We start from the raw sequence: 57671 nt of genomic DNA on the forward strand, positions 1-57671 counted from the left end.
CTCACCGGCGTGCAGTACTACAAGGTGGGCTCACCGCCCATCGTCGGCGACGGCACGGGGATCAACACCGGCATCAACACCCTGATCGTGCGGAAGCAGACCCTCGAGGATCCTGCGAAGGCCGCAGCGATCGGCGACTACGTCGGACGCTCGGTCGCCGCGAACAACTGGATCGCCTCGCATCCCGACGAGTGGGTGGAGGCGTATCACGTGGGCACTCAGGGGATGACACCCGAGGAAGGCCGCGAACTGCTCGACCACACGGGCAGCGGACGGTTCTACCCGATCGACGAGAAGTCGATCGCGCTGTTCCAGAGCGTCGCGGACGGGCTCTACGAGACCGGCACCATGACCGTTCCCGTCGACGTCTCGCCATACGTGGACGGCCGCTACAACGACATCGTCGTCGCGCAGAACGAGGCCGATGACAGCGTTCCGGATCCGCTTCCCTGATCCGACCCGTCACCGATGTCCCACCCATAGAAGATGTTCCACCGATAGAAGGAGCAGTCCCATGACCCAGGCCGCCACCCGCCTCGACGTCGTCCCCCAGTCCGGCCATGCCGGAGCAGAGATCCGCGGCGTCGACCTGACCCGCGAACTCGCCGAGGACGAGATCACCACCATCCGAGAGGCGCTGCTGAAGTGGAAGGTTGTGTTCTTCCGCGACCAGTTCCTCGACCACGACCAGCATCTGCGGTTCTCGTCGTACTTCGGGAAGCCGACCCCGGCGCATCCGCTGTTCGACTCGATTCCCGACCCGGACCACCCCACGATCTACCCGATCTTCCGCGACCGGTTCAAGGCGCGCATCGCGAACAGCAGCGGCTACGACAAGGTGCGCTGGCACGCCGACGTCACGGCGGCGGTCAACCCGCCGTTCGCGTCGATCCTGCGCGCCGAGACCCTCCCGCCCTACGGCGGCGACACCCAGTGGTCGAACGCGGTGGCGGCGTACAACGGTCTGTCGGCGCCCGTGCAGCGACTCGCCGACGAACTGCGTGCGGTGCACCGCTTCACTCCGGGTGACGGTGCGAAGCCGACCGAGGACTACCTGCGTCGCGTCGAGCGTCGCCCGTTGGTGAGTGAGCATCCGGTCGTGCGGGTGCACCCGGAGACGGGGGAGAAGGCGCTGTACGTCAACCCCGGCTTCACGCAGTACATCTCGGGGGTCTCGCCGCACGAGAGCCGGCGTCTGCTCGGGTTGTTCTTCGAGGAACTCGGCCGTCCCGAGTACACGGTCCGCTTCAAGTGGGAGCCGGGATCGATCGCATTCTGGGACAACCGATCCGCCGTGCATCTCGCCCCGAGCGATCTCGTCACCGAACACGATCGGCGCCTGTACCGCATCACTCTCGAAGGTGACGTGCCGGTCGGACCGGACGGACGCGAATCCGTCGCGCTCGAGGGCGAACCGTTCGAGGCAGTCTGAACCGCGTGACCGAACGGACGGAGCCCGGACCCGGGCTCCGTCCGTTCTTCCTGTCGCTGTTCGTCCCGTCGGCGATCTTCGGTCTGGGCACCGGTGCCGGTGCTCCCATGATGGCGCTGTTCGCCCGCGAACTCGGCGCGTCCGTGCCGGTCGCGGGACTGATCGTCGCGCTGGTCGCATTCGGGGCGGTCCTCGGCGACCTGCCGTCGGGCACGGTGGTCGCGCGTTTCGGGGAACGTCGCGCGATCGTCCTCGGATCGGCGCTCGGTGCGACCGGCGTGCTCGTGTCGTTGTCGGCGCCCACCCCGGCGGTGCTCGCGGTGGGCGCGACACTCACCGGTTTCGCGAACGCGGTGTGGGGGCTCGCGCGGCAGAGCTATCTCGCCGGTGCCCTGCCGTTGCACATGCGCGCCCGTGGCATCTCCGCGAACGCCGCTATGAGCAGGGCGGGTGTGTTCGTCGGTCCGTTCGTCGGTGCCGGTGCGGTGCACCTGACGGGCGTGAGCGGAGGGCTGATCGTCCAGGTCGTCGCGATCGTCGTCTCCGGGGCGCTCGTCGTGAATGCCGCTGTGTCGGAACCGGACAGGTCGGAGCGGCGCAGCGGCGGCGTGATCGCGGTGGCGGCCTCCCACCGGACGGTCCTCGGGACGCTGGGTGTCGGTGCGATGCTCGTCGGCGCGTCGCGCGCCTCACGCGACGCGGTGCTGCCGTTGTGGGCCGATCACATCGGGGTGGCGCCGGCGACCGTCTCGTTGATCTTCGGCGTTGCGGCGGCAGTGGACGTGGCGCTGGCCTACCCGGCCGGAGTTCTGATGGACCGCTACGGCCGCCGGGTGACGGCCGTACCGGCGCTGCTGCTGTTCGGCACGGCCTTCCTGATCCTGCCGCTGTCGCAGCAGCTGTGGTGGCTCGTGGTGGTCGCGGTGGTGCTCGGGACGGCGAACGGTATGAGCAACGGCATCGTCATGACGCTCGGCGCCGACGTCTCACCACCGCACGCGCGTGCCGAGTTCCTGGCTGCGTGGCGACTGACCCACGACACCGGATCGTTCGCGGGACCACTCGTCGTCGGAGCGGTGGCCACCGTGTCGCTCGCCGGTGGTGCCACCGCGATCGGGGCACTCGCCCTCGTCGGTGCCGGAGTGATGTACCGGTACATCCCGCGATACGTGCCGGTGCCCGTCGCGGTGCCACAGGATCAGCGCGCGGCGCCGTAGAAGCGGGAGACCCGCACACGCAGCAGCAACCTGCGATCGGCGACCATCGCGGCCCGGAAGTCGTCCCAGTCCGGATGCTCGCCCTGCACCGCTCGATACAACTCGACGAGCTGCTCGACGGTGTCGTCGTGGGGGTCCGCGGCCACCGGTGTCAGTTCGGCCTCGCCCTCCGCGACGGCGTAGGACCACTTGTCGTCGGAGTCGACGAACAGGCTCACGCGCGGGTCTCGGCGCATGTTCTGGGTCTTCGCCCGATCGTCGGTGACGGAGACGGAGAACGTGCGGGTCGCGGGCTCGTACCGGTAGGTGATGTTCGACAACTGGGGTCGCCCGTCGCGTTTGATCGTCGCGAGCACGGCGACACCGGTGGGAGGGAACAGGGCTTCGAGTGCGCTCTCGTCGGCCGGCATGGCGCCCAGACTACGGCCGACCGTGCAGAATCGGGGCGGGTATCGAGCCGAGCACGAAGGGCAGACATGCTGGACTACGCGCGTTACTGCGGAGAGATCGTCGAACAGACGGAACTGCTGGTGGACTCACTGGCCGGGCAGGACATGAGCACACCGGTGCCGTCGTGCCCGGGATGGAATGTCGGTCAGCTCGCCCGGCACATCGGCTACGGCCACCGCTGGGCGAGCGAGGCGGTCCGCGGTGAAGGGGCGATGCCGCGCACCGACCGCGCGATGCGGGAACTGGCGGACTACGTCGACGAGGATCCGGACGAGCTGATCCCGTGGTTGCGGGAAGGAGCGCGCGAACTCGAGGCCGCGCTTCGGGAGGTCGGCCCGGACATGCGGGTGTGGACGCCGATCCCGGGCGGCAAGAAGACACCGGAGTTCTTCGCCCGACGTTTCGCCCACGAGACCGTGGTGCATCGTGCCGACGCCGTGCTCGCGTTGGGAGCGGACTTCGAGGCGGCTCACGATCTCGCCGTGGACTGCGTGGACGAATGGCTCGACCTGGCGGTGGTCACCTGGCCGCGGCGCGATGTGGAACGGCACCGCGCGCTGCACGGCCCCGACCGGACACTGCACTTCCACGCGACGGACACCTCGGCGGAGTGGGTCGTGGACCTGACCGGCGAGGACTTCGCGTGGCGGCATGCCCACGAGAAGAGTGCCGTGGCGGTACGCGGACCGCTGACGGAACTGCTGTTGGTGCTCTACCGTCGGCGCGCCGTGGACGCAGCCGACGTGGAGGTCTTCGGCGACACCGGGTTTCTGGCGTCCTGGCTCGACGTCAGTCCCTTCGGCTAGCCGAAGGCAGAACGCACAGCGAGTGGCCGCACCGCGACGGCGAGACGGCCACCCGCCTGTGAGTCAGACCGACAGGCGCGAGGCCGAGTACGCGTGGCGGATCGCGTCGAGTGCGCTGGTGCAAGGAATGTGCGCTTCCTGCAGCGAATGGATCACCTCGGCGATCGGTCCGGACTGCTCCAAGGCGCTGCCGGCGGCGACGGCCCAGGCGACTTCGCCGGGTTCGAAGGTCCGGGTGGGCTTCCATCCTCGCTGGGGAGCGAGTTCGCGCAGTGTGCTCCAGTGCGCGACCTCGTCCGCATCCGGACGTCCGATGAAAAGTAGGCGGTCGTGTCCCACGATGAACCCCTTCGTCCTGCTTTGGTGCTTCGACAGGTAGGTCGTTTGCACTGTGTGCTTCGTTACATTTACCTGATCGAGAAGCGTCGCAGGTTTGTGACGTTCCACTATGTGGTACATCCGCCCGAATTCGGGAAACCGCATCCGGCGAGGGCGGTCAGCCACCGCCGTAACGAGCCGCGAACGCGCCCGGCGTCATACCCACGACCCTGGCGAAATCCCGTACGAAATGCGGCTGGTCGGCGTAACCGAGGACGGCGGCGACCTCCGACAGCGAGCCGGGCCCCTCGCGCAGGCGCCCGGCGGCCTCCTGCAGTCGCCGCCGCTGGATCAGCCACTTCGGGGTCAGCCCGATCCGTCGCTGGACCAGGCGTTGCAGTGCCCGCTCGCTGAGATCGAATTCGGCCCGTACCTGCTCGACCCGCAGAACGTCGGAGTGCTCCTCGACGAACGCCACCACCCGGTTGACGAGCCGCCCCTCCTCGTCGATCGGCAGATAGGCGCGCAGCACGTCGTCGAAGGCCTCCGTCGCGGCGCGGTGCGACTCCGGGGAGTCCGGGCCGTGCGACATCGCCTCCCGAACCCGCGTGATCAGACGCGCGCCGGCGTCGCCGAGGACATCGGTGAGGTCGACGGTCAGGTCGGTGAACGCCGCGAGCGAGGTGCCCGTGATCAGTGCCCCGGCCGCCGGGCTGAGCATGGACCCGACCGCCCAGCCCTCGCCGGTGAGGGTGACCGTGGACAGCCCGTGCTCGACGCCGTAGAAGCGCGCGTAATCGTGCGCGACCACCAGTTGGCAGACCGGATAGCGCAGCACCCGCTGGGGTGCCTCCCGGTCGGCCGGCACGGACCAGACGGGAATCCAGTACCGCTGCATCAGATCCGTGAGGTCGGGTGCGGCGGGATAGCGGTGGATGGTGTGCGAGGCGTCGTGCGGATCCTTCAGGTGGGCACGTTCGGTGTCGTCGCGACCGCCGACGCGGTCGGTGCCATCGCTACCGCCGAAAAGGTGCGACCCCGGGTCGCCGCCGTCGGGTTTCATCAATACCTCACGCTCGCCGGTCGTCAGTATCGAGTCATGAATACAACAGCACTGCGACACGCAGAGGCCGACCAGCCGCTCACCGACGTGATCTCGTCGCTTCGCGACACCGACTGGGATGCGCAGTCGCCGTGTGAGGGGTGGACGGCGCGCGACGTTCTGGCCCACGTCATCGACACGCAGCGGGACTTCTTCGCCGGACGCGGTGTCGAGATGGGCGAGCGGTCCGACACCGACCGTCCTGTCGAGGCGTGGAGGACGCACACGGCACGGATCGCCGAGATCCTCGCGGACGACTCCTTCGTCTCGAAGACATACGACGGATACTTCGGGCCGACCACGGTGGGTGCGACGTTCGAGCAGTTCTACGTCTGGGACATGATCGTGCATCGCTGGGACATCGCACGCAGCGCGGGGGTCGATGTGACCTTCTCGGACGCCGAACTCGACCGGATGGAGGCCGGCGCCGACAGTTTCGGCGACGCGCTCTACATGGACGGTGTCTGTGCTCCGGCGGTGCCGGTTCCCGAGGACGCAGACCGCACGGCCCGGATCCTCGCGAAGATGGGACGTCGCACGGCCGCGTCGATCGGTTAGGCCGCGTTATCGTCGGTCGTATGAGCGAAACGATCCGCGTCGCGGACTACGTGCGCGAGGCGATCGCGGCCGGGCGGCCGGTCGTGGCGCTCGAATCGACGATCTTCACGCACGGACTCACCCGGCCACGCAACGTCGAGGTTGCCCTCGAGGCCGAGCAACGTCTGCGCGATTCCGGGGTGCTGCCCGCAACCATCGGGGTCGTCGACGGAACCCCGACGGTAGGTCTGTCGGAACAGCAGATCCGCATGCTCGGCGCGGAGGACGTCCCGGTCGTCAAACTCGGTATCCGCGACCTGCCGGTCGCAGCGGCCAAGCGGCTGCACGGCGGGACGACGGTGTCGGCGACGGCGCTGCTCACGCATCGCGCCGGGATCGACGTGTTCGCCACCGGCGGCCTGGGCGGCGTGCATCGGGGAGCTTCGTCGACCTTCGACGAGAGCGCGGATCTCGTTGCGCTGGCGACACTTCCGATCCTCGTGGTGAGCGGCGGCGTCAAATCCGTCCTCGACATCCCTGCCACACTCGAACGGCTCGAGACGCTCGGGGTGGTCGTGGTCGGCTATCGGACCACGCGTTTTCCCGGCTTCTATGTGCGCGACAGCGGCTGCGATGTCGACGAGGTGGAGTCGGCGGAGCAGGCCGCAGCGGTGGCACGGGCGCGGGACGGGCTGGGTCTGCGGGCGGCGGTGCTCGTCGGGAATCCGGTGGCGGCCGAGGCGCAGATCGATCCGGAACTGCACGATCGCGTGCTCGCCGAGGCCGAGCACGCCGCCGCCGAGGCCGGGACACGCGGCAAGGCGATCACCCCGTTCCTGCTCGACCACATGCACCGGGCCACCGAGGGGCGCTCGCTCGAGACGAATGTCGCGGTCTATCGCGGGAACGTCGCGGTCGCCGCGGAGATCGCGCACGCGTTGGCGTCCTGATTCGTCACTGCAGGAGGAAGGCGGCGGTGGACGACGGCAGGGGAGTGCCGCGCCGGCGGTAGATCTCGGCGGGCCGGCCTGTACCCTCCCTGCGCAGTTCGCCGGTGGGTTCGAGACCGTGCAGCAGGTGCCGGCGGAAGGTGTCCTTGGGATAGCTGCGGGCATAGACGGTTTCGTACAGCATCCGCAGGTCGAGCACGGTGAACTGTTCGCCGAGGAAGTTGCCGGGGTCGACCTCGGCGGAGTACCGGCGTCGCAGGTCGGCGACCGCCAGGTCGACGATCTCGGCATGGTCGAAGGCGAGGTCGGTGGTCTCGGTCGTCGGCACGAGATGCGCCTCCGCAGGGATCTCGGCGACCGGCACCGCGGCGCCGTGGGCCATCGACAGCACCCATCCGCGGTCGTCGCGCTCGGGATCGTCGAGCATGGCGAGCTGGTGGAAGTCGACGCCCGTGAGCCCGGCCTTGTCGCGCAGGGCGCGTTCGGCGGCCTCGGCGAGTCGCTCACCGGGGTGCAGGAATGTGCCGGGCAGGGCGAAGTTGCCGTCGGGACGTTCGACGACCAGTACCTTCAGTACTTCGTCGACGGTGAGGACCGCGACGTCCACGGCCACCGAGGGGCGCGGGTAGTCGGTGAGCGACCTGCCGGTCGAATCGGTCGGTGTGCCCATGGTGGACATTCAATCATCGATGCGCTAACTTTAGCGCAGACTTGATCGAAGCGAGGGGCTCATGGAAACGACCGCAGCACAGAACGACCGGGCCGCCGGAGTCCTGCTCGCCACCGCAGCAGGCGACGCACTCGGGGCGGGATACGAATTCACGTATCCGACGGACACCACGCCCATCGACATGATCGGCGGCGGACTCGGGCCGTTCGCGCCCGGCGAGTGGACCGACGACACCTCGATGGCCCTCGCCATCGCCGAGGTCTCGGCGACCGGCATCGACATCGGTGAGGGTGCCGGACTCGACGCGGTCGCGGCGCAGTTCCTCCGCTGGTACGCCACCGACCCCAAGGACATCGGCAACCAGACGCGTGCCGTCCTGCGCGAGGCGGGACCCACCGCCGCCACCATGACGGCGCGCGCCCGCAGCCTCCCGGGGCGCACCGGCGGCAACGGATCGCTCATGCGCACCGCACCCGTCGGGCTCGCCTTCCTCGACGACGCCGAGCGGTGCCTGGACGCGGCCCATGCGATCAGCAGCCTCACCCACGCGGACGAGCAGGCATCCGAAGCGTGCCGGCTGTGGTCGTTCGCGATCCGTCACGCCGTCCTCCACGGCACCTTCGACGGGGTGCGGGTCGCTTTGTCCTGCCTGTCCCAGCCCGCCGCACAGCGGTGGGCGGTGCTGCTGGACGAGGCGGAGGCCGCGCCGAGCCCGCGCGTGTTCGACAACAACGGCTGGGTCGTCCACGCCCTGCAGGCCGCGTGGTGGGCGATCACGCACGCCCGCACCGACGGCCCTGGACACCTGCCGGAGGCGCTCGAACTGGCCGTGCGCGCAGGCAACGACACCGACACGGTCGCGGCCATCGCGGGTGGACTGCTCGGCGCCCGGTGGGGTGCGTCCGCGGTGCCGGGGCGGTGGCGTCGCATGCTGCACGGATGGCCCGGTTACCGCGCGGACGACCTCGAGCGCCTCGGGCTGCTCACCGCGCGGAAGGGCTCCGGGGCAGGCGGGGATGTACTACGGATCGTCCAGAGCTGAGACTCCCCGAGATCCGCCGGATGCCTCCGCTCACGGTTGTGATGCGGTAGACACGACCCGTCGGACGGATACTCGAGGAGGGATCGCACGTGGCTTCCATCGCACTTCCACGCATCATGCGCGTCGGCGGGGGCGCCGTCGAGGAGATCGGGGAGGTGGTCGCCGGACTCGGACTCGCCCGGCCCCTGGTGGTGACCGACAAGTTCCTGGTCGGCACCGGTGCGGTGGATCGGATGGTCGCGCAGCTCGAGGCCGCCGGACTGCGGCCGGCCGTCTTCGCCGAGACCGTTCCCGACCCCACCACCGCCTCGCTCGACGCGGGTGTCGCAGCGGTCGCCGAGCACGACGCCGACTGTGTGATCGGGTTCGGTGGAGGAAGCCCGATGGACACGGCCAAGGCCCTCGGCCTGCTCGCCCGGAAGGGCGGCCACATGCGCGACTACAAGGCGCCGCGCGACAACATCGGCCCGGCGCTACCGGTGATCGCCGTGCCGACCACGGCGGGAAGCGGCTCGGAGGCAACCCAGTTCACGATCATCAGCGACAGCGAGTCCGACGAGAAGATGCTGTGCACGGGCCTGGCCTTCCTGCCGGTCGCTGCGATCGTCGACTATCGGCTCACCATGACGATGCCTCCGCGCCTGACGGCGGGCACCGGCGTGGATGCACTCACCCATGCCATCGAGGCCTATGTCAGCAGGAAGGCGAACCCGTTCTCCGACAGCCTCGCGCTCGTCGCGATCGACACCATCGGACAGGTACTGCGGCGCGTCTACGCGGACGGGCAGGACGCCGAGGCGCGCGAGCGGATGATGCTGGCCGCCACGCAGGCGGGCATCGCGTTCTCCAACTCCAGCGTCGCGCTCGTGCACGGCATGAGCCGTCCGATCGGGGGGCACTTCCATGTTGCGCACGGACTGTCGAACGCGATGCTGTTCCCGGCGGTCACCGAGTTCTCGGTGGATGCCGCCGAGTCCCGCTATGCCGACTGCGCCCGGGCCCTCGGCGCGGCCTCGGCGGACGCGTCCGATGCGACGGCCGCCGCAGACCTGGTCGTCGCGCTGAAGGAACTGTGTCGCGACGTGGAGGTGCCGACACCGAAGTCGTACGGCATCGACAAGCAGACCTGGGACGAGAGGGTCCCGGTCATGGCCGAGCAGGCGCTGGCGTCGGGATCCCCGAACAACAACCCGAGGATCCCGACGGCCGAGGAGATCCGCGATCTCTACGGGCGGGTCTACGCCTGAGACCGGCTCATTCGGGAGCCTGATCGTCGGGCTCGACCTTCTCCGTCTTCACCCGGTCCGCGACGTTGCCGGGCGCACCCTCCTCCTCGCGTTCGTTCTCGACCTTCTGCTCGAGCTTGTCGACGAGATTCTTGATCTTCTGGCCGGTGAGGTCGTCGTTGTCCTCGGGGCGGCCCGAGCCGTGCTTGGGGGCGTTGTCCATCGACGTCCGTCCTTCGTTCGTAGGGTGCAGGGGAGCGGTACCCGAGCGCCGGAACGGTCAAACGGCAGCAGCTCCCGGCGCGGTACTCCGCAACGGTTCTGCTCACGCCGATCACCACCCTGTACGGGGACGGCGATGCGGACGATCATCGTGGCGGTCTGTCCGACGACGAAGGGGGACGAGGATGACCGTCACCGAGGAATTCCTGAGGAACAACGAGACCTACGCGGCCGGCTTCTCCGGCCCGCTGCCGCTTCCACCCAGCAAACACATCGCGATCGTGGCGTGCATGGACGCCCGGCTCGACGTGTACCGGGCGCTCGGCATCGAAGAGGGTCAGGCCCACGTGATCCGCAACGCCGGCGGCGCCGTGACCGACGACGTGATCCGCTCGCTCACGATCAGCCAGCGACTGCTCGGCACCACCGAGATCGTGCTGGTCCACCACACCGACTGCGGCATGCTGACCTTCACCGACGACGAGTTCACGCGCGCGGTGCAGGACGACACCGGTATCCGCCCGGCCTGGGCACCGGAGTCCTTCCGCGACCCGCACGAGGACGTGCGCCAATCGCTGCGCCGCATCGAGACCAGCCCGTTCGTCACGAAGACCACCTCGCTGCGCGGGTTCGTCTTCGACGTGGCCAGTGGCGAACTCGAGGAGACCGTGCCCGCCGCCTAGCTCAGAGCGGGAGCTCGGTCTCCTGCAGCCCGGGCGGAAGGCCGCGGCGCCGGAACCACTCGACGCCGAAGGCGGCGCGCAGGTGTTCCTCGGGCATGTTCAGCATCGGCCCGAAGTCGCCGATCTGCGACTCGTAGCCGACCATCGCCGCACGTTTGGCACCCAGCGCCTCCGACACGTCCACCGCGGTGGTCAGTTCCGACTCCGGCAGGCCGAAGGTCCCGAGGTCCGGTGGGCGCACGTCGTCGGGGGTGTCCGGCAGCGCCGAGAGCAACCGCATCAGGTGGTCCCGGTTGCTCGACGCCTCGTAGACGGCGTCGTGCCCGGTGATGCGTTCGGCATGGACCCCGGCCCGGTGGACCTGGACGTGATCGGGATGGCCGTACCCGCCGTGCGCGTCGTAGATCGTGACGACATCGGCGCGTTCCTGCTCGATCACGGTGGCCAGTCTGGCTCCCACCTCGCTCGGATCGGCGTTGGCGAAGGCATTCGGGTCGTGGTTGCCGGCGGTGCCGGCCATCCCCGAATCGCCGTATCCGAAGGGCACCACCCTCGCCGCACCCAGCGCCCGGGCCGATTCCTCGAGTTCCTTCGTGCGGCGGGCGGCGAGGGATTCACCGGGCGCGAGCAGTCCGTCGGGATACTCGCCGCGGGCACCGTCGGTGGCGACGACGAGCACGACGCGATGCCCGGCGTCGGCGGCCCGGCGCATCACGCCACCGGTGAGGAATACCTCGTCGTCGGGGTGTGCGTGGAAGCACAGCAGAACGCTCATGGCGTTCATGCTGACACGCTGCCCGTCCGTTGCAGTGGTCAGTCCGACTCGCCGTAGCGGGCCGCGAGGTTCTCGGGCATCGGTTCGTGCCGCAGATACTGGCGGGCGAAATCGGCGGTGCCCTGCGTGATGGCCCGCAGTTCGACCGGATAGCGGCCGAGTTCGAGTTCGGGAACCTCCGCGCGCAGCAGGGCGACACCCGGCTCGGGGGATTCGGTGCCGAGCACCCGTCCGCGCCGGGCCGACAGATCACCGAGGACAGCGCCGAGATACTCCTCGGGCACGATCACCCGCACGGCGGCGACCGGTTCGAGTACGCGAACGGTGCTGTGCGCGGCCGCATCCCGCAGGGCCAGCCCGGCTGCGGCCTGGAAGGCCGCGTCGGACGAATCCACGGAGTGGGCCTTGCCGTCGACCAGGGTGACCTGCACGTCGACGAGCGGATATCCCGTCGTCACACCCTTCTCGGCCTGCGCGTACACGCCCTTCTCCACGGACGGGATGAACTGGCGCGGAACCGCACCGCCCACCACCTTCTCGGCGAAGACGACTCCGCTGCCCACCGGCAGTGGTTCGACCTCGACGTCGACGACCGCGTACTGGCCGTGCCCGCCGGATTGTTTGACGAGCCTGCCGTGCCCTTTCGCGGGTCCGGCGAAGGTCTCCTTCAGCGGCACCCGATGCTCGACCGTGTCGACCTGGACACCGTGCCGGGTGCGCAACCGTTCGAGGACCAGTTCGGCGTGCGCCTCACCCGTGCACCACAGCACGAGCTGATGGGTCTCGGGATTCTGTTCGACGCGCAGCGCGGGATCCTCGGAGGCGAGGCGAGACAGGGCCTGCGACAGCTTGTCGTCGTCGGTGCGGGTGTGTGCCTCGATCGCGACGGGGAGCAGGGGAGTCGGGGTGGGCCACCGGTCGAGTGGGACCGGATGGTCGGGGTCGTACAGGACGTCGCCGGGTTGTGCGGTCGCGAGTTTCCCGACGGAGGCGATGTCTCCCGCCACGGCCTCGCCGACCGGGCGCTGTTGCTTGCCGAACGGGCTCGTCAGGGCGGGAATGCGTTCGCGGCTGTCGCGGTCGCCGTCGGCCAGTGCGACGATCGTGTCGGGTCGCAGCGTGCCGGAGTAGACGCGCACCAGGCTGATCCGCCCGACATAGGAGTCGCCGGCCACGCGCACGACCTGCGCGGCGAGCGGACCGTCCGGATCGCACGGTGGTGCCCCACGACCGCGGTGCGTCGGCGCCGGGAAACCGGTGGTGATCAACTCGAGGAGTTCGACGGCGCCGATCCCCGTCTCGTCGGCGGGGACGGCCGGGTGCAGGGTGCAGGCCAGGATCTCGCGGGTGAGCCCTTCCTGCAGGGAGGCCGTGTCGAGTTGCTCGCCGGCGATGAATCGCTCCATGAGCGTGTCGTCCTGGCCGGAGATGGCCTCCACGAGGCTCTCCCGCGCCTCGGTGGACACCGGGCACGGACCGGGTTCGCCGTAGCTGCGGCCCGTCAGCAGACCCATCGATCCGATCGGGCGGTCGCCGTCGTAGACGGGATAGAACATGGCCCGCAGGGTGTCCGGTCCCAATCCGAAGGCGTCGTGGCAGTCGGTGAGCATGTCGTCGAAGCTGTGCCGGGCGACGTCGAGTTTGTTCACCACGATCGCGCGGGGGATCGCCTCGTCGTCGCATTCGCGCCAGAGCGCGCGGGTCGCGGCACTGATGGGATCGGTGGCGGAGACGACGAAGATCGCCGCGTCGGCGGCGTGCAGGCCCGCGCGGACCTCGGCGTCGAAGTCGGGATGTCCCGGCGTGTCGATCAGGTTGATCTTGATGTCGTTCCATTCGAGGGGGACGACGGACAGCTGCACCGACCGGCGGTGGCGCTGCTCGATCTCCTCGTAATCGGACACCGTGGTGCCCTCGGCGACGCGCCCGGCGCGCCCGACGGCGCCCGCGGCGACGGCGAGGGATTCGGTGAGGGTGGTTTTCCCGGAGCCGCTGCACCCCACCAGGGCAACGTTGCGGATCCGGTCGGGACTGTCGGCGGTCGGTGCCTGCCGGCTGCGTGCTGCGGAGCGATCGGGCATCGAGCTACTCCCTCGTGTGACCTGCAGCACAGTCTAGGGCATTCCGATCGTCCCTCCGGGGAGGTTCGCAACACGCGCTCGAGGCTCGCAACGCCACCGGTGACCGATGGTGTTGCGAGCCTCGAGGTGCTGGTGCGTACCCCGGCCTGCTCAGTACACGTCGCGCACGTACCGCTTCTCGCGCTTGAGGGTGGTGACGTACTCGACGGCCTGCTCGTCGCTCATACCGCCGTGCTCGGCGACGATCTCGTGCAGCGCACGGTCGACGTCCTTGGCCATCCGCGACGCATCGCCGCAGATGTAGAAGTGTCCACCCTCCTCGAGCCACGCGAACAACTCCGCGCCGTGCTCCTTCATGCGGGTCTGCACGTAGATCTTCTCGGCCTGATCGCGGGAGAACGCCAGGTCCAGGCGCGTGAGCACACCCGAGTCGACGAACTCCGTCAGCTCGTTCTCGTAGATGTAGTCGCAGCCGCGCTTCTGGTCGCCGAAGAACAGCCAGTTCTTCCCCGTCGCACCCCGTGCGCGACGCTCCTGCAGGAAGCCGCGGAAGGGTGCGATGCCGGTGCCCGGACCGACCATGATCATCGGTGCGGTGTCGTCGGCGGGCACGCGGAAGGCCTTGTTCTTCGACACGAAGATGCCCACCTTGCCTTCACCGACACGATCGGCGAGGAAGGTCGAGCACACCCCGCGACGCTCGCGGCCGTCGGTGCCGTAGCGCACCGCCGCGACCGTCAGGTGCACCGAACCGTCGCACGCGTTCGGGCTCGACGAGATCGAGTACGCCCGGTGCTGCAGCGGACGCAGCAGCGCCAGGAACTGCTCGGCCGACAGCTCGGGCGCGGGATCGAGCAGGAGCACGTCGAGAATGTCGCGGCCCCACAACCATTCGTCGAGCGCAGCCTTGTCGCCGTGCCGCAGCACATAGGTGAGTTCCTCGTTGCCCGTGTGCTTCTCGATCTCCTCGAGGAGATCGACGGACGGGGCGGTGATCTCGTAGTTGTAGGTGAGCAGGTGCTCGAGGGTGTCGTCGTGCCCCTCGGGGACGCTCGCGCCGTCGAGACCGAGCCGACCGAGGATCGCGTGCACGAGTTCGGTGTCGTTGACGGGCACCACGTTCAGCGCGTCGCCCGCTTCGTATTCCAGACCGGAATCGGCGAGCGCGAACTCGTAGTGCCGGATCTCCTTCGCCGAGTCCTCCCCGGACAGCAGCACGTTCGACGTCAGCACCGCCGGATAGGGATTCTTGCGGGTCCACTGCGACTTCGCCCGGGCCGGTGCCGCCGGTGCCGCGGGAGCGGGAGCACCATCGCCCACGATGCCCTCGACGGCCGCGACGAGCGGCAGCGTCTCCGCGATCCACGTCGCGGCGAGCTCCTCGAACTCGACGTCACAGTCCACCCGCGGCACGATGCGCTGCGCACCGAGCTGCTCGAGACGCATGTCGATGAGCTTGCCGGCCTGGCAGAACCCGTCGTACCCCGTGTCACCGAGAGCGAGCACCGCGAAGTTCATGCCGTCGAGGCGCGGCGCGCTCTCGGCCGACAGCGCATCCCAGAACAGCTCGGCGTTGTCGGGCATCTCGCCCTCGCCGTAGGTGGATGTGACGATCAGGACCTGGCCCAGACCGGCGAACCGGTCGAGGTCCATGTCGTCGAGAGCGCACACGACGGGCACGAAGCCCTGGGTGCGCGCCGCAGCCGCGGCGTCCTCGGCGACGGCTTCGGCATTGCCGGTCTGCGAGCCGTAGAGCACGTGCAGAGCAGGCGCCGAGCCGGCGGTCCCGGCATCGTCGGCGGGACCACCGGAGAACAGGCGGGTCTGCATCCCGGCGACGAAGCCGGAGAGCCACGACCGCTGATCGGCGGTGAACGGAGCGTCGAGGGGAATGAACGGGCCGGTGGTGGTCACGCGGAGACTCCCATCGTGGAGGTGAGGACGTTCGGGACGGCGTTGCGTGCGAACAGTTCCTCGTAACCGGGCAGGCGACCTGCGGCATCGAGATTCCTGCGGCTTTGCAGGACGATCCAGCCGTAGGTACCGGGCGCATCGATCGAGCGGACGTTGCGCAGGGCCAGGGCCTGCTTGTAGTCGTTCAGGCGCTTGTCGGCGACCAGCGCCGCGAGCTGCTCGTCGGTGTGATCGGCGATCGCAGCGAGGGCGTAACGCTCGAGCTTCGCGACGAGGAAGAAGTCCTCGGTGAGCAGCAGATTGCGTGCGGCCTTCTGCACCGCCGGGTCCGACACGTCGGTGGCGCCGGGGACCTTCTGCAGCGCCATCTCCTGCGCGGCGGCAAGCACCGTGTAGTTGTTGAGCAGCGCGTACATGGCCTCGGTGTCGGTCGCGTCCGGGGTGACACCACCGGCGACGGGAACACCCGAGCGGCAGTTCTCCTTGAACTTGCGCACCTGGTGCGCGACCAGTGCCGTGGCGACCTCGGCAGCGAGGTCCTTGCGCGACGCTGCGGCGAGGATCTCGTCGAGGTCCTGGTACTGCAGCAGGGCGCGCGGCATGCCGTACGCGAACCGGTGCTGCTCGACCTGCCAGTTGTCGATCAGGAAGCGGGCCTTCACCGAGCCGGTGGCCTCGACGTGCAGGTGCAGCAGCTGCAGCACTGCAGCGTTGTGGATCGCGGCCTGCGGGTCGTCGCCGGTGATCGACCCGAGGACGATCGAGTCGGCGCTAGCCTTGCGGGGGAGCAGGCCCTCGGGGTCGTACTGGTAGACGAACCCGCCGGACATGCCGTTGCCGAAGCCCTTGCCGAACTCGCCGATGTTGAGCACCGCGCCGTTGGTCATGTACTCGCATGCGAACTCACCGACGCCCTCGACCACCGCGGTCGCACCGGAATTGCGCACCGCGAAACGGTCGCCGGCCTCGCCCTCGACGAACAGGCGACCACCCGTAGCGCCGAAGAGCGCGAAGTTGCCGATCAGGACGTTTCCGCCCCGCTCGTCGCTTCCGCCACCCGGGGAGCGCAGCACGATCTGCCCGCCGCACTGACCCTTGCCGACACCGTCGTTGGCGGTACCGGTGTGCTCGATGCGCATGCCGTCGTTGCAGAACGCCCCGAAGGACAGGCCCGCCGAACCGGAGGTGGTGAGGGTGACGGTGCCGTCGCGCAGCCACCGGCGTCCGCGCTCGTCGTCGAGCACGGCCGGCAGGGCGCCGAGATCCTCGTGGTTGAGCATGCGCTCGATGTCGATCGCCAGCTGCGCGCCGACGCTCTTGTTGTTGTTCGTCAGCTGCACGCCGTCCCCGAGCGAGACGGTGAGGTCCTTCGCATCGACGAGGGCCTCGCGCAGCCGGGCCACCCACGCCTCGTCGAGCGAGTAGTCCTTCTCCATGTAGACCGGATTGTCGATGTGCACCTCGGGCAGCACCGCGAGCATCGCCCGCAGGTCCAGCCGGCCCACGCTCGACGGGTGGTCGAGCAGGTGCAGCAGGTCGGCGCGGCCACGCGCGTCGCGCAGCGACCGCAGACCCAGGCGGGCGAGCAACTCGCGGGTCTCGTGCGCGACGTTGAGCAGGTACTGGGCCATCGCCCGCGGATCGCCGTTGAACACTTCGGGATTCGTGGTCAGACCTGCCGGGCACTTGACGTTGCAGTTCTTCGCCATGACGCAGCCGAGCATCATCAGCGCGGTGGTGCCGAACTCGAAGCTGTCGGCGCCGAGCAGCGCCGAGACGATGACGTCCGACGCCGTCTGGTGCGCACCCGAACACCGCAGCACGACCTTGTCGCGCAGACCGTTGGCGGTGAGGGCCTGATGGACCTCGGCCACACCGATCTCCGCGGACCGGCCCGCGTACTTCAGCGAGGTCACCGAGGCGGCGCCCGTGCCGCCGGTGTTGCCGGCGACGTTGATGACGTCGGCGCCCGCCTTGGCGACACCCACGGCGATCGTGCCGATGCCCTCGGAGGAGACGAGCTTGACGATCACCCGCACCCGCGCCGCCTTGGCGTCGTGGATGAGCTGGGCGAGGTCCTCGATGGAGTAGGTGTCGTGGTGCGGCGGCGGCGAGACCAGCTCGACGCCGGGGGTCGCGCCGCGCGCCGCGGCGATCTCCACGGTGACCTTCTTGGCGGGCAGCTGACCACCCTCGCCGGGCTTCGCGCCCTGCGCGATCTTGATCTCGATCTCCTCGAGCATCGGATCGGCGAGGTAACCGGCCCACACACCGAAGCGGCCGGACGCGAACTGCTTGATGCGCGAGCCGCGGATGGTGCCGTAGCGGGAGATGTGCTCACCGCCCTCACCGCAGTTCGACATGCCGCCGACCATGTTGGTGCCGTGCGCGACGGCCTCGTGGGCGTTCGAGTTGAGCGCGCCGTGGCTCATCGCACCCGACGCGAGCGCCGGGGTGATCTCGTGCGCCGGCTGCACCCGGTCGAGTCGCACGCTCAGCGGGGCCTGGCGGACCTGCTCGAGATAGTGCGCGGCGTCACCGATCGCGTGCACGGTCAGAGTGTCGCCGTAGCAACGGTGCGAGACGATGGCGTCACCGAAGCGCGCGACGAGCGAGGCCGCGAGCGCATCAGGACGACGGTGGTCGTCGGCGAGCGGACCGGTCAGACGCAGGACGAATTCGCTCTCACCCACCCGCGCCGCGGAGATCCCGCGCACGAGCATCGAGTTGTTGCCGAACCGCGCGAAGCGGCCCATCTCCTTGGTGAAGTCCTCGGCGGTGACGGCGTAGGTGACGTCGGCGGGCAGGGCGAGCACGTCGCGCAGCGCCGCGGGACGCTGTGTGCGCTCGTCGGCCATCGTGCGGGCGAACGCGCGGTAACCCGGGGTGATCTCGAAGGCATCGATCTCGGCGGGTGTCAGGGCGCGGAAGCCGCCGTAGCGGTACGACGCGTCGTCGAGACCGTGCGCGTCGGAGAGCCGGTGCAGCGGCAGCAGACGCAGCGCGTCGGTCAGATCCGGCTCGGCCTCCTTCTCGACGGGCAGCGTGAACGGCTCCTCGGTCATGTCCACGAAGCCGCGCACGGCGGTCGTGCCGAACGAGTGACCTGCGCCCTCGGCGCGCTCCTTGAACAGACCCAGCAGGGGGACGTCCTTCTCCGTCTCGACGCTGAGGGCCCGGCGATGCCAGTCGGCGACGGCCTGCGCGAGGGTGGTGAAACCGACACCGCCGACCGCGGACTTCACGTTCGGGAACCAGCGCGCGAGCACCTCGTCGCTCGTGTCGAGATAGCTCGGCTCGAAGAATTCACCACCGATGTACGACTCGACGGTGCACAGGCCGACGCGTCCCATCGTCTTCATGAGGGACTTCTCCGCAGCCTTGCGGAACTTCAGGAACGCGGCATCGGCGTCGTCGCCGTACTTCTCCTCGGCGCGCATCTGCACCGTGAGCGGATACACCGCGGCGGCACCGAAACCGAGGGTCGCGGCGATGTGGTGCGACGAGAACAGTTGTCCGGACTCGACGATAACGGACACGCGCAGACGCAGCCCCTCGTCGATCAGGCGCTGGTTGACCGCGGCGACGGTGAGCACCATCGGTAGTCCGGCACGGTCGGTGGAGACGTGGCGGTCGGTGAGCACGGCGATGCCACCGGATTCGCGGGCGAAGTCGGCAACGGCCTCGGCCGTACCGTCGATCGCGGCGGCGAGTGCGGCCGCGTTCGCCTTGGCGTCGTCGAAGACGGGGGAGTACAGCATCTCGAAACGCTGCACCGGGGTATCGGACTGCTCGCGGATACGCAGCATGTCGAGGTGCGTGAGGATCGGGGTGGGCACCACGATCTGGGTCGCGGACGACGCGGGAGCACCGCTACCGGGTCGGGCGCCGAGCGCGACGCGCAGGGTCATGCCGTCCGCCTCGCGGATCGAGTCCAGCGACGGGTTGGTGACCTGGGCGAAGCGCTGCGAGAAGTACTTGGCCACACCGCCTTCCTGATCCGACAGCGCATTGATCGCGTTGCCGTAACCCATCGCGGAGATGCGCTCCTGACCCGACGCGAGCATCGGGTCGAGCATGAACCGGAAGGACTCCTGGTTGATGCTGTAGGACACGTAGCGCTGGTAGCGGCCGAGATCGCCGTTGTAGCGCAGCGGGGAACCGGCCTTCTCGGCGGGAACCTCGGGCAGGGCATCGAGTTCGCGACGGGCCTCGTCGACGAGCGATGCGTAATCCTGCTGGGCGGCAAGAAGTTCCAGTGCCTCGACGGTCCCGTAGGAGCGGCGCGTGCGGTGATCGAAGTACAGCATGCCGCCGGCCTCGATGCGGCCGCGACGCAGGACGGTTTCGGGGGCGAAGTCGAACTGACCGGCTTCGGAGGTGACGGCGAGGTAGTTCTCGGTCTCCACGGTGCGCAGCGGGCGCAGGCCGAGGCGGTCGAGGCGCGCGCCGACGACGGTGCCGTTGCCGAAGATCAGCGCGGCGGGACCGTCGTTCTTCTCCTCGTACAGCGAGAAGAACTCGAGCATCGCGCGGACCTGCGGCGACAGTTCGATGTCGTTCTCCCAGGCCGGCGGCATCATCTGCACGACGGCGGTGACGAGGTCGAGGTCGTTGTGGGCGATGCGCGAGGCCAGGGTCTGGTCGAAGCGGCAGCTGTCGGACTGTCCCGGCGGGCGGATGATGTCGCGGCCCATCGCGCGGGCGAGGGCGCCCTCGAACAGCCGGTTCTTGCGATCGGTGTTGAGCTCGCCGTTGTGTGCCATGAGGCGGAACGGCTGCGCCATCGTCGGATGCGGATCGGTGTTCGTCGAGAACCGGGTGTGGAAGAACAGGGTGTGTACCGCGTGCCGCGGGTCGGTGAGATCGCGGAAGTACGGGATGACCTCGTGGGAGTTCAAGCGGTTCTTGAGAACCTGCGTGCGCGCACTGAGCGAGAGCGGGTACAACCCGGCCAGTTCCGGCTCGGTGTAGGCGCGGGCCTCGACCTCGAGGAGCACGCCGTGCAGCAGCCGGTCGAACTCGTCGACGGAGTCGCACGCGTCGGGCCGGGTGAAGATCCACTGGCGGATCGGCAACTGGTATTTCGGTGCGGTGGAACGCAACACGCTGTCGTCGACCGGGACGTCGCGCACCGCGAGCACGGTGACCCCGGCTCCGGCGAGTGCCGACGAGACGAGTTCCTCGGCGTCCGTATGTGCTGTGGGCTCGGTGGGGAGGAAGAAGTTTCCGACTCCGAAGTGCCCTTCCTGCAAGGGCATTCCGGTGATCTCGGAGAAAAATGCGACCGACAGGTCGACGTTGATGCCGGCTCCGTCGCCGACCCCCTCGGCGGACATGCCGCCCCGGTGCGGCACGACGCACAGGGCCTCGTGGCCGCGGGTGAGCACCTCGTGGGTCTGCACGCCGTCCTTGCGGGTGATGAAACCGACACCACAACTGCTCTTGTCCAGCGTGCTGTCGTACAGGCCGGTGTCACTGGCGTGCGTCACGGACGTCCTCCTCGGTGCATCGAAGTCGTCGTCGACCGGCAGTGACGATGCGAAGAAGGGGGAACGCGTGGGAAGGCGCAGCTCCTGATGTGCATAGACGTGTGCCGGAGACGATATGTGTGAATGCAGACGTCTTTGTCCGAATGCGCCGTGCGTTGCGACGGTGGAGCGAGCAGCAATGGCCAGTGTAGCGCACGTGTTAACTCCGGTGACGGCGGGATACATCACAACCCACCGGGCGTAAACGCTGTATTGCGGGAGGGTCTTCGCTACGCTCGCGCCCAACGGCGTCGACAGGCCGGACCATGAGCAGGGAGAGCGATATGACCGACATTCTCGACCGCACGAAGATCTACTTCGACGGGCAGTGGGTGGACTCCGACGGCGCCGGCCGCATCGAGGTCGTGAACCCGACGACCGAAGAGGTCATCGCGGTGGTCGCCGAGGGTGTCGCCTCCGATGTCGATCGGGCCGTCGCCGCGGCGAAGGCCGCCTTCCCGGCCTGGTCCGCGCTCAGTGGTACGTCACGCGCCGCCTACCTGGAGAAGGTCTCCTCGCTGGCGAACGAGCGTGCCGACGAGCTCACGAGCGTCGTCTCCCAGGACATGGGGATGCCCGCCCACTTCGCGCGTGCCATCCAGGTCGGGATGCCGCTGAAGAACATCGCCGCCTATGCGTCGCTGGCAGGAACGTACGACTTCGACGACCAGGAGATCGGCAACGCCCTGGTCGTACGCGAACCCATCGGTGTCGTCGGCGCGATCACCCCGTGGAACTACCCGCTGCACCAGGTGGTGCTCAAGGTGTTCGCCGCGCTCGCCGCCGGATGCACCGTGGTGCTCAAACCCACCGAGGTCGCGCCGCTGGTGACCTACGCGCTCGTCGACATCGTCGACGAGGCCGGCCTGCCGCCGGGCGTGTTCAACCTCGTCAGCGGCTACGGACCGGTCGTCGGCGAGGCCATCGCCGCACACCCCGACGTCGACATGGTGTCGTTCACCGGTTCGACGCGCGCCGGCAAGCGCGTCTCGGTCGTCGCCTCGGAGACGGTGAAGAAGGTCGCGCTCGAACTCGGTGGCAAGTCGGCCAACATCATCCTCGACGACGCCGACCTCACCGCCGCCGTCACCGAGGGTGTCGGCAAGTGCTTCCTCAACTCCGGCCAGACCTGCACCGCCCTGACCCGCATGCTCGTCCCCGCCGACCGTCTGCCGGAAGCCACCGCCATCGCCGAGCAGGTCGCGCGGGCCTACACCGTCGGGCTGCCCGACGATCCGTCGTCGAAGCTCGGTCCGCTCGTCAGCGGCACGCAGCAGGGGCGCGTGAAGGCGTACATCGACAAGGGTGTCGAGGAGGGCGCCGAACTGGTGCTCGACGGCCGCGAAACCGAGTTCACCACCGGCTACTTCGTCGGCCCCACCGTGTTCACGAACGTCGCACCGGAGATGACGATCGCCCGCGAGGAGATCTTCGGACCGGTGCTGTCGATCATCGGATACCAGGACGAGGACGACGCGGTGCGCATCGCCAACGACAGCGAGTACGGCCTGTCCGGCGGGGTCTGGTCGGCCGACCCGGCGCGAGCGGAGGCCGTGGCCCGCCGTATGCGCACCGGTCAGGTCTACATCAACGGCGGCGCCTTCAACACCGACGCACCCTTCGGCGGTTACAAGCAGTCGGGTATCGGACGCGAGGCCGGCGTCTTCGGGCTCGAGGAGTTCCTGGAGATCAAGACGATCCTGCGCTGACGGCGGTGCCGTCCAATTCTGCGCTGACGGCGGTGCCGTCCAATTCTGCGCTGACGGCGGTGCCGTCCAATTCTGCGCTGACGGCGGTGCCGTCCAATTCTGCGCTGACGGCGGTGCCGTCCAATTCTGCGCTGACGGATGAGTGCGCGGCACCGGTCGGAGTCTTTCCGGCCGGTGCCGTGTCGTTTCGTCGGACCCGGTCAGTAGTAGACCGCGCCGGGCACGCCACCGCCCACGGCGATCGCGTCGCCGGTGATGCCGATGCTGCGCGGGCTCGCGAGGAACGCGACGACGTCGGCGACCTCGCTCGCGTCGATGAGGCGGTTCACGGAGTTCTTCGCGATCTGCTGTTCCAGTTCGGCTACCGGCGTGCCGGTCTCGGCCGACTCCTCGGCCAGTCGCGCCGCCAGCCGTTCGGTGCGGGTGCGGCCGGGGTGGACCACGGTGACGTTGATGCCGTGCGGGCCGAGTTCGTCGGCTAGGTTCTTCGTCACGGCTGCGACGCTGACGTTCCGGACCGTCTGGGCGATGGAGTTCGCGCTGCGCGCGCCGAGCCCGCTGATGTTGATGATCCGGCCCCAGCCCTGCTCGATCAGGTAGGGGGCGACGGCGCGTGCGGTGCGCAGACAGCCGAGGACCTTGATCTCGACCTCGTTGCGCACGATGTCGTCGGTGGTCGCGGCGAAATCCGTCGGCTTGTTGGCACTCCAGGGAGTGGCGGCGGAGTTGACGAGGATGTCGACCCCACCGAGTTCGGCGACGGCCCGCGCGACGAGTGCGTCGACCGAGGCCTGGTCGCCGGTGTCGGTGGGCACGGGAACGATTCGGCGCCCGGTCTCCTCCGAGAGGATTTTCGCCGCGGTGTCGAGATCGGCTGCGGTACGGGCTGCGATCACCACGTCGGCGCCCTCGGTGGCCAGTGCCCGCGCGATGGCGTAGCCGATGCCGCGGCTACCGCCGGTGACGATGGCCCTCTTCGCGGTAAGTCCGAGATCCATGCTGCTCCTGTCTGCTCTTCGGGATGTCCCGACGGTATGCCGACAGGGGAGCCGGCGGCCACGTTTGCAACCGGCGTGATGCGAATCGGTGGACGGCTCCGGGTATGGCAACGGCCCCCGCACCGGGTGGTGCGGGGGCCGTCGGTAGTAGGTCTCAGGCCTTGCGGGTGCGGCCGAGGCGCAGCAGCGTCATCGCGAGCGTGCTGCCGTCGGCGCCGAGTTCGGCGAAGCGTCCCAGTACGGCCATCTCCTCGGCCTGTGCTTCGCGGCTCGCGTCGGTGCCCTTCGCGGATGCTCCGGCGCGCTGAACGAGCTCCGAACGCCGCTTGATCACCGCGAGCAGCTGAGCGTCGAGCTCCTTGATCTGCTCGAACAGCTCCCCGAGCTCTGCCTCGGCCGACGAAGCTTCGCCGACGGACGCGATGCCAGGCGAATCAAGCTGGACAGTCATGCAGACTCCTCCGGTCTCGTCTGAATCGTCACAGATTGTGTCGTGCTCACGCCTACAGGTGTTACCGACACGTAGGGAAAAATTCTCGCGAGACTCTCCCATGCGCGTCCTGTCCCTTCAGAAACGGCCGTGACCTGGTTCAACACTCTGATGACCGAGGGGTATGTTAATTGTCACACCGATCGGTGCCAACTCGTGTGCCCGTCGGTGACATCGCCCCCGGAAGGGTCCGCATCCGGTCCGCTGCTCGAGGTAGCGTTCCGGCCGACCGGCACGGCCGAGGACGTCGGGGCTCCTCGGTACACCGGGAGGGGAGACCGATGCGACGACCTGTTGTCCCGTGGGGTGGGCGCGGCACGGAGGCTGCGACTTCCAGGGCCGAACCGACGTCCGACACCGAACCGACGTCCGACACCGAATCGACGTCCGGCACCGAACCGCCGAGCGAATGGCAGCACGGCACGCGCAATCTGCACGTGTACGCAGCGGCCGGCGCGGCGGTGCTCGTGGCGGTGTTCGCCGCGGCCCGCGGAGCGGGCGCGTGGAGCACCGAGTCGGTGGGTGCCGACCGCTTCTATTCGATCCTGGCGTTGTTGATGCTGCTGACGGCGGCCTTCGGTGCCACCTTCTGGTGGCCTGCCGGATCCGGGGGTCGGCGACCGTCGCCGTCGCCTCCGAGCCGCACACCGCGGGTCCGGTACGTCGAGACGGCCGGTCGCGGCGGTACCGAGATCGGGGGCCGCCGTCCCGTCTTCGGTCTGCTGCTCGCGATGGTCCTGTGCGGGACGTTCCTCTCGCTCGGTGCTGCCGTGGAGATCGTGGTCGGGAACGAGGGGCTACCCCTCGTGGCGCTGGTGCTGGCGCTCGTCGCCGCGGTGTGCCTGACCTTCCTCGTGGAGGTGGCACTCGGGCGCATCCGGGCCGGTTCGCTGGTTCTCGGGCCGGACGGGATCAGGCTGCGCGGCTGGTTCGTGGAGTCCTATCTGCCGTGGGTCTCGGTGCGGGGCCTCCGTGCGGTCGACCGGGGGTTCCCGGAGATCTGGATCGAGGGGCACGGGTCGGCGGCGTGGGCGCGTCGGCGCACGGGTCGGGTGTTCCCGTTCGGGCGCCTGCCGTCCGAGCCCCGGATCGAGGTGGACTCACGGCATCTGGCCGTCGATCCGGTGCAGTTGTACCGCTTCCTCGAGTTCTATGTGGAGCACCCTCGGCACCGCCGTGAACTGGGAACACCGGCGGCTGCGGAGCGTCTCGCGGAGGGGCCACCGTTCGACGCCGGCGACGAGTGAAAACAACGTAGTACGTATTGTAGAATGGCGTTTCCGTTCACGTTTCTGCAACGTGTGTCCGGACCGACGCAATTGCGGCACTCGGTGCCGTAGCATCGGTCGGACGCTTCGGGAGGACGCCTTCCCGAAGAGCCGAGCGCTCGGCGGTGCCGGCGCGTGGACCCCAGGTGTTCGACCAGATTGGACGAGAAATGACCGCTCCGGAACGCATCGTCATCGTCGACGGCGCACGCACCCCCGTCGGTAGCTTCGGCGGCGCACTCAAGGACGTACCCGCGCACGAACTCGGCGCCACCGCGGTCCGTGAGGCGCTGCAGCGCGCGGGTGTCGCAGGTGAGGACATCGACGAGGTCGTCATGGGCTGCATCGGCCAGGTCGGTGCCGACGCCTACAACGCCCGTCGCGTCACCCTCGCCGCCGGACTTCCCGTCTCCACCCCGGCCCTGACCGTCAACCGCCTGTGCGGCTCGGGTCTGCAGGCCGTGTGGTCCGCGGCCCAGGAGATCCGTTGGGGTGCCGCGGAGATCACCGTCGCCGGTGGCGACGAGAGCATGTCGCGCATGCCGTTCTACGACTTCGGTGCCCGCAACGGTTACAAGCTCGGCAACCGCGAGCTCGTCGACGGCACCGTCGGCATGCTCACCGATCCGTTCAGCGGACTGCACATGGGCGTCACGGCCGAGAACGTCGCCCGCGAGTACGGCGTCAGCCGCGAGCAGCAGGACGAGTTCGCCCTCGAATCGCAGCGCCGCGCCGCCACCGACGCCGCGAAGGCCGCCTTCGCCGAGGAGATCACCCCGGTCGAGATCGGTGGCCGTAAGCCCGTCACCGTCACCGAGGACGAGCACCCCAAGCCCGACACCACGCTCGAGGTGCTCGGCAAGCTGCGCTCCGCCTTCATCAAGGACGGCACCGTCACCGCCGGTAACGCCTCCGGTATCAACGACGGCGCAGCCGCGCTCGTCCTGGCCCGTGAGTCGGTCGCGCGCGAACGCGGCCTCGGCGCCTCCGTCGTGCTCGAGTCGGTCGTCACCGCGGCGATGGAGCCCGAGCTGATGGGCTACGCCCCGACCCTCGCCCTGGTGAAGCTGTTCGAGCAGAACGGCCTGACCCCGGCCGACATCGACACCGTCGAGCTCAACGAGGCCTTCGCCTCGCAGGCCGTGGCGGTGGCGCGCGACGCCAAGCTCGACCCGGAGAAGACCAACCCCTACGGCGGTGCCATCGCCCTGGGCCACCCGGTCGGCGCGACCGGCGCGATCCTGACGCTGCGCGTCGCCAAGGACCTGATCCGCCGCGATCTCGAACTCGGTGTCGTCACCATGTGCATCGGTGGCGGACAGGCACTCGCCGCGCTGCTGCGCCGCGTGTCCTGATCCGGGCAGGTTTCGAAGGCCCGACAGTGGCGGGAGCGATACGTATCGCTCCCGCCACTGTCATGTCTGCAGCTCGGTGAGCGGTCGGAGTTGCCGGACGCGGCCGTCCCAGTGCACGCGGGTCGTCACGGCCGCGCCGTCGGCGAGGCGCCGGACCTCGTAGACGTCGAGCTCGGGTACCTCGGGCACACAACCCCACAGTGCGTGCCCGGTCATGACGAAGTCGATGTCCTGCCGCACGAGCAGGCCCATGAGTTCACCGATCGTCGGGTCGTCGATCTTGGCGAACGCGTCGTCGAGCAGCACGAGCCGCAGTGCGGTGCCGGTGTCGGGTAGGCCCGAGAGATAGCCGTCCGCCGCCGCGAACAGCGCCACGTACGACACGAACCGGGTCTCGCCCTGGGATATCTTGGCGCGCGCGGAGATCCGCCGCTCGCGGCCCGGTTCGGGACCGAGAATCGTCACCTCGACCTCATGCCAGCGCCGATAGTCCAGTGCCTGCGACAGGTGCTGCGCGTAGCCGGCGGACGGATCGGCGGCGTGAGCGGATTCCACCCGGCGCCGCAGCATCCCGACCAGGTCGGAAGCGTCCCCGGGTGACCGTTCGCTGGCGGTGAGCAGCTGCGTCAACCGCGCCGCGTCGGCGCCCTCGCCGCCGGGTCGCCACTCGATCCGCACGCCGATCCCGTGCGTCGTGCGGCTGTCGGCGAGACTGTCGTTCATCGCGGCGATCACCTGTCGCGCCCGCTCGATCCGCCGACGCAGTTCGTCGGCCACACCGCCGAGCACGAATCCCGTGAACACGTCGTGCTCGCGTTGCGACAGTGCCCGTCGGCCGTCCTCGACCTGCCGGGTCAGGGCGACCGCGACACCCGCAGGCGTGGTGTCGTCGCCCGCCCCGGCGATCCGGACGCGATGGGCGCCGTGCGTCACCGTGTGCTCGATGTCGAACCGGGCCGTGATGTCGCGATCGAACTGCTGCAGCGCGACCAGCATCGCGTTCTCGTCGACTCCCGTGCGCGGCGGCAATGCGGCCAGCAGGGTACGGGCCACCGAGAGCACGTGATCCGGATCCTCGAGGTGGACGGGAGGTAGAAGCGCCGGGGCAGACGCGGCGGAGTCCGGGCCGGGATCCTCCTCGAGCGCAGCGCGCAGTTCGGGCAGCTGCAGGTGAGCGGCGAGCAGTTCGGCGGCCGCGGCGAGTTCGTGACGATCGCGGTCGAGCCGTTCGCGTGCGGCCGCACACCGCTGGAGCACCTCGGCGACGGCACGGCCGAGATGGTCGCGATGGGCGACCGTGCGTCGGTACTGCTCGTCGGCGCGTGCCCGTTCGGCCTCCGAATCGCGCAGTTCCTGCGCCAGATCGGCGGCGTCGACGTCGACGGCCGCCGTCTGCGCCGCGACCACCGCGGCCTTCGCGTGCCACTCGTAGCGGCACGACTCGGCGATCTCCTCCGCGTCGACCCGCTCGGCGGTGGCCTGCGCACACCGCTCGGCGGCATCGGTGAACCTGGCGTGGGCAGCGAGGACGTCACCGAGGTCGCGTGCCAGCTCGGTGCACAGTGTGTCGGCGGACGCACAGCCGGCGACCAGCGCCTCGAGTTCCGGAACGTCGCCGGGCACGCCGAAGTGCTCACACGCTGTGCGGTGGGCGTCGAGTTCGGCGGTCCAGCGAGCACGCAGGGTCGTCGCCCGCTCGCGCAGTTCCACCGCGGTGTTCGCCGCTGACCGCACACGCGCGTGCGCGTACCGACGTCGTTCGAGCGCGGCGCGCATGGCATGCGAGGTCGGCGCGGTCGACAGATGCGCGTCGATCTCCGCCCGCCGGTGCGCCGCGTCCGGATAGTCGACGCGCAACTGGTCCACCGCCAGGTCGATCCGGGCGAGTTCGGCGCGGATCTCGTCGAGACGCACACGACGGGCCGCGATCGCGGCCTCCCGGGCCGGCCTGCCGATGCAACGCGGAGTCTCGGCCGTGTGACGTCCGCGCAGAACACCGTTGTGCCAGCGGCCGTCCCGCGAGACCGAGGCCACCGCTGTGGCGTCCTCGAATCCGATCGTGCTGAGGACCGCCTCGATCGCCGGGCGCGGGACGTCGGCCTCGGGGTCCGGGCGCAGGACCGTCGACAGGGGCTGCGACGGTGGTTCGCCGCGCGGCGAGACGAGGACCTGGCCGCCCAGTGCGCGCAAGCGGCCCTCGCCGTCGACCGTTGCGGTGAGGAAACCCGCGGCGAGCAACGCAGCCTCGATCCCGGCGCGGTCGTCGTCCCCGAGCGTGTCGACGAACTCGACCGCCCGCCACAGGGGAACACCGTCGGTGCGAACGTGCCAGGGCGCCTGCTCCGGTCCCTCGCCGCCAGCTTCGAGGACCGCCTGCTCCCGGACGAGATCTTCACGCGCGGTCCGCGCCTCGCGTTCACGGCGCTCCCGTTCGGCGGGGGCACTGTCGAGGTCGCTCAGGGCGGATCGAGCGGCCGCTGCGGGCAGCGAGTCCAGCTCCGCGAGTGCCGAATCGAGGTCGATGTCCTCGGAGTCCGTGTCTGCGGGGCCGGCGGGGCCGGAAAAGCCGGCAGGATCCGTAGGAGAGGCATCGATCAGTGCGTCGAGCTGCGTGGACAGTCGGCGCATCAGGACGACCCGATCCCGGTCGAGTTCCGGCAGCAGAGCCGTCGTGCGGTCGGCGGTGATCCACTCGCGCCACCGATGCTGCAGACCGGCGGCGGCCGCACCGACACCGGCATCCGTCTCGGCGGCGTCGACGGCACGCTGCTCGGCGTCGCGGGCCGCGCGGTCGGCCGCCGCCTCGGCTTCCTGGACGGCGTGCGCGGCCGCGTCGAGACGACGCGCCTCGAGCAGTCGCCGACCCGCCTGGTCCTGTCGGCGGCGGATCGCCTCGGCGGCACGGAGGACCGCATCCCGGACCTCGTCGACGTGCCCGGCGTCGAGGGAGACCGTCGCGACGACCGGCCGCACCACCTGCTCGGTGGTGTCGTCGATGCCGGTGCGCACCGGTTCGAGCACCGCGGGTGGACGGTCGACGGAGAAATGCAGCGTGGTCGGCACGGTGTCGTGCGGAAGACCCACCGACAGCAGCTCGCGACCTGCCGTCACGAGCCGTCGCGCGGCACGCGTGATCGAGCAGGTCAGGTCGTCGAGAACGCGGACCGCGTGGTCGGCGTCGCGCCGCTCCCGCAGACGGCTGCGATCGGCGGCAGCGGCCGCGTGGTCGGCGGCGCGCCGGAGCGTATCGACGGCGAGCTGGCGCTGCGCGAGATCGTCCGCGGACCGGAACATCGCGTGGGTCTCGAGTCCGCGGATCGCGCGGTCGAGTTCGGCGACCTGGTCGCGGCGCTCCTTCAGGCGGGTGTCCGCCGCGGCGGCCTGCGCGTCGAGGTCGGCCGCCTCGGCTTCCGCGACCGTGAGTGCGCGTCGCGTCTCGACGACCCGTTGTGCGAGGTCGCGGGCGGTCGCGGCGTCGGCGCGCAGCAGATCCGCCGCGTACTGCCGGTACACCTCGTGGAACTGCAGCACGTGTCCATGCGCCGTTTCGAGACGGAGCTGCTCCTGGCGGGTGTCGCCGAGCAGGTCGAGGCGACCTCCCCCTTCGGCGAGCATGTTCTCCGTCAGCGGTGGCAGCGCGTCCGACAGGATCTGGGGGAGGCGCCCCTCGTCGATGCGGTGGCCGACATCGGGTGAGCGAAGGGTGTGCAACAGCTGCAGGAGGCCGTCGTAGCGTTCGCGTCCCGTCTCCCCGTGCAGGCCGAACACCAGCCTCCGCACGGTCTCTCGATGCCGCTCCGGATCACGGGTGAGATTGTCGGCTCCGACGAGGTCGGCGAGTCGCTCCCGTGAGAGTGGGATGCGGGCGTCGTCGACGAGGTGCAACTCGGTGCCGACACGCAAGGATGTCGTGAAGAAGTGCACGTCGCTGCGACGGGCGTCGGCGCGGTACCGGATCTGCGCTCCGACGGTGAGATGTCCGCTGGGACGCGCCAGTTCGAGCCACAGATAGCCGACACGGTCGGTGATGTCCGAGGCCCCGGTGCGCATGAGTTCGTCCAGATCGACCTTCGCGGCGCCCGTCGCGTCCATACGTCTGCGGTCGGCGTCGAGCAGGAAGGGCAGCAACATTTCGAGGGCGCGGGACTTCCCCGATCCGTTGGTGCCGCGCAGGATCATCCGTCCACCGGACAGGACGAACTCGACGTCCAGGTAGTGCCAGACGTTCACGATGCCGGCGCGGTGGAGACGCCAGCGATCCGGGAAACGGGGTGGAGGGTTCTCGTCGAGGGCGGAGGGGTCGGACGAGTGGGTCATCGACACGTGCTTTCGGCGGGGACGGGACGGTAGCGGGCGGAGGGGGCGGTCAGTTCGAGTCCGTTCTCGTGCGGGCGCGCCAGCCCGAGCCGGACGAGCAGAGCGACGACATCCCGGCGCAGGAGCGCGAGATCGCGGACGTAGATGCTCTTCCAGGTGCGGGAACGCGCGGCGGCGAGGTCGGCGAGAACCGAGTCGAGGGTGTGGACGTCGACGTGCAGCGTGGCCGCTGCCGAGTCGCCGAACCGTTCGGTGAGTTCGGCCAGGAGCAGCAGGCAGGCGTGCTTCAGGGTGCCCGACCCCGGGAACGCCTCGTCGGTGAGTACGCCGGCCGGGTCGTACGCGAGCGCGCCCTCGGCACGCACCTCGAGCACGAGGCCGAAGTCGTCCTCCAGCATGCGGGCGAGCTCGTGCCGGTCGCGGGCGAGGATCGTCGCCGACTCGTCGTCCAGTTCGTCGCGCGCGACGAACGGATCCTCGACGAGCCTGCGATACAGGCGGCGGGCGGCGGGTTCGTGTTCGTGACGGGCGAGTGCCGCTGCGGGACCGGGCATCCCGTGCAGCGGAATGTCGAGCAGATGGGGAAGCAGGTCGCGGTGGACGTCGAGATGCGGCCCGTCGCCGGTCGCCTCGTCGACGTGACCGGACTCGGTGATCACGCCCCATTCCTCGAGGACGCGCAGGGCCGCAGCGAAGTTCCGCTCCTCGGACACCGGGTCGCCGAACACGATCCCGATCTCGCGCGCATCGGCGCGGACCTGCTCGAGCAGGTCGTCGACGGACACCCTCGCACCGGTTCCCGGCTCGATCAGTGCCGCGCACACCAGCGCGAGACACGCGTAGGTGGTCGCGCCGAACTCGGTACCGTCGGCGTGCCGGAGCGCGCGGTGCGGTGACGTGGACCCGAGCGGTGCCTTGGTCAGACGGGCGAAGGTCGGTTCGATGACGAGCCGGTATCCGAGGCGATCGGCGAACATGGACTTCAGGGCCGGGGCATGGCGCCGAACGAGGTCGAAGGTCTCCCGATCGCTCGCCGCGGTGACGATCGGTTGCTGCAGCAGTGCCCGCGCGGCGTCCCGCCGACCGGAGACGTCCCCCGACACCGCGCTCGCGTACGAGGTGCTCACGGGGCCACCGCGCTGTGATCGAGCGGTGCCGTGGCCGACGTGCGCAGCGAGAAACCGTGCACGGTGAGATCACCGGCGGGGGAGTGCACCACGGTGTCGGCGCCCGGCTCCGCCGTCAGCGACAACCCGAGATCGGGATCGTCCATGTGCACCGGCCCGTCGGTGGTGCGGTGACCCGCGAGCGCAGCGGCGAGGACGTCGAGCAGGACGTCGAGCGCCTCCGGCGACAGATCGGCTCCGTGCAGGTCGCCGGCGGCACCCAGCTCGGCGACGGCGTCGGAGCGTCGGCGCGACTCGCGCCGGGCGAGTTCATCGGCCCGGACCCGGCCGGGCAGCGAATCGGGGAGGCGGCCGACGGCCCCGCGGGACGTGTGGTCGCCGCGTTCGCGCAACGACACGGGCACGACGACGGGATCGGCCCGCCACCACGACGTGCCCGCACCCACCCGCGGGTCGGTCTCGTCGGGGCCGAGCAGCAGGTGCCGGCTGGGGAAGGCGCCGAAGGTCGCGGCGAACAACCGGTGGGCCTGGTCGTCGGACGACTCGGTGAACCACCGGGCCAGGCGCAGGAGGTCCGCGCGGTGTGAGAATCCCGGTGCGGTCGTCGTGATCCGTCGCGTGCGCACGAGCAGCCGGTTCAGGGCCGACGCTGCTGCCTCGCGCATGCGTCGCGGGCCGGCGTCCTCGGCGTACCACTGCGCCAGTTCGTCCCAGTCGGTGCGACGGCGACCGGGGGACCGGTCCGGGACGGTGTTCGGCAGGCCGGACTCGAGCAACGCGGCGAGCAGGAGGTCCAGACGCGGCCCCATCCGGTCGAGCCTGCCGGCGACGAGAGGCGCGAGACGCTCGACGTCCGAACCGACGATATCGACGTAGTCGAGGAGCAGGTTCTTGGTCTCGGCGTAGTCGTCGACCACGTCCGCGCGTTCGCGATCGGGGAAGTGTTCCAGACGACCCAGGATCTCGGCGAGGTGCGAGTAGAAATCGGCGACGCTGTCGGCGAACAACCGGTGGTGCGGAACAGGGCGGTGACATGGGCGGCCAGTTCGTCCCGGTCGGGCACGCTCCCGTCGTCCACCAGCAGCTCGTCGATGCGGGAGAGTTCGTCGGCGACGCAGCGGAGCGACTCGCGTGCCACGCCGCGCACATCGTCGGAGGTGGTGAGGAGCCTGCCGGCCTCGCGGTGCACCCGCAGCCCCGCCGGTGTCGGCCGGTACCGGGCACGGACCTCGGTCGAGGCGGTCTCGGGAGCGCTCCGCCGGTGGGAGCCGCCACCGTCGGTTCCGCCGCTCGTGAGTGCGAGATTGCCCCACCGGACCAGGCCGCGGCACCGGGCATCGACGACCGCGATATCGAGCGCCACCCCGCGCCGCGCACACGAGACCGCGATATCGTCGGCGGACAGATCGGCGAGCAGGAGGTCGGTGAAGCAGTCCATCACCGCGAGGTACTCGTCCGCTTCGTCGGCGACGAGATGACGGAACAGGTCGCGACCGATGTGTTCGCCCATCCGACCTCTTCTCCCGAGTGCTGACGCCGTACGGACAGACAGGCTAGCCCGGTGAACGCCGAGCGGGGCGGACTAGTTCACCGGGTGCGCGCACGGGCTGTGGAGAGGCAGGCCGGAAATCGGCAGGACACCGCGCGGATTCGTGCCCTGCCTCACTCGCGTTTATAGTTGCCCTGTGCAACACAATCGGCAGACCCGGCGGCCGTCCGCGGACGGCGTTGCCCGCGTATACGAGGAGTTCGTGCTTCTCGTGCGCTTCCTGACGTCCGGAGCACGAACGCAGGACAGCGGACTCTCGCTGGTCCAGCATTCGCTTCTCGGCTTCATCTCCCGAAATCCGGGCTGCCGCGCCACCGACATATCCGAGGTCTTCGGCGTCCACCGCTCGACCGTGTCGCGCCAACTGCGTCACGCCGTCGATGCGGGCTGGGTCGAGGCGGGGACGGGTCCGGCACGTGCCGGACATCCGCTCCGGCTCACCGACCACGGAGCGACAGTTCTCGAAGGTGCGGTCGTGCGTCGTCTCGACGACGTCCGCGCCGGCCTCGAGGGCTGGGACGAGAACGAACTCGAACGCTTCGTGGATCTCCTGCGCCGCTTCCGCGCAGGAATCGATTCCGACGACCGGACTCCCGACCAGAACGATGGAGATTGCAGTGCGTGAGTACTCGACCCCGGCCCCGTTCACCATCGGTGACGACGAATCGGTCGTCCACACGGTGTTCACCCATGCGGAGAAGACTCCGCACCGCGTGATGTACTCCCGGCCGCAGGGTGACGACTGGGTCGCGGTCACCGCGCAGCAGTTCGCCGACCAGGTGAAAGCCGTCGCCAAGGGCCTGATCGCCAACGGTGTGCAGCCCGGCGACCGTGTCGCGCTGCTCTCGGCCACCCGCTACGAGTGGTCGCTGTTCGACTACGCGATCTGGACGGCCGGGGCCGTGTCGGTACCGATCTACGACTCCTCGTCCACGGAGCAGATCCGCTGGATCCTCCAGGACTCCGAGGCCGTCCTCGCCGTCGTCGAGACCGCGCGGCACGAGAAGCTCTTCGTCGACATGCCCGACACCCTCCGTCGCATCCTGCAGATCGAGGACGGCGCGGTGAACACGCTCGCGGCCGACGGCGCCGACGTAGACGACGCCGAGATCACCACGCGTCTGGCCGGAATCCGTTCCGGCGGCCTGGCCTCCCTCGTCTACACCTCGGGAACCACCGGGCGTCCCAAGGGCTGCATGCTCACCCACCGCAACTTCCTCGCCGAGGTCCGGTCGATCCTCACCTCGGACGTCGGTATCGTCGCCAAGCCCGGCAACCGCGGCCTGACCTTCCTGCCCCTCGCACACGTGCTGGCACGCGCGGTGTCGCTCGCGCTCTTCGAATCCGGCACGGCGCAGGCGCACTGGGCGGACTTCTCGACCGTCTCCGCGCAGTTCGCCCGGTACTCGCCGAACATCATCCTCGGTGTGCCGCGCGTCTTCGAGAAGGTGCGCGACGCGGCAGCGGGCAAGGCGGCGGCCGGCGGACCGGTCAAGGCGGCGATCTTCGGTTTCGCGGAGCGCACCGCCATCGCCCACAGCGAGTCGCTCGATCACGGCGGCCCCACCTTCACGTTGAAGGCCAAGCGCGCCCTCGCCGACAAGCTGGTCTACTCCAAGCTGCGTGAGGCCATGGGCAACGAGTGCTGGTACGCGATCTCCGGCGGCGGTGCTCTGAGCCCCCGCCTCGGCCACTTCTTCCGCGGCGTCGGCGTGCCGATCTACGAAGGCTACGGCCTCACCGAGACCACGGCCGCACACAGCGTGAACACCCCCGGCGCGCAGAAGATCGGCACCGTCGGACGCCCCATGGGCGGGAACTCGGCGCGCATCGCGGAGGACGGCGAGATCGAGCTGCGCGGCATGGTCGTCTTCGACGGCTACTGGCGCAACGACGAGGCCACCGCGGGTGCCTTCCACGACGGCTGGTTCCGCACCGGCGACCTCGGCGCGCTCGACGAGGACGGCTACCTGTCCATCACCGGACGCAAGAAGGACCTCATCATCACCGCCGGCGGCAAGAACGTCTCGCCCGGGCCGATCGAGGACCGCATGCGGTCGCACACCCTCGTCTCCCAGGCCGTCGTCGTCGGGGACGGTCGTAGCTTCGTCACCGCTCTGGTGACCGTCGATCCGGAGGTCTTCGAGAACTGGAAGACCGAGAACGGCAAGCCGACCGGTGCGACGATCGCGGACCTGCGCCACGATCCCGCGCTGCGCGACGCGGTGCAGACCATCGTCGACGATGCCAACACCCTCGTCTCGCACAGCGAGGCGATCAAGAAGTTCGTCATCCTCGACCGGGATCTCACCGAGGAGTCGGGTGAGCTCACGCCGACGCTGAAGATCAAGCGCAACGTCGTCACCGAGCGTTTCGCCCACGAGATCGACGCCCTGTACGCGAAGTGACGCCCTGAGGCGTGTTACTCGAGCAGCGACCGCCGATCCGGGATCCGGATCGGCGGTCGCAGTGTTCGTGACGCGTCACTCCACCGGTGAGGTGTCTCCGGAGACCGCACGGGCCAATCTCGCGAATCCGTCGTGGTCGACGAGATCCTCGACGAGGACGACCTTGCCGCGGGCATCGGCGAGCGGGACCCGCCAGTTCGGGTACTCGTCGACCGTGCCCGGCTGGTTCTGGCTGCGGCGCTCACCGGTCACATCGGCCAGCGAGATGCCCAGCAGCGCAGACGGACTCGCTGCGATCAGCCGGTGCAACGCCTCGACCTGCCGATCGACGTCGGCTTCGCCCTCGTCGAGCAGTCCCCGCTCCACCGCGAGCGCCAGAACCGAGTCGCGTTCGGCGGCCGCATCGGTGAGTTCGGTGTCGAGATCGCCCTCGAGCAGACCGAGTTCCGATCGCAGCCGGATGTGGTCGCCCGCCAGATATCCCGCCGTGGGCGCGAGGTCGTGCGTGGTCACCGACGTCAGGCACAGGGAGCGGTAGGTCTCCGGCCCGCGCGGGGAGTCCTCGTCGCGTTCGAACCACAGGATCGACGTCCCGGCGATGCCGCGCTCGGCGAGATACTCCTGCACCCACTCCTCGAAGACCCCGAGGTCCTCACCCACGACCACGGCACCGGCGCGGTGCGCCTCGAGCGCCAGGATGCCGACGAGTGCCTCGTGGTCGCTGCGGACGTACGCGCCGTCGGCCGGTGACATCCCCTCCGGCACCCACCAGGTGCGGAACAGTCCCAGGATGTGATCGGCCCGGACACCACCCGCGTGCCGCAACGCCGAGCGCACCAAATCGCGGAAGGGGATGTATCCCAGCTCCGCGAGGCGACCCGGCCGCCACGGCGGCTGATTCCAGTTCTGGCCGTTGCGGTTGAAGTCGTCGGCGGGGGCACCCACCGTGACGCCCGACGCCAACGCATCGCCCAGCGTCCAGGCGTCGGCGCCGTGCGGACCGACGCCCACGGCGAGGTCGTGCACGATGCCGATATCGGAACCTGCTGCGAGCGAAGCGGTTTGGGCGTTGGCGAGCTGTTCGTCGCACAACCACTGCAGCCACCGGTGGAAGTCGATCCGCGAGGCGAGCCGCTCGCGCAACCGGGCGACCTTCGGGTCGTCGGGACTCGGGGCGCGCGACGCCCACCGGTCGGCGCGGTCGCCGAACTTCTCGTACAGCGCGCACCACAGCGCGAAGTCGTCGAGCGCCTGCCCGCCCTCGGCGCAGAACGCCTCGTACCGTGCCCGTCGGGCGGGGCCGAGCGGCACCCGGTACACGCGCTCGAGGACGTCGAGCTTCGCGCGGAAGGTCGCATCCCGGTCGAGACGCCGCGCCTTCCGATTCGCCTTCGCCGCGCGCTGTGCGTGATCGTCGAGTTCCTTGCGGTGCTTGGCGGGCAGATAGGCCGTCTCGGGGATGTCCTCGATCCGCAGATACAGCGGGTCGACGAAGCGCCGCGACGACGGCAGATAGGGCGACGGTTCGTGCGGGGGCACGGGTTCGGCCGCGTGCACGGGGTTGATGAGGACGAAGTCGCCGCCGTAACCGGCCGTGATCGCCGCCAGATCGGCCAGGTCGGCGAAGTCGCCGATGCCCCACGACCGGCGGCTGCGCACCGAATAGATCTGGGCCGCAAGGCCCCAGCGCTTCTTCTCGAGCAGCCGGTCGGCGGTGGACAACCGGCGCGGGGTCACCACGAGGACCGCGGTGGCCTCGATGTCGTTGCTGCGGGCGTGCACGACGTGCCAACCGAGGGGCAGGCGCGGAACGGCGAAGGTCGCGCGGCCCACGAGCCGGCCGTCGACGGTCCGCGGGTCCACCCACACGTCGCGCTGCTCGACGTCGACCTCCTCGCCGTCCTCGGTGACGACCCACACCGCGACCGGGTCGCCGTGCGGCACGTGCACCGGGAACGTCCGGTTCTCGCCCTCGACGACCACGAGCGCGGGCGGGAGCATGCTGCGCCACGGACGGTCGTCGACGTCGGCGAGCGATTCCACGACCTCGTCGTCCGTCCGGGCAGGGACGTCGAGCGCGGCGAGTACACGCCGCAACGTCTCGTCGGAGACATCGTGGTCGCGTCCACCCCACCCCGTGTAGGTGGTGGTGATGCCGTGCTTTCCGGCCAGTTCGCGCAGCTTCGCCGAGGACGTCACGGTCCTGAATCATGCCAGCAAAACGACTCGGGGGCAGCGCGCGGACCATATGGTCGACAGGGTGACCGCTCTCGACATCGCGCACGGCGACATCACCACCATCGCGGTGGATGCGATCGTCAACGCCGCGAACTCCTCCCTGCTCGGAGGCGGGGGAGTGGACGGTGCGATCCACCGGGCCGGCGGCCCGGAGATCCTCGCCGCATGCCGCGAACTCCGCGCGACCTCGCTACCCGACGGACTCGAACCGGGCCGTGCGGTGGCGACGCCCGCCGGTCGCCTCCCGGCGCGGCGGGTGATCCATACCGTGGGCCCGGTGTGGTCGGCGCACGAGGACCGCTCCGGAATTCTGCGCTCGGCCTACCGCAACAGTCTGCTCGTCGCGCAGGACCTCGGCGCCCGGACGGTGTCGTTCCCGCTCGTCTCGGCCGGTATCTACGGCTGGCCCCTCGACGACGCCGCCCTGCAGGCCGTCACGACGATCCGGGAGACGCAGACGGACGTGGAGACCGTCGTACTCGTCGGGTTCGGCGACGCCGCCGTCGACGCTCTCCGGCGCGCCGTCTCCCGGACGTGATCGGTTCAGGAATAGTCGCCGAAGCCGTCGAAGAGGGTCGGTTCGTCGGGGTTGTCGAACAGCGCGGGCTGCTCGGGCGACGCCTCCCGGCCGGCGCTCGAGCGCGACGCGCGTGATCCGGCCGAATCGGTCCCCTCGCCCTGTTCGAGGAACTGGAGGGCCTCCGCGAGCGAACGGCTCGTCGCCTCCCATTCCAGTGCCCGCGCCCGTGCCTCGCGAGCACCGTCGGTGTTGAGCGCCGCCTCGCGGGTCTGCGACTCACCGTCCCACCACACCTGCAGCTCGGTGCTGATGGTGAGGAACCGTCGCAACTGCTCGGGATTGCGATCGCCGATCGCCGCGACGGTGCTGGCGGCGACGTCGGCGGCACCGTCGAGATGGAAGTCGCGCACCGCGAGCAGGGCCACCGGAAGATCGTCCTCGGCGTCGGGCAACTGCGAGACGTCGCCCCAGGGAGGATCGGCCGCCCCGCCCGTCGCACCGTCGAATCCCTGATCGCGCAGCAGCGAGCCACCGATATGGGTGGCGAACGAGCTGTCGACGGTGTCGAGGAACTGGGTGATGGTCTCGAGCGATCCGAGCAGGTGCGCCGGAGCGAACGGCGCGGCCGGAACATGATCGACGATCGCGAGGCGGTCGTCGACCAGCACGAACTTCAGGTGCGGCCACCGGCGGTTGAGATCGACGCAGATCTCGGCGGCCCGCGTACGTCCGGTGATGGAATGGACGATCGGTGCGAACAGGTCGACGGTGCCACCACCGGGGCCGACACCGACGAACACCAGCACCCCGGCGATCCGCAGGACGAGATCGCCGTCCTCGTCCCAGGCGGGAAGATCGTCGATCTGCTCGTGCAGGGTGGATTCGATCAGTTCGCGCACATGGTCGTCGCCGGTGGGGACGACCGCGAGCGGGACCTCCGGGGCCTGGGTGCGGTCCGCCTGGGGTGTCTCGGGCACGAGGAACGAGGTGAGCTCGGCGACCGAGCGCTCCGTTCCGAACGTCTCGGCCCGCAGGAAGAGGGGGTGGGGAACACCCCACACCGAACGAAGTGCACGCACGGCGATGACGGCGAGCTGATCGGCCCAGCTGCCAGGACGATCGATCCAGAACGCCGGGGATCCGCCGTCCTCCGGATCGTCCGGTCCGCGGGAGGGCGCCTGCAGCCCGAGTTCGAGGAGCATCTGCTCGTCGACCGGGGTGAGGTGCCGGTCGGGGGCGAGGTGTGCGTTGGACGGGACCTCGCAGCGGACGAGCCGGTCTCCCCACGCGTAGAACTGCACGCACGGCCCGGCAGGGCCACCGGCCTCGTCGGTGAAGGGTTCGAGGACCAGGCCGTCGCCGTCGCACATGGCCGCGACATGGTCGGCCAGGCGCGTGCGGAACTCGCGCCAGGCCGCGTCGACGTCCTGGTCGAACCGGGTCTGCGCGTCGGCCATGATCGGACCCCCTTCTCTGTGCGGTCGAGCCGAGAGAAAGACTAGTCGCCGGCACCGACAGGCATTCCTCCGCTGGGTCGCACGAGCGACGGCTTGCCCAAGCGCACGGTTCTCGGCCTGCGACGGCCCGCCGAGGTGTTCCGATCCCGGTGAACGAAACCGTGTCGATCCGTCCGGAGGTGCCCGACCATCGACGCATGATCGACGCCATCATCCGTCTCGTCCGGACCCTGCCGGCCCGCATCCCCGCAGGACGGTCGGCCGATCCGTCCGTGTGGCCCGTCGTCGTACCGGCCGGAACACCCGAACGCACCACGGATGCCGTGGCGGACTATGCGATCCGGGTCTCGATATGACCGTGCTCGCCGGGGCGGGCTCGAGGGCAATGGCGTCGGGAGGCGGGTTTCACCGCAGTTCACGCACGAAGCGGCCGATTTCGGCGAGCGCGCGGCCGCTCTCCGGGACGATCCCCGCCGCGGCCTGGAAGACGTGCACCTGTTTCTCCCACACCTGGAGTTCGGTGGAGACGCCGGCGAGTTGCAGCCGCCGGGCCATCAGCTCGGCGTCGACGTAGGTCATCTCCTCGGATCCGGTCTGGATGAGTGCGGGAGGCATCTCGGACAGGTCGAGATCGACGGGGGAGGCGACCGGCTCGGCGCCTTCGCCACCGAGGCGCTCGGCGCGATCGACGAGGGTCGACAGGACGCCGACGGCGCGTCGTGGGAAGACGGCGCACCGGTGCGAATTGGGATGGTCGAGCTTGCCCCGCGGGTCGAGATCGGTGAGGGGCGACAGGGCGACGGTGCCGGCCGGACGGCCGATGCCGAGGCGTACGGCTTCGTGGGCGACGGCGAAGGTGAGGAAGCCACCCGCGGAGTCCCCGGCGATCACGACACGCTCGACCGGGTAGCCGTGTGCCACGAGCCAGCGCAATCCGTCGAGCCCGTCCTCGACCGCGCGCCGGATCGGATGGCGGGGCAGCATGCGGTAACCGACCGCCAGAACCGGCGCGCCGGTTGCGGCGGAGATGCGGGAGACCAGATGGCGGTGCGTGGTGAGCCCGCAGCACAGGAATGCGCCACCGTGCAGGTACAGGACGGCGGTGCTGTCGATATTGGCCCGGACGGCGGTGCCGTCCGTACCGACCTGTGCGGCCGGGGGTGCGGCACCCGGAGCCCACAGCAGTTCCGCCGGGCACGTCGGGAGATCGACCCGCCGGCGGTGTGTGCCGGGTACCGGCACGAGTGGGAACGCGAGGCGGTCGATCACCGACGCCGGCCAGGGGAGGGTCGGCGCGTACGACCACGCCTCGATGAACGGCCGCACGGTACGACGCACGGAGAAGGACAGGGCACGGGACTGAGTGCTCACCCCCGCGAACTCGCGCGTCGTGGCGCGGTGCGCGGGCAGAGGGAGCAACTCGGCGTGGGCGACGCTCACGACCGGCACCTCCTCGGTCTGCCCGGAGTCGTGGTCGGACCCGGTCGGGGTGGCTGCACGGACTTCGGATTTACGAGGATACGCCCGTTCATCCAGGTCGCGAGGGTTCGCGGAGCAATCGTTGTGGTCCTGGTCTCAGGGTGATGATTCCGGGTGAAGGTGGGTTCTCGGCGATGTACCTTCTGTCAGGTACCGGCAGTGCAAAAAGTTTTCCGGACCTTCTACACATTCCGTACTTTTCGGGCCACACTGACTGTATGTTTCGACTGCGGCGCGCGGCCCGGCGTCGCTCCTGGGGGACGAACGAAGGCGAGATGTTGCGTAAATTCGACGTTGCAAGCATGAGTGCCGACGAGATCACCGCGGAGAACCTGCCCCGGATGGTGGCGGACGCCGCGGCATGCGAGCCCGACCGGATCGCCGTGGCGCACGGCGTGGACACCACCACCTACGCCCGGCTGCACGACGAGGTCGTCAAGCTCGATGCGGCCATGGGGATCCTGCTCGGAAAGGCCTCGCTCGTGCCCATCGCGCTCGCGACCGTCTTCCCGGCGCTCGCCGACTCGGCGCGCGGCGACCTGCGCGACGTACTCGACGCACTCGTGATCGATCTCGTCGACTGTGTGGCCCCCGAACCTCTCTCCGCAGCCGGCTGACAACCGACCCGGCATCCACCATCATCGAATCGGTAGGTCGACGAACGAAGTGAACGGTACTGCACGGCGGTACCGACCGGGGTGGGAGGCCACGTGGAGGACGACACGCTCACCGTCGCCTGCAAATACGGCGAGGTCCGCGGATATCGCGACGGCGGGGTCTACGTCTGGAAGGGCATCCCGTACGCGGCCCCGACCGGTTCCCGGCGGTTCCGGTCGCCGTTACCACCGGAACCGTGGGACGGCGTCCTCGACGGCGCACGATTCGGACCGATCGCTCCGCAGAGTCGGCAGAGTCCGATCGGGATCGAACCCGAGATGACGTTGAGCGAGGACTGTCTCTCGCTCAACATCTGGGCGCCGCCGCCCGACGGCCGCCGCCGCCCCGTCATGGTCTGGATCCACGGGGGCGCCTACATCATCGGATACTCGGGTCAGAAGATCTACGACGGCCGAATCCTGTGCGAGAGCGGCGATGTCGTGGTCGTCACGATCAACTACCGGCTCGGTGCGCTCGGTTTCCTCGATCTGTCGTCGTTCTCCACACCCGATGCCACCTTCGAATCCAACGTCGGTCTCCGGGACCAGATCGCCGCCCTCGAGTGGGTGCGCGACTGCATCGCCGACTTCGGGGGCGATCCGGACTGCGTCACGCTCTTCGGGGAATCGTCCGGTGCGGGGTCGGTCACCACACTCATGACGGTCCCGAAGGCCGAAGGCTTCTTCCATCGCGCGATCGCCCAGTCGCCGCCCGCCACCTCGGTGTACGGCAGCGAACGTGCCGCGACGGTCGCGCAGCGCTTCCTCGAGATCCTCGACCTACCGCCGTCCCGAGCCGCCGAACTGCTCACGATGTCGACCGACACACTGGTCGAGGCGTCGGAAGTGCTCGTCGCCGAGACCCCCACGAAGGTGCCGGGAACGCTCGCCATGACCCCGGTCGTCGATCGCGACCTGGTGCCGAAGTATCCGGTCGCTGCCTTCCAGAAGGGGCTGTCGCACCGGATCCCGCTGATCATCGGCTCGAACAAGGACGAGCCGTCGATCTTCCGCTTCATGAAGTCGCCGTTGATGCCCGTGAACGATACGGCCGTGCAAGCGATGTTCAAGGCGCTGGCCGACGACCGGACGGATCTGCCTCCCGAGCGTCTCGCCGAGATCGTCGCGGCGTATCCCGACCTGCCCAAACCCGCCGGAGCGATGGCACTCTCGCGCGATGCCGGTTTCCGGATGCCGGTGCTGTGGGTCGCCGAAGCGCACAGCGCGCATTCGCCGACCTGGGTGTACCGCTTCGACCACGCCACCCCGATGCTCAAGGCTGCGCGGATCGGTGCCGGGCACGCAACCGAATTACCTTACGTATTCGGTAATTTCGGCACCCTCGGTCGGGATCCGACCTTCTGGCTCGGCGGCCGCAGGTCCGCCGGGGAGGTCTCCGGGCGTGTGCAGCGGCGCTGGCTCGCGTTCGCGCACCACGGCGTGCCGGCGGCGCTGGACGGCTCGAAGCACTGGCCGCAGTACGAGGTGGAGGAACGTTCGACCCTGCTCATCGACTCCACGGACAGGGTCGAGTCGGATCCGGACGGCGAGATGCGCCGGGTCTGGGGCAGTCAGGTCATGGCCTTCACCTGAGCGCACCCCGAAGCGCCGAGCACATCTGCAAGTACCGGCGGTACACCCTTCGATGACACATTCCGTGCGTTGATCCGGTTGAACACGTGTGCAACGCTTGAAACGTGCGTTCAACCGTCGCCGGTGAAGACCTCACCACCCGTGCACGGATCCGCGACGCCGCGATCCGGTGCATCGCCGCGTACGGCGTCGGCGTGCCACTACGCACCATCGCCGCAGAGTGCGGCGTCAGCGCTTCGCTGATCGTGCATCACTTCGGATCCCGCGCCGGATTGAAGGAACACTGCGACCGGTACGTGCTCGACGGGATCCGGCAGGCGAAGAGTGCCGTCCTCGACCCGCAGGCCGGGCCGGCCGCGCTGAACGACCAGATGGAGCACATCGAGAACTACGCGACCACGGTCGCCTATCTCTTCCGCACCCTCCGGGCCGGCGGTGCACCCGCCGCCGACTTCCTCGACCGACTCGTCGCCGACACCGAGGCATATCTCGAAGAGGCGGTGGCTGCCGGAACCGTGCGGCCCAGCCGGTTCCCCTCCGAACGAGCACGCGCCCTCATCTCGTTCAGCGTCGGCGCCGTGCTCATGGACCTTCCGGGTCCGGACGAGTATCTCGATCTCGAGACGTTTCCTGCCAGGCTGCGTTCCTACACCGAGCGCCTCATGCTGCCGATGCTCGAGCTCTACACCGAGCCGTTGCTGACGGACTCGACGCTCCTCGAGGCATTTCTGGCAGCACGGAAGGCACCCCCCGACTCCTGACGGAGGAAAGATGGACACCCAGATCATCGAAATCCGCGACGTCGTCAAGACATTCGGAACCACGAGAGCCCTCGACGGCTTCTCGATGACCGTCGAACGCGGTACCGTCGCCGGATTCCTCGGACCGAACGGCGCCGGCAAGTCCACAGCGATCCGCGTGCTGCTCGGAATGCTTCGTGCCGATTCCGGCACCGTCCGCGTCCTCGGACTCGACCCGTGGACCGACGCCGTCGCGATCCACCGCCGGCTCGCGTACGTGCCCGGCGACACGAACCTGTGGCCCACCCTCACCGGTGGCGAGATCATCGACGTCCTCACCCGCATCCGCGGGGGCGAGGTCCGCACGCGTCGTCGCGCCGAACTCCTCGAGCGGTTCGAACTCGATCCGACGAAGAAGGCCCGCACCTATTCGAAGGGCAACCGGCAGAAGGTCGCACTCGTCGCCGCACTCGCATCGGACGCCGAGCTCTACCTGCTCGACGAACCCACCTCGGGTCTCGACCCGCTCATGGAGGCGGTGTTCACCGACGAGGTGCGAGGGCTCCGCGACCGCGGCGCGACCGTCCTGTTGTCCAGCCACATCCTCGCCGAGGTCGAGAAGCTCTGCGACACGGTGACGATCATCCGGGCCGGGCGCGACGTCGAGACCGGCACCCTCGCGCAGTTGCGGCACCTGACGCGCTCGTCCGTGCGGGCCACCACGAGTGCCCCTGCCGAGCGACTGGGCGGGCTCTCCGGGGTCCACGACCTCTACGCCGACGACGGCCGGCTCGCGTTCGACGTCGACAACACCGCCCTCGCCCCGGTCCTGCAGGAACTCGCCGGACTCGGCGTCGAGAACCTCACCATCACGCCCCCGTCGCTCGAAGAGCTGTTCATGCGGCACTACGGCGACACCTTCGACACCGGTGACGGGAACGGCGCCGGTGCGGTGGAGGAGGTGTCCTCACGATGACCACGACGACACCGACAGCTGTACCGACCCCGAGCGGTACCTCCGCGACGTCCGCGGCACCGTTCACCGGGCTCGGCACCCTGCTGCGGCTCTACCTGCGGCTGGACCGCGTGCGCATCACCGTCTGGACCCTCGCGCTCGCCTTCACGGTGTGGTCGACCGTCCTCAGCCTGGCCGCGGTCTATCCCGACGAGGCCTCCCGTCAGGCCCGTGCTGCCCTGCTGGAGAATCCGGCTGCCGTACTCATGACGGGCCCGGCCTACGGGATCGACAACTACACGCTCGGGGCGATGACCGCGAACGAACTGAGCCTGACCGTCTTCGTCGCGACCGCGATCATGAGCATCCTGCTCGTCGTGCGGCACACCCGGGCGCAGGAGGAATCCGGCCGGCTCGAACTTCTGCGGGCGCTGCCCGTCGGGGCCTATGCTCCGCCGGCGGCCGCCCTGATGCTGGTCTCGGTCGCGAACCTCATCGTGGGCACCGGTATCACCGTCGCGCTCATCGCAGGCGGGCTCGATGTCGTCGGCTCGGTCGCCTTCGGTGTGGCCTCCGCCGTCACCGGGGTGCTCTTCGGTGCGGTCGCGGCAGTGACCGCCCAGTTCGGCGAACACTCCCGCTCGGCCACGGGTACCGCGCTCGCAGTGCTCGCTGCGGCCTTCTTCGTCCGCGGCGCCGGCGACATCATCGAGTCGACCGGCTCGTGGCTGTCGTGGCTCTCGCCGATCGCCTGGGCCCAGCAGACCCGGCTCTACGTCGACGAGCGGTGGTGGCCGCTGTTGTTGTCCGTCGCCACGACGGTCGTGCTGCTCACCGTCGCCGTCGCACTGTCGCGGCGCCGCGACCTCGGAGCCGGACTGCGGGCACCGAAACCCGGACCCGCCGAGGCAAATTCCGCGTTGCTCGGTCCGGTCGGTCTGATCCGCCGCCTGCTGCGCGGAGCCTTCGTGGGCTGGCTGACGGGACTGGTCCTGTTCGGCGTCGCGATGGGCGCTCTCGCCAGCTCCGTCGAGGACCTCATCGACGAGATGCCGCAGGTGCTGGACATGGTCGGCGTGGACCCCGACGCCCTCACCGCCTCATTCTCCGGGATGATGCTGATGTTCCTCGCTCTCGGCGCCACCGCCTTCGGTGTGTCCGGCGTGATGCGGATGCGCAGCGAGGAGGACGGTGGACGTTCCGGTCTCGTGATCGTCACCGGAACGGCGCGCAGCGCATGGCTGTTCGCGGCACTCGGCGTGATCGTCGTCCAGTTGGTCGTGGCGCTGCTCGTCTCCGGTGCTGCGACCGGACTGGGGGTCGCGCTCGCGGTGGGCGACTGGGGGTGGATGCCGCGGATGATCGCGGCGTCCCTGGCCTACGCGCCGGCTGCGATCCTCGTGGTCGCCGTGGCGTTCGCGCTGCTGGGCTGCGTGCCGCGTGCCACCGGGCTCGTGTGGGTGCTCGTGGTGTGGATGGTGTTCGTCGCGTGGCTCGGCGAGATGCTGAACCTCCCCGACGAACTCGTCGCACTGTCGCCGTTCTCGCATGTCCCGCTGGTGCCCGCAGAGGGGGTGACGGTGATGCCGCTGATCGTCCCGGCGGTTGCGGCGGTGCTGCTCGTCGCAGCGGCGATCGTCGGTTTCCGCCGCCGCGACGTGCAGGTGTGACGGATCAGTTGCGGTATTCGGGATGTTCGGAGACGAACTTCTCGACGTACGAGCAGGACGTACCGATCTTCAGTCCCTGCTTCCTGGTCTCGTCGAGGGCGTGCTTCACCACGATCCCGGCGAGGCCCTTGCCGCGGAACTGCGGGTCGGTGACGGTGTGGTCGAAGTCCCGCAGGTCGCCGTGCTGCGTGTAGTCGGCGTAGGCCGCGAGGTCGTCGCCGAGATAGAGCGCGAAACGGGCCTTGTCGGCGTCGTGCTCGATCCGGGGTTCGGTGCCGTCGATGTTCTGCGTCATGATCTCACCGTACTCGGGGCGTGACCGGGAGGAGTGTCGACGACGATCGCGTCGTCGTCGGTCAACGCCACGTGTTCGACGTCGTGCTCGCGCAGGTAGCGCAGGGTCTGCCGTATCCCGTCGTCGGCCAGCATCGAGTCACCGGCGTGCGGCACGATCGCGTGTTCGACCCAGCCGAGTCCGTCCCACACCACCGGGACACCGCAGGTCGCGGCGACCTCGTCGGGGTCGTCGGAGAACTCGATGCCGCGCAGCGACGGTGTGGCGACACAGGCCCCGGCGCTGTAGCCCCCGTACACGAGACGGTTGTCGCTCACCAGATCCGTGAGCACGGTATCGCCTCCGCTGCGGGCCAATTGCGCTCGCAGGACGAAAGTGTTGCCGCCGCGCACCCACACGGACGTGAAGTCCGACAGGCGCCGCCGGAGCGAGTCGGGATCGTCGAGGTGATCACGTAGATCCACCTCCTCCGGTTCGAAGCCGAGCGACCGCAGCGGGCCCATCTCGCTCGTGACCGCCGCCGTGCGGGCCGAGGCGGGCCACGCGTCGGCGGCGTTCGCGATCACCGCGATCCGGCCCGGCGTCGTCAACCGGACGAAGGCGTCCGGATCGGTGCCGAACCGGTAGGAGGACAGGAACAGCCGCACGACGTCAGATCGTGAACGCGAGGTTGTCGACGATGCGGCGTCCGACCTCGGTGTCGCCGCCGAGGGAGATCTCCTCGATCCGGTCCTCGGCGCGCACGCGTCCACCGGCGAGCCGAACGAACAACCCGGAGTCCATCGCGATCGTGGTCGTGACCGGTTCGGACAGGGCCGGCACCTCGGTGGCCCGTCCGTGCACCTCGATGTGGATGGTGCGCGCGAGGGGACCGGTGAGTTCGAGCGTGATGCGCGCTCCCTCGGGGGCCTTGCCGCGCTTGCCGACGATGAACGGAACCGCACCGAAGACCTCCGCGGATCCGAGTTCGGCACGCGGGCCGCCCTCGCTGCCCGTCCTGCCGAGCGCGTCGCAGATGTCGAGTTCGTGGAGCCAGCAGTCGAACACGCGGATCCGCATGAAGCGCCCGTACGGTGCCGGCCCGACGGGAGTGTTCGACTGTTTCCCGAAGTCCTCCTGGGTCATCGCGCCGAGTTGCTCCGTGCGCAGGGCGACGATCTCGCGGTACCGCTCGAGCACGACCGCGCCGGGGACGGGACGCAACGACTCCACCCACAACTCGTTGAAGGCCGCGATGTCGTTGCGCACGTGGTCGAACGAGCGCACGTCGCGTTCGACGCGCGGAGCCTCGATGCCCGCGAGCATCGACTCGGTGCCGATGAGATGCGCAGTGATGTCCTTGACGGTCCATCCCGGCAGGCAGGTGGCGGTCGTCCACTCGTCCTCGGTCAGTCCCGCCAGCAGGTCGTCGAGCACGGCGAACTGCTCGAGCAGCAGCGGCCGGATCGTGTCGATCGGGAACTCGGCAGCGGAGGTGTCGGGGGTGGTGTCGGGCTGTGATGTCACTGGTGCTCCTCGGCGGTGAGACGTTCGAGACCGGCGCGGATGATCGCCGCGGTGGTCTCGGGGTCGTGGGGGCGACGGCGGACCAGACCGATACCCATCCGGACACGATCGCCGTTCCAGCGGGGCAGGAGGTGCAGATGGGTGTGGAAGACGGTCTGGAAGGCTGCTCGTCCGTCGTTCAGGACGAGATTGGTTCCGTCGGTGGCGAGTTCGGAACGGGCCATCGCCCGGGCGATCCGTTGTCCGGCACGGAAGACTGCCGCACCCGACGCCGGATCGAGCTCCTCGAGGCGTGCGGTGTGCACGCGGGGGATCACGAGGGTGTGCCCGCGCGCGATCGGTCGGATGTCGAGGAAGGCCACGACCTCGTCGTCCTCGTACACCCGTGTCGCCGGACCGCTGCCGTCGGCTATGGCGCAGAACACACAGGAACTCACCGGGTCACCTTAACGCGGTGTGTCGGCCCCGATCTCCAGTGTGTCGACGAGGGCGGGGAGACCGACGGCAGCAGTGGTGCGCCAGGCATGGTCGGCCTGATCGCTCAGATCGGTCTCGCGTGGATCGATCTGCACCACCGGTACGCCGTGACTGCGTGCGAGCGACGGCAGGCCGGCCGCCGGGTAGACGACACCCGAGGTGCCGACGACGAGCAGCAGGTCGGCATCACGCAGGGACTCGGTCGCGGTCTCCCACGGTTCCTGCGGCAGCATCTCGCCGAACCACACGACGCCCGGCCGCCCGTCGCCTCCGCATGCGGGGCACGACGGCGGATCGAGACGAGCGACGGGATCCTCCGGCGGATCGGGAAGGTCGACGGCGCGCTCGCACCTGCTGCAGCGTGGGGCGAACAGGCTTCCGTGCAGATGGGTGACCTCGGAGCTTCCGGCCCGCTCGTGGAGGTCGTCGACGTTCTGCGTCACGATCTGCACGTGGGCCGCCCGTGCCCAGTCGGCGAGCGCCAGGTGTCCGGCATTGGGCTGCACCCGGCGGACGAGCGCGACCCGCCACTGGTACCAGGCCCAGACCGTAGCCGGATCGTCCGCCCACGCCTCCGGTGTGGCGAGCGCGGTGGCGTCGAAGTTCTCCCACAACCCGGTCTGCGCGTCGCGGAAGGTGGGGACACCGCTCTCGGCGGACATCCCGGCACCGGTGAGGACGGCGACGCGGCGGGCCGAGCGGGCGAGGTCGAGGACGGGGGCCGGCACGTTCATGTGGCCAGGTTAGGTGCTCGGGTCAGGAGGGATCCGGGATCGGGTGCTCCCTGCCGCATCGCGGGCACGGCTCCTCCTCGGAGGTGAGCATCGCTCCGCAGTCGGGGCAGAGGAGATGGAGCCAGCAGACCGGGTCGCCGCCGAGGTCGTCGTCGTGGTCCTTCTCGCGGTCGTGACTCATGAGAGCCCCTTACGCCGCCTGCCGGACGAGCGCAAAGATGTCGTTCGGCGACGCGGTATCTGAATCGATTCCGAAGTGTTCTGAATCGGTACACACCGTCGATCGGTACACGCGGAACGAATCTGTTTGCACACCGCCTGCTTTCGCTTCGGAGGCCGTTTCCCGGCCCGTTCCCGGGACCGTTTCCGATCGTCCTCCACGCTCTTGCTCACCGGAGGAAAATGGCATTTGTGAGGTGAGCTGCCTCACAAACTTGCGCCATCTTGCTGTTCGGACTCGATTCAGATGATTTCACCAGGTTGCGAGGTCACGGGAGGGCACGGTAGGTCTGCTTAAGCCTTTCAGTGCATGACGGGCCGTCACATGGCCTTCGATAACGCATCTTTCGCCGCCGATCGCGGCACGACGCGCACTTTCATCGACGCAGGAGTCAAGAATTGAGTACCGAAGGATCGAACACGGGGAGCGGAGCGCACCGCCGTCCGACCGTCGGCGTGGTTCGTGAGACGAACGACGGGGAACGGCGGGTCGCGCTCGTACCGAAGATCGTGCCCTCCTTGATCGGCAAGGGGCTCGACGTCGTCGTCGAGTCCGGTGCCGGCCAGGGCGCGCTCATTCCGGATGCGGCTTACAAGGAAGCCGGCGCGACCGTCGGCGACGCCTGGTCCGCCGACATCGTCGTCAAGGTCGCTCCGCCGAGCGACGCCGAGATCGCACGCCTGAAGTCCGGTCAGCGCCTGATCGGCTTCCTCGCCCCGCGCAACGCCGACAACCAGATCGGCTCCCTGACGCAGGCCGGTGTCGAGGCGTACGCCGTCGAGGCCATTCCTCGTATCTCCCGCGCGCAGGTCATGGATGCCCTGTCGTCGCAGGCGAACGTCGCCGGTTACAAGGCCGTGCTGGTCGCGGCGAGCGAATCCACGCGCTTCTTCCCGATGCTCACCACCGCCGCAGGCACCGTGAAGCCGGCGACCGTGCTGGTGCTCGGTGTGGGTGTCGCGGGTCTGCAGGCGCTCGCCACGGCGAAGCGTCTCGGTGGCCGCACCACCGGATACGACGTGCGTCCCGAGGTCGCCGACCAGGTCCGGTCGGTCGGTGCCCAGTGGCTCGACCTCGGCATCGACGCCGCCGGTGAGGGTGGCTACGCACGCGAGCTCACCGAGGCCGAGCGGGCCCAGCAGCAGCAGGCGCTCGAAGACGCCATCAAGGGCTTCGACGTCGTCATCACCACCGCGCTCGTGCCGGGCCGCCCGGCGCCGCGCCTGGTGACCGCCGCCGCGGTCGAAGGGATGAAGCCGGGTTCGGTGATCGTCGACCTCGCCGGCGAGACCGGTGGCAACTGCGAACTCACCGAGCCGGGGCAGACCGTCGTCAAGCACGACGTCACCATCTGCTCGCCGCTCAACCTGCCCGCGACGATGCCGGAGCATGCCTCCGAGCTCTACTCGAAGAACGTGTACGCGCTGATCGAGCTGCTGCTCGACGAGTCCGGTGCCCTGGCCCCGGACTTCTCGGACGAGATCCTCGCGGCTGCCTGCGTGACGCGTTCGAAGGAGAACTCCTAGATGTACAACGAACTACTCGCGAACATCGCGATTCTGGTCCTGGCCGGATTCGTCGGTTTCGCCGTCATCTCCAAGGTGCCGAACACGCTGCACACGCCGCTGATGTCGGGCACCAACGCGATCCACGGCATCGTCGTGCTCGGCGCACTCGTCGTGCTCGGTCATCTCCCCGGTGATGCCCACTGGGGCATCAAGATCATCCTGTTCGTCGCTCTGGTCTTCGGCACCCTGAACGTCGTCGGTGGCTTCGTCGTCACCGACCGCATGCTCGGGATGTTCAAGCAGCGCAAGGACTCCCCGGCTGCACAGAAGAAGGGGGCTGACGCCTGATGGGCTACCTCGTCTCGGTCCTGTACATCATCGCCTTCGCGATGTTCATCTACGGTCTGTCGGGTCTGACGGGCCCGAAGACCGCCGTCCGCGGCAACTACATCGCCGCCGTCGGTATGTTCATCGCGGTCGTCGCGGTGCTCATCGACATCCGCCACACGGAGAACTGGGGTCTGATCATCGGCGGTCTGGCCGTCGGCATCATCCTCGGCGTCCCGCCGGCACTGAAGACCAAGATGACGGCCATGCCGCAGCTGGTCGCACTGTTCAACGGCGTCGGTGGTGGCACCGTCGCGCTCATCGCGTGGGCCGAATATCTCGAGTCCACCAGCTTCACGACGCTGGACGACGACCCGACCGTGGTCATGATCGTCGGTTCGCTGTTCGCCGCGATCATCGGCTCGATCTCGTTCTGGGGTTCGCTCGTCGCCTTCGCGAAGCTGCAGGAACTGCTGAACAAGAACCTCGAGAAGAAGCTCGTCGCGTCGGCGAAGCTGTTCCAGCTGGCCAACATCGTGCTCGTCCTCGCGTCGATCGCCATCGCCGTCTACATCGGCATCAGCGCCGACGGTGAGCCGCTCGCCTCGTGGTGGATCCTGGCACTGCTCGTCGCCGCCGGCCTGATGGGTCTGTTCGTCGTGCTGCCGATCGGCGGCGCGGACATGCCCGTCGTGATCTCGCTGCTCAACGCCCTGACGGGTCTGTCGGCAGCAGCCGCCGGTCTCGCGCTGAACAACCAGGCCATGATCGTCGCGGGCATGATCGTCGGCGCCTCGGGCACCATCCTGACCAACCTCATGGCCAAGGCAATGAACCGGTCGATCCCCGCGATCGTCTTCGGCGCCTTCGGTGGTGGCGAGGCGGCCGCAGGTGTGGCCTCGGCGTCGGGTGGCACGGTCAAGGCCACCTCGGCCTCGGACGCCGCCATCCAGATGGCGTACGCCAACCAGGTCATCGTCGTCCCCGGCTACGGTCTGGCCGTCGCCCAGGCGCAGCACGCCGTCAAGGAGATGGCAGCGCTGCTCGAGGACCGCGGTGTCGAGGTCAAGTACGCGATCCACCCGGTCGCCGGTCGTATGCCCGGCCACATGAACGTCCTGCTCGCCGAGGCCGACGTCGAATACGACGCGATGAAGGAGATGGACGACATCAACGGCGAGTTCAGCCGCACCGATGTCACCATCGTCATCGGCGCGAACGACGTCACCAACCCGGCTGCCCGACTGGACTCGTCGAGCCCGATCTACGGCATGCCGATCCTCAACGTCGACCAGTCGAAGTCGGTCATCGTGCTCAAGCGCTCGATGAGCTCCGGTTACGCCGGTATCGACAACCCGCTGTTCACCGCCGACAACACGTCGATGCTGTTCGGTGACGCGAAGAAGATGGTCTCGGAGGTCACCGAGGAACTGAAGGCCCTGTAGGCCTTCCGGACCTGTCGCTGCTCCCTTACGGCGCCCACGCGGATCACCGCGTGGGCGCCGTCGGCGTCAGGGCGGCCACGCTCACCTAGTTGTCGGCAACGAGCATGGGCACGGGATCGCCGAGGAAAGCGCCGATCGTCGCGAGTGCCCGTCCCGCCTGCTCCCCGTCGACGAGCCGATGATCGAACGACAGCGACAACGTGACCACTTTGCGGATCGCAAGAGCACCGTCCACCACCCACGGGCGATCGGAGATCGCACCGACGGCGAGGATCGCCGACTCGCCGGGATTGAGGATCGGTGTTCCCCCGTCCACCCCGAACACCCCGACGTTCGTCACCGAGACCGTCGAACCCGTCAGCTCGGACGGCGTGGAGCGACCCGTCCGCGCGCGGTCGGCGACCTCGGCGATCGACCGGGCCAGGTGCGGCAACGACAGGCGCTGGGCCTCCCGGACCACCGGGACCTTCAGGCCGTCGGAGGTCGCGGTGGCGATCCCGAGATGCACGTCGTGATGGAGCACGATCTCACCTGCGTCGTCGTCCCAGTGCGCGTTGAGCGACGGTTCGGCCGCGATCGCGTGCAACAGCGCGCGGGAGACGATGCTCAGCGCCGTCGGACGGACGCCTTCGAAGGCCGGCGACGCGCGCAGGGTCGACACCAGATCGACGGTGGCAGTCGCGTCGCACGTGAGGAAGACACTCGCGTGCGGGGCGGTGAAGGCGCTGCGGGAGACGGCCTCGGCGGTCCTCTTGCGCACCCCTCCTACGGGTATCCGCGTGGTCCTCTCGGGGGAGGGCGCACGGGCGGGTGGGCGTGATTGTCCGGCGGTGGTTTCCTCGCCGTGCCCGGCGGTGGGTTCTTCGCCGTGCCCGGCGGTGGGTTCTTCGCCGTGCCCGGCGGTGCGCCGCACGTCGTCGCGTGTGATCACCCCACCTCGGCCGGTGCCCGTCACCGTGTCAAGATCCACCTCGAGGAGGGCTGCGAGTTTGCGTGCGCCGGGCTTCGCGTCGGGTCGTGCAGGTGGGGTGTCGCCGTCGCTGTCCCGCCCGGTGTCCGCCGAGGTACGGCGGGTCGCGCGCCTGCTCTGCGGGGCGTCGCCGGGGCCGTAACCGACGAGCACCGACGGTCGGGACGGGACGCCGCTGTCACCGGTCGGTTCGGCGGGTCCGTCCTCGGTGACGATCCGCAGCAGAGGTGCCCCGACCGGCACCGTCTGCCCTGGTTCGACCAGCAGTTCCTCGACCGTGCCGGCATAGGGCGACGGCAGTTCCACCGTGGCCTTGGCGGTTTCGACCTCCCCGATGACCTGGTTGAGTTCGACGCGATCGCCGACCGCGACGGCCCACTGCACCCAGTCCGCTTCGGTGAGTCCCTCACCGAGATCCGGGAGACGGAATTCCTGTACTGCACGTGTGGGATTCGTCATCGCTGCGCCTCACGCTGCGAGTGCGCGGTCGACCGCATCGAGGATGCGATCCGGGTCGGGACGGTGATGGGATTCGAGTTTGGCCGGAGGATAGGGGATGTCGAATCCGCCGACCCGCAGGACCGGTGCCTCGAGCTGGTAGAAGCACCGCTCGGTCGTGCGGGCGGCGATCTCGGCGCCGATGCCGCAGAAGACCGGCGCCTCCTGCACGACGACGAGTCGGCCGGTCCGTCGCACCGAGGCCTCGATCGTGTCGAAGTCGATGGGGGACAGCGACCTCAGATCGACGACCTCGAGCGAATGCCCTTCCGTCTCGGCGATCTCGGCTGCGCGCAACGCCGTGCCGACCAGCGCACCGAAGGTCACGACCGTCGCGTCGGAACCGGACCGGACGACCCGCGCGGATGTGAGCGGGAGGTCGGGGGCGGTGTCCGTGTCGACCTCACCGCGTTCCCAGTAGCGGTGCTTCGGCTCGAGGAAGATCACCGGATCGTCGAGTGCGACGGCCTGCTGGATCATCCAGTACGCGTCGGACGGAGTGCTCGGGCTCACGACCCGCAGACCCGCGGTGTGGATGAAGTACACCTCCGGTGATTCCGAATGGTGTTCGACCGCACCGATGCCGCCGCCGTAGGGGATCCGGACGGTCAACGGGGCCACCACGGCACCGGCGGTGCGGTAGTGGATCTTCGCGACCTGCGAGACGATCTGGTCGAAGGCCGGGTAGACGAAGCCGTCGAACTGGATCTCGCACACGGGCCGATAGCCGCGCAGCGCCATTCCGAAGGCCGTTCCCACGATCCCGGATTCGGCGAGGGGAGTGTCGATCACGCGGCCCTCACCGAAGTCCTTCTGCAGGGTGTCGGTGATGCGGAAGACGCCGCCGAGTGTGCCGACGTCCTCGCCCATGATGACGACCTTGGGGTCGTGTTCGAGTGCGCGGCGGAGTCCGGCGTTGAGGGCGCCGCCGAGGGTCATCGTCGTGGTGGTCATCGTCGCGCCTCCTCCTCTGCGGGGCCGAAACTCGCCAGATACTCGGCGTAGTCCGCACGTTCCTGTTCGACGAGCGGATGCTCGGTGGCGTAGACGTGGTCGAACAGGGCATCGGGTTCGGGGTCGGGCATCTCGAGCGTGCCGCGCCGGAGCCGCATCGCGGCCTCGTCGGCGGCCGACCGGACCTCGTCGAAGAAGTCCTCGTCGGCGTGCCCCTCGCGTTCGAGCAGTCGGCGCAGCCGATCGATGGGATCGCGTGCCTTCCACTCCTCGAGATCGGCGGGTGTGCGGTAGCGGGTGGGGTCGTCGGAGGTCGTGTGCGGACCCATACGGTAGGTGAGGGCCTCGATGAAGAACGGGCCGGCACCCTCGCGGGCATGCCGGACGGCACGCCGGGTCACCGCCAGGACCGCGAGGACGTCGTTGCCGTCGACCTGCACGGCCGGCATCCCGAATCCGGCAGCGCGCCCTGCGAGGGGGACAGGGCTCTGCACGTGGGTGGGCGCGCTGATCGCCCAGTGGTTGTTCTGGCAGATGAACACCACGCCGACGCCCCAGCTGACGGAGAAGACCATCGCCTCCGAGATGTCGCCCTGGCTCGTGGCGCCGTCTCCGAAGTACACGACGGTGGCGATCTCGGCTCCGTCGAGCTTCGCGCCCATCGCGTAACCGGTGGCGTGCAGGCCCTGGGCTCCGACGACGATCGCGGGGTTGGTGGTGGCGACCGTCTTCGGATCCCATCCGGACAGTCCGCACCCACGCCACAGGCGTGTCATGTCGGCGGGATCGACACCGCGGCACAACGCGACGGCGTGCTCACGGTAGCTGGTGAAGACGTAGTCGTCGGGCGCGAGTGCCCGGGCGGAGCCGACCTGCGCGGCCTCCTGGCCCTGGAGCGGCGCCCAGAGGCCGAGTTCACCCTGCCGTTGGAGGGCCGTCGCCTCTGCGTCGATGCGTCGCGCGACGACCATGTCGCGGTAGAGCCCGCGCAGTTCGTCGGGGCCGACGTCGGCGACGAGTGGGCCGTACTCGGTGTCGAGGACGCGTCGCCCGTCGGGTTGGATCAACTGGACCGGATAGGCGGTCGGTACAACCATCGGATCACCTCGTCGGTGCGGATCCGGCGTGCCCTCGTGAGGCCCGACCGGATGATGTGTGCCGTACATCACATCATCCGGGCGAATCGCGCGTGCGCAATCGGTCCGCCTCCGACTGTGCAGAAAGCACGGTTTCGGGGTGCCCCGAGCTGGCA

The 57671-nt window shown here is 69.2% G+C and carries 49 protein-coding genes and 1 pseudogene (1 of these 50 cut by a window edge); 24 read left to right on the forward strand and 26 right to left on the reverse strand.

Annotated elements, in window-relative coordinates; all coding sequences use genetic code 11:
* The 3 genes from CKW34_RS07855 to CKW34_RS07865 all read left to right on the forward strand — a co-directional run.
* On the forward strand, positions 1-453 hold the 3' end of the coding sequence (locus CKW34_RS07855; protein ID WP_231921847.1) for a PhnD/SsuA/transferrin family substrate-binding protein. 618 nt of this gene lie to the left of the window's left edge; 453 of the gene's 1071 nt are visible here — the last part of the coding sequence; its start codon lies off the left edge, out of view; its stop codon occupies positions 451-453.
* Between the two features lie 61 nt (positions 454-514).
* Positions 515-1432 carry a TauD/TfdA dioxygenase family protein gene (locus CKW34_RS07860; protein ID WP_059383637.1) on the forward strand — a complete coding sequence of 306 codons (918 nt, stop codon included), beginning with the start codon at positions 515-517 and terminating at the stop codon, positions 1430-1432.
* 5 nt (positions 1433-1437) lie between these two features.
* Positions 1438-2649 carry an MFS transporter gene (locus CKW34_RS07865; protein ID WP_059383638.1) on the forward strand — a complete coding sequence of 404 codons (1212 nt, stop codon included), beginning with the start codon at positions 1438-1440 and terminating at the stop codon, positions 2647-2649.
* Here CKW34_RS07865 and CKW34_RS07870 read toward each other — a convergent pair.
* Complete coding sequence (locus CKW34_RS07870) at positions 2631-3068, reverse strand: PPOX class F420-dependent oxidoreductase (RefSeq protein WP_370670868.1); 438 nt, start codon at positions 3066-3068, stop codon at positions 2631-2633. The genes CKW34_RS07865 and CKW34_RS07870 overlap by 19 nt on opposite strands.
* Positions 3069-3125: 57 nt before the next feature.
* On the opposite strand from CKW34_RS07870, the gene CKW34_RS07875 reads away from it, so the two are divergent.
* A complete protein-coding gene (locus tag CKW34_RS07875) occupies positions 3126-3905 on the forward strand; it encodes a maleylpyruvate isomerase family mycothiol-dependent enzyme (RefSeq protein ID WP_059383640.1) in 780 nt (259 codons plus the stop codon).
* Positions 3906-3968: 63 nt separating this feature from the next.
* Here CKW34_RS07875 and CKW34_RS07880 read toward each other — a convergent pair whose 3' ends face one another.
* Both CKW34_RS07880 and CKW34_RS07885 read right to left on the reverse strand, forming a co-directional pair.
* Positions 3969-4388 carry a hypothetical protein gene (locus CKW34_RS07880; protein WP_231921850.1) on the reverse strand — a complete coding sequence of 140 codons (420 nt, stop codon included), beginning with the start codon at positions 4386-4388 and terminating at the stop codon, positions 3969-3971.
* Positions 4389-4401: 13 nt separating this feature from the next.
* A complete protein-coding gene (locus tag CKW34_RS07885) occupies positions 4402-5286 on the reverse strand; it encodes a helix-turn-helix domain-containing protein (RefSeq protein WP_059383642.1) in 885 nt (294 codons plus the stop codon).
* A 36-nt stretch (positions 5287-5322) separates the two neighbouring features.
* Between CKW34_RS07885 and CKW34_RS07890 the strand changes: the two genes are divergently transcribed.
* Positions 5323-5883, forward strand: a complete 561-nt coding sequence (locus CKW34_RS07890; RefSeq protein ID WP_059383643.1) for a TIGR03086 family metal-binding protein — start codon at positions 5323-5325, stop codon at positions 5881-5883.
* A 20-nt stretch (positions 5884-5903) separates the two neighbouring features.
* Positions 5904-6812 (forward strand): pseudouridine-5'-phosphate glycosidase, encoded by a 909-nt coding sequence (locus tag CKW34_RS07895; protein WP_059383644.1) that lies wholly within the window; start codon positions 5904-5906, stop codon positions 6810-6812.
* Between the two features lie 4 nt (positions 6813-6816).
* Here the strand turns inward: CKW34_RS07895 and CKW34_RS07900 are convergent, their stop codons facing one another.
* The gene (locus CKW34_RS07900) at positions 6817-7482 is read right to left on the reverse strand and encodes an NUDIX hydrolase (RefSeq protein ID WP_059383645.1); all 666 of its coding nucleotides are present in this window, start codon (positions 7480-7482) and stop codon (positions 6817-6819) included.
* Positions 7483-7543: 61 nt separating this feature from the next.
* Between CKW34_RS07900 and CKW34_RS07905 the strand changes: the two genes are divergently transcribed.
* The gene (locus CKW34_RS07905) at positions 7544-8524 is read left to right on the forward strand and encodes an ADP-ribosylglycohydrolase family protein (RefSeq protein ID WP_059383646.1); all 981 of its coding nucleotides are present in this window, start codon (positions 7544-7546) and stop codon (positions 8522-8524) included.
* 116 nt (positions 8525-8640) lie between these two features.
* The gene (locus tag CKW34_RS07910; protein WP_059383720.1) at positions 8641-9771 is read left to right on the forward strand and encodes an iron-containing alcohol dehydrogenase; all 1131 of its coding nucleotides are present in this window, start codon (positions 8641-8643) and stop codon (positions 9769-9771) included.
* A gap of 7 nt (positions 9772-9778) precedes the next feature.
* Here CKW34_RS07910 and CKW34_RS07915 read toward each other — a convergent pair whose 3' ends face one another.
* Positions 9779-9973: a hypothetical protein gene (locus CKW34_RS07915; protein WP_059383647.1), complete on the reverse strand. Its 195-nt coding sequence runs from the start codon at positions 9971-9973 to the stop codon at positions 9779-9781.
* Positions 9974-10157: 184 nt separating this feature from the next.
* On the opposite strand from CKW34_RS07915, the gene CKW34_RS07920 reads away from it, so the two are divergent.
* Positions 10158-10655, forward strand: a complete 498-nt coding sequence (locus CKW34_RS07920; protein WP_059383648.1) for a beta-class carbonic anhydrase — start codon at positions 10158-10160, stop codon at positions 10653-10655.
* Position 10656: 1 nt separating this feature from the next.
* Here CKW34_RS07920 and CKW34_RS07925 read toward each other — a convergent pair whose 3' ends face one another.
* The 4 genes from CKW34_RS07925 to CKW34_RS07940 all read right to left on the reverse strand — a co-directional run bounded on the left by CKW34_RS07925 (position 10657) and on the right by CKW34_RS07940 (position 20917).
* Positions 10657-11430, reverse strand: a complete 774-nt coding sequence (locus CKW34_RS07925) for a PIG-L deacetylase family protein (RefSeq protein ID WP_059383721.1) — start codon at positions 11428-11430, stop codon at positions 10657-10659.
* Positions 11431-11468: 38 nt separating this feature from the next.
* A complete protein-coding gene (locus tag CKW34_RS07930) occupies positions 11469-13511 on the reverse strand; it encodes an elongation factor G-like protein EF-G2 (RefSeq protein WP_059383649.1) in 2043 nt (680 codons plus the stop codon).
* 150 nt (positions 13512-13661) lie between these two features.
* On the reverse strand, positions 13662-15425 hold the full coding sequence (locus CKW34_RS07935) for a sulfite reductase subunit alpha (RefSeq protein WP_059383650.1): 1764 nt from the start codon (positions 15423-15425) through the stop codon (positions 13662-13664).
* Entirely contained in the window at positions 15422-20917 is a 5496-nt protein-coding gene (locus CKW34_RS07940; RefSeq protein ID WP_059383651.1) for a glutamate synthase-related protein, read from the reverse strand. Before CKW34_RS07940 ends, CKW34_RS07935 begins: the two co-directional genes overlap by 4 nt.
* Positions 20918-21240: 323 nt before the next feature.
* Here CKW34_RS07940 and CKW34_RS07945 point away from each other — a divergent pair, with 323 nt between their 5' ends.
* On the forward strand, positions 21241-22665 hold the full coding sequence (locus CKW34_RS07945) for an aldehyde dehydrogenase family protein (RefSeq protein ID WP_059383652.1): 1425 nt from the start codon (positions 21241-21243) through the stop codon (positions 22663-22665).
* A gap of 200 nt (positions 22666-22865) precedes the next feature.
* Here the strand turns inward: CKW34_RS07945 and CKW34_RS07950 are convergent, their stop codons facing one another.
* Together CKW34_RS07950 and CKW34_RS07955 are read right to left on the reverse strand one after the other, a co-directional pair.
* Positions 22866-23663 (reverse strand): SDR family NAD(P)-dependent oxidoreductase, encoded by a 798-nt coding sequence (locus tag CKW34_RS07950; protein ID WP_059383653.1) that lies wholly within the window; start codon positions 23661-23663, stop codon positions 22866-22868.
* 154 nt (positions 23664-23817) lie between these two features.
* Positions 23818-24114, reverse strand: coding sequence for a chorismate mutase (locus tag CKW34_RS07955; protein WP_059383654.1), 297 nt, complete (start codon positions 24112-24114; stop codon positions 23818-23820).
* A gap of 320 nt (positions 24115-24434) precedes the next feature.
* Between CKW34_RS07955 and CKW34_RS07960 the strand changes: the two genes are divergently transcribed.
* Together CKW34_RS07960 and CKW34_RS07965 are read left to right on the forward strand one after the other, a co-directional pair.
* The gene (locus CKW34_RS07960; RefSeq protein WP_080968357.1) at positions 24435-25400 is read left to right on the forward strand and encodes a hypothetical protein; all 966 of its coding nucleotides are present in this window, start codon (positions 24435-24437) and stop codon (positions 25398-25400) included.
* A 191-nt stretch (positions 25401-25591) separates the two neighbouring features.
* Positions 25592-26776: a thiolase family protein gene (locus CKW34_RS07965; RefSeq protein WP_059383655.1), complete on the forward strand. Its 1185-nt coding sequence runs from the start codon at positions 25592-25594 to the stop codon at positions 26774-26776.
* A 60-nt stretch (positions 26777-26836) separates the two neighbouring features.
* On the opposite strand, the gene CKW34_RS07970 is transcribed toward CKW34_RS07965, so the two are convergent.
* The 3 genes and pseudogenes from CKW34_RS07970 to CKW34_RS07980 form a co-directional block, all read right to left on the reverse strand.
* Positions 26837-31093: a TIGR02680 family protein gene (locus CKW34_RS07970; RefSeq protein WP_059383656.1), complete on the reverse strand. Its 4257-nt coding sequence runs from the start codon at positions 31091-31093 to the stop codon at positions 26837-26839.
* Complete coding sequence (locus tag CKW34_RS07975) at positions 31090-32220, reverse strand: TIGR02678 family protein (RefSeq protein WP_059383657.1); 1131 nt, start codon at positions 32218-32220, stop codon at positions 31090-31092. The genes CKW34_RS07970 and CKW34_RS07975 overlap by 4 nt, the downstream gene beginning before the upstream one ends.
* A pseudogene (locus CKW34_RS07980) lies at positions 32217-33730 on the reverse strand (DUF2397 domain-containing protein). Before CKW34_RS07980 ends, CKW34_RS07975 begins: the two are co-directional and overlap by 4 nt.
* Positions 33731-33905: 175 nt before the next feature.
* On the opposite strand from CKW34_RS07980, the gene CKW34_RS07985 reads away from it, so the two are divergent.
* Complete coding sequence (locus CKW34_RS07985) at positions 33906-34394, forward strand: MarR family winged helix-turn-helix transcriptional regulator (RefSeq protein ID WP_059383658.1); 489 nt, start codon at positions 33906-33908, stop codon at positions 34392-34394.
* A complete protein-coding gene (locus CKW34_RS07990) occupies positions 34387-36177 on the forward strand; it encodes an AMP-dependent synthetase/ligase (RefSeq protein ID WP_059383659.1) in 1791 nt (596 codons plus the stop codon). Before CKW34_RS07985 ends, CKW34_RS07990 begins: the two co-directional genes overlap by 8 nt.
* A 75-nt stretch (positions 36178-36252) precedes the next feature.
* Here CKW34_RS07990 and malQ read toward each other — a convergent pair whose 3' ends face one another.
* Positions 36253-38376 carry a 4-alpha-glucanotransferase gene (malQ, locus tag CKW34_RS07995; RefSeq protein ID WP_059383660.1) on the reverse strand — a complete coding sequence of 708 codons (2124 nt, stop codon included), beginning with the start codon at positions 38374-38376 and terminating at the stop codon, positions 36253-36255.
* A 61-nt stretch (positions 38377-38437) separates the two neighbouring features.
* Between malQ and CKW34_RS08000 the strand changes: the two genes are divergently transcribed.
* Positions 38438-38953: an O-acetyl-ADP-ribose deacetylase gene (locus tag CKW34_RS08000; protein ID WP_059383723.1), complete on the forward strand. Its 516-nt coding sequence runs from the start codon at positions 38438-38440 to the stop codon at positions 38951-38953.
* A 5-nt stretch (positions 38954-38958) separates the two neighbouring features.
* Here the strand turns inward: CKW34_RS08000 and CKW34_RS08005 are convergent, their stop codons facing one another.
* The gene (locus tag CKW34_RS08005; RefSeq protein WP_059383661.1) at positions 38959-40392 is read right to left on the reverse strand and encodes a T3SS (YopN, CesT) and YbjN peptide-binding chaperone 1; all 1434 of its coding nucleotides are present in this window, start codon (positions 40390-40392) and stop codon (positions 38959-38961) included.
* A gap of 149 nt (positions 40393-40541) precedes the next feature.
* On the opposite strand from CKW34_RS08005, the gene CKW34_RS08010 reads away from it, so the two are divergent.
* A complete protein-coding gene (locus CKW34_RS08010; RefSeq protein ID WP_231921852.1) occupies positions 40542-40748 on the forward strand; it encodes a hypothetical protein in 207 nt (68 codons plus the stop codon).
* Between the two features lie 49 nt (positions 40749-40797).
* On the opposite strand, the gene CKW34_RS08015 is transcribed toward CKW34_RS08010, so the two are convergent.
* Positions 40798-41832, reverse strand: a complete 1035-nt coding sequence (locus CKW34_RS08015) for an alpha/beta hydrolase (protein ID WP_080968360.1) — start codon at positions 41830-41832, stop codon at positions 40798-40800.
* A 341-nt stretch (positions 41833-42173) separates the two neighbouring features.
* On the opposite strand from CKW34_RS08015, the gene CKW34_RS08020 reads away from it, so the two are divergent.
* The 5 genes from CKW34_RS08020 (at position 42174) to CKW34_RS08040 (ending at position 47485) form a co-directional block, all read left to right on the forward strand.
* Positions 42174-42488 carry a non-ribosomal peptide synthetase gene (locus CKW34_RS08020; RefSeq protein WP_225623759.1) on the forward strand — a complete coding sequence of 105 codons (315 nt, stop codon included), beginning with the start codon at positions 42174-42176 and terminating at the stop codon, positions 42486-42488.
* Between the two features lie 93 nt (positions 42489-42581).
* The gene (locus tag CKW34_RS08025) at positions 42582-44120 is read left to right on the forward strand and encodes a carboxylesterase/lipase family protein (protein ID WP_059383663.1); all 1539 of its coding nucleotides are present in this window, start codon (positions 42582-42584) and stop codon (positions 44118-44120) included.
* 104 nt (positions 44121-44224) lie between these two features.
* Positions 44225-44881: a TetR/AcrR family transcriptional regulator gene (locus CKW34_RS08030; RefSeq protein ID WP_059383664.1), complete on the forward strand. Its 657-nt coding sequence runs from the start codon at positions 44225-44227 to the stop codon at positions 44879-44881.
* Between the two features lie 10 nt (positions 44882-44891).
* Positions 44892-45836 (forward strand): ABC transporter ATP-binding protein, encoded by a 945-nt coding sequence (locus CKW34_RS08035; protein WP_059383665.1) that lies wholly within the window; start codon positions 44892-44894, stop codon positions 45834-45836.
* Positions 45833-47485 (forward strand): ABC transporter permease, encoded by a 1653-nt coding sequence (locus CKW34_RS08040; RefSeq protein WP_059383666.1) that lies wholly within the window; start codon positions 45833-45835, stop codon positions 47483-47485. Before CKW34_RS08035 ends, CKW34_RS08040 begins: the two co-directional genes overlap by 4 nt.
* A gap of 4 nt (positions 47486-47489) precedes the next feature.
* Here CKW34_RS08040 and CKW34_RS08045 read toward each other — a convergent pair whose 3' ends face one another.
* Genes CKW34_RS08045 through CKW34_RS24460 form a run of 6 tightly spaced genes read right to left on the reverse strand, consistent with a single transcriptional unit; the run spans position 47490 to position 50678 of the window.
* On the reverse strand, positions 47490-47780 hold the full coding sequence (locus CKW34_RS08045; protein WP_059383667.1) for a GNAT family N-acetyltransferase: 291 nt from the start codon (positions 47778-47780) through the stop codon (positions 47490-47492).
* Entirely contained in the window at positions 47777-48427 is a 651-nt protein-coding gene (locus CKW34_RS08050) for a Type 1 glutamine amidotransferase-like domain-containing protein (RefSeq protein ID WP_059383668.1), read from the reverse strand. Before CKW34_RS08050 ends, CKW34_RS08045 begins: the two co-directional genes overlap by 4 nt.
* Positions 48428-48431: 4 nt before the next feature.
* Entirely contained in the window at positions 48432-49286 is an 855-nt protein-coding gene (locus tag CKW34_RS08055) for a maleylpyruvate isomerase family mycothiol-dependent enzyme (protein ID WP_059383669.1), read from the reverse strand.
* A complete protein-coding gene (locus CKW34_RS08060) occupies positions 49283-49723 on the reverse strand; it encodes an HIT family protein (protein WP_059383670.1) in 441 nt (146 codons plus the stop codon). The genes CKW34_RS08055 and CKW34_RS08060 overlap by 4 nt, the downstream gene beginning before the upstream one ends.
* Before the next feature lie 9 nt (positions 49724-49732).
* Positions 49733-50497 (reverse strand): SIR2 family NAD-dependent protein deacylase, encoded by a 765-nt coding sequence (locus tag CKW34_RS08065; RefSeq protein ID WP_059383671.1) that lies wholly within the window; start codon positions 50495-50497, stop codon positions 49733-49735.
* A gap of 22 nt (positions 50498-50519) precedes the next feature.
* Entirely contained in the window at positions 50520-50678 is a 159-nt protein-coding gene (locus tag CKW34_RS24460) for a hypothetical protein (protein ID WP_167388354.1), read from the reverse strand.
* A gap of 437 nt (positions 50679-51115) precedes the next feature.
* Here CKW34_RS24460 and CKW34_RS08070 point away from each other — a divergent pair, with 437 nt between their 5' ends.
* The 3 genes from CKW34_RS08070 to CKW34_RS08080 are packed head-to-tail and all read left to right on the forward strand — an operon-like array spanning position 51116 to position 53997.
* The gene (locus tag CKW34_RS08070) at positions 51116-52243 is read left to right on the forward strand and encodes a Re/Si-specific NAD(P)(+) transhydrogenase subunit alpha (protein ID WP_059383672.1); all 1128 of its coding nucleotides are present in this window, start codon (positions 51116-51118) and stop codon (positions 52241-52243) included.
* On the forward strand, positions 52244-52573 hold the full coding sequence (locus CKW34_RS08075; RefSeq protein WP_006552916.1) for an NAD(P) transhydrogenase subunit alpha part 2: 330 nt from the start codon (positions 52244-52246) through the stop codon (positions 52571-52573).
* Positions 52573-53997 (forward strand): NAD(P)(+) transhydrogenase (Re/Si-specific) subunit beta, encoded by a 1425-nt coding sequence (locus CKW34_RS08080; protein ID WP_059383673.1) that lies wholly within the window; start codon positions 52573-52575, stop codon positions 53995-53997. Before CKW34_RS08075 ends, CKW34_RS08080 begins: the two co-directional genes overlap by 1 nt.
* An 85-nt stretch (positions 53998-54082) precedes the next feature.
* Here CKW34_RS08080 and CKW34_RS08085 read toward each other — a convergent pair whose 3' ends face one another.
* Genes CKW34_RS08085 through pdhA form a run of 3 tightly spaced genes read right to left on the reverse strand, consistent with a single transcriptional unit; the run spans position 54083 to position 57516 of the window.
* A complete protein-coding gene (locus CKW34_RS08085; protein ID WP_059383674.1) occupies positions 54083-55426 on the reverse strand; it encodes a dihydrolipoamide acetyltransferase family protein in 1344 nt (447 codons plus the stop codon).
* A 9-nt stretch (positions 55427-55435) separates the two neighbouring features.
* Positions 55436-56419: an alpha-ketoacid dehydrogenase subunit beta gene (locus CKW34_RS08090; RefSeq protein ID WP_059383675.1), complete on the reverse strand. Its 984-nt coding sequence runs from the start codon at positions 56417-56419 to the stop codon at positions 55436-55438.
* Complete coding sequence (gene pdhA, locus CKW34_RS08095) at positions 56416-57516, reverse strand: pyruvate dehydrogenase (acetyl-transferring) E1 component subunit alpha (RefSeq protein WP_059383726.1); 1101 nt, start codon at positions 57514-57516, stop codon at positions 56416-56418. Before pdhA ends, CKW34_RS08090 begins: the two co-directional genes overlap by 4 nt.
* Between the last annotated feature and the right edge of the window lie 155 nt (positions 57517-57671).

The organism is Rhodococcus rhodochrous (genome assembly GCF_900187265.1).
Classification (GTDB): domain Bacteria; phylum Actinomycetota; class Actinomycetes; order Mycobacteriales; family Mycobacteriaceae; genus Rhodococcus; species Rhodococcus rhodochrous.

Bases quoted from the DNA above. Each gene is read 5' to 3' on its own strand.
- CKW34_RS08075 (WP_006552916.1), top strand. From the start codon at position 52,244: ATGTACAACGAACTACTCGCGAACATCGCGATTCTGGTCCTGGCCGGA.
- CKW34_RS07925 (WP_059383721.1), bottom strand. From the start codon at position 11,430: ATGAGCGTTCTGCTGTGCTTCCACGCACACCCCGACGACGAGGTATTC.
- CKW34_RS07965 (WP_059383655.1), top strand. From the start codon at position 25,592: ATGACCGCTCCGGAACGCATCGTCATCGTCGACGGCGCACGCACCCCC.
- CKW34_RS08080 (WP_059383673.1), top strand. From the start codon at position 52,573: ATGGGCTACCTCGTCTCGGTCCTGTACATCATCGCCTTCGCGATGTTC.
- CKW34_RS07890 (WP_059383643.1), top strand. From the start codon at position 5,323: ATGAATACAACAGCACTGCGACACGCAGAGGCCGACCAGCCGCTCACC.
- CKW34_RS07905 (WP_059383646.1), top strand. From the start codon at position 7,544: ATGGAAACGACCGCAGCACAGAACGACCGGGCCGCCGGAGTCCTGCTC.
- CKW34_RS07880 (WP_231921850.1), bottom strand. From the start codon at position 4,388: ATGCGGTTTCCCGAATTCGGGCGGATGTACCACATAGTGGAACGTCAC.
- CKW34_RS08065 (WP_059383671.1), bottom strand. From the start codon at position 50,497: ATGAACGTGCCGGCCCCCGTCCTCGACCTCGCCCGCTCGGCCCGCCGC.
- CKW34_RS07950 (WP_059383653.1), bottom strand. From the start codon at position 23,663: ATGGATCTCGGACTTACCGCGAAGAGGGCCATCGTCACCGGCGGTAGC.
- CKW34_RS07920 (WP_059383648.1), top strand. From the start codon at position 10,158: ATGACCGTCACCGAGGAATTCCTGAGGAACAACGAGACCTACGCGGCC.
- CKW34_RS08045 (WP_059383667.1), bottom strand. From the start codon at position 47,780: ATGACGCAGAACATCGACGGCACCGAACCCCGGATCGAGCACGACGCC.
- CKW34_RS07945 (WP_059383652.1), top strand. From the start codon at position 21,241: ATGACCGACATTCTCGACCGCACGAAGATCTACTTCGACGGGCAGTGG.
- CKW34_RS07875 (WP_059383640.1), top strand. From the start codon at position 3,126: ATGCTGGACTACGCGCGTTACTGCGGAGAGATCGTCGAACAGACGGAA.
- CKW34_RS07960 (WP_080968357.1), top strand. From the start codon at position 24,435: ATGCGACGACCTGTTGTCCCGTGGGGTGGGCGCGGCACGGAGGCTGCG.
- pdhA (WP_059383726.1), bottom strand. From the start codon at position 57,516: ATGGTTGTACCGACCGCCTATCCGGTCCAGTTGATCCAACCCGACGGG.
- CKW34_RS08040 (WP_059383666.1), top strand. From the start codon at position 45,833: ATGACCACGACGACACCGACAGCTGTACCGACCCCGAGCGGTACCTCC.
- CKW34_RS07910 (WP_059383720.1), top strand. From the start codon at position 8,641: ATGCGCGTCGGCGGGGGCGCCGTCGAGGAGATCGGGGAGGTGGTCGCC.
- CKW34_RS08035 (WP_059383665.1), top strand. From the start codon at position 44,892: ATGGACACCCAGATCATCGAAATCCGCGACGTCGTCAAGACATTCGGA.
- CKW34_RS08085 (WP_059383674.1), bottom strand. From the start codon at position 55,426: ATGACGAATCCCACACGTGCAGTACAGGAATTCCGTCTCCCGGATCTC.
- CKW34_RS07930 (WP_059383649.1), bottom strand. From the start codon at position 13,511: ATGCCCGATCGCTCCGCAGCACGCAGCCGGCAGGCACCGACCGCCGAC.
- CKW34_RS07895 (WP_059383644.1), top strand. From the start codon at position 5,904: ATGAGCGAAACGATCCGCGTCGCGGACTACGTGCGCGAGGCGATCGCG.
- CKW34_RS07885 (WP_059383642.1), bottom strand. From the start codon at position 5,286: ATGAAACCCGACGGCGGCGACCCGGGGTCGCACCTTTTCGGCGGTAGC.
- CKW34_RS08090 (WP_059383675.1), bottom strand. From the start codon at position 56,419: ATGACCACCACGACGATGACCCTCGGCGGCGCCCTCAACGCCGGACTC.
- CKW34_RS07970 (WP_059383656.1), bottom strand. From the start codon at position 31,093: ATGACCCACTCGTCCGACCCCTCCGCCCTCGACGAGAACCCTCCACCC.
- CKW34_RS07915 (WP_059383647.1), bottom strand. From the start codon at position 9,973: ATGGACAACGCCCCCAAGCACGGCTCGGGCCGCCCCGAGGACAACGAC.
- CKW34_RS08005 (WP_059383661.1), bottom strand. From the start codon at position 40,392: ATGGCCGACGCGCAGACCCGGTTCGACCAGGACGTCGACGCGGCCTGG.
- CKW34_RS07955 (WP_059383654.1), bottom strand. From the start codon at position 24,114: ATGACTGTCCAGCTTGATTCGCCTGGCATCGCGTCCGTCGGCGAAGCT.
- CKW34_RS07900 (WP_059383645.1), bottom strand. From the start codon at position 7,482: ATGGGCACACCGACCGATTCGACCGGCAGGTCGCTCACCGACTACCCG.
- CKW34_RS08020 (WP_225623759.1), top strand. From the start codon at position 42,174: ATGAGTGCCGACGAGATCACCGCGGAGAACCTGCCCCGGATGGTGGCG.
- CKW34_RS24460 (WP_167388354.1), bottom strand. From the start codon at position 50,678: ATGAGTCACGACCGCGAGAAGGACCACGACGACGACCTCGGCGGCGAC.
- CKW34_RS07860 (WP_059383637.1), top strand. From the start codon at position 515: ATGACCCAGGCCGCCACCCGCCTCGACGTCGTCCCCCAGTCCGGCCAT.